The organism is Phyllobacterium sp., from assembly GCF_037994405.1.
Taxonomy (GTDB): domain Bacteria; phylum Pseudomonadota; class Alphaproteobacteria; order Rhizobiales; family Rhizobiaceae; genus Phyllobacterium.
The window spans coordinates 1-53659 of the sequence record NZ_JBBNAN010000020.1; the positions used below are offsets into that span (position 1 = coordinate 1).

At 57.1% G+C, this 53659-nt stretch carries 46 protein-coding genes, 2 tRNA genes and 3 pseudogenes; 26 read left to right on the top strand and 25 right to left on the bottom strand.

Features of this window, described 5'->3' with window-relative positions; all coding sequences use genetic code 11:
* Window positions 1-1064: pseudogene (locus AAAC48_RS01485) on the top strand (sulfatase-like hydrolase/transferase); the annotation flags it as partial.
* 95 nt (window positions 1065-1159) lie between these two features.
* Here the strand turns inward: AAAC48_RS01485 and AAAC48_RS01490 are convergent.
* The 3 genes from AAAC48_RS01490 to AAAC48_RS01500 all read right to left on the bottom strand — a co-directional run bounded on the left by AAAC48_RS01490 (window position 1160) and on the right by AAAC48_RS01500 (window position 3260).
* Window positions 1160-1813, bottom strand: coding sequence for an FMN-binding negative transcriptional regulator (locus tag AAAC48_RS01490; RefSeq protein WP_340652472.1), 654 nt, complete (start codon window positions 1811-1813; stop codon window positions 1160-1162).
* Window positions 1814-1926: 113 nt separating this feature from the next.
* A complete protein-coding gene (locus AAAC48_RS01495; RefSeq protein ID WP_340652473.1) occupies window positions 1927-2418 on the bottom strand; it encodes an anthrone oxygenase family protein in 492 nt (163 codons plus the stop codon).
* A complete protein-coding gene (locus tag AAAC48_RS01500; RefSeq protein ID WP_340652474.1) occupies window positions 2415-3260 on the bottom strand; it encodes an NAD(P)H-binding protein in 846 nt (281 codons plus the stop codon). Before AAAC48_RS01500 ends, AAAC48_RS01495 begins: the two co-directional genes overlap by 4 nt.
* Window positions 3261-3353: 93 nt before the next feature.
* Between AAAC48_RS01500 and AAAC48_RS01505 the strand changes: the two genes are divergently transcribed.
* The gene (locus AAAC48_RS01505; RefSeq protein ID WP_340652475.1) at window positions 3354-3992 is read left to right on the top strand and encodes a TetR/AcrR family transcriptional regulator; all 639 of its coding nucleotides are present in this window, start codon (window positions 3354-3356) and stop codon (window positions 3990-3992) included.
* Here AAAC48_RS01505 and AAAC48_RS01510 read toward each other — a convergent pair.
* On the bottom strand, window positions 3909-4502 hold the full coding sequence (locus AAAC48_RS01510) for a hypothetical protein (RefSeq protein ID WP_340652476.1): 594 nt from the start codon (window positions 4500-4502) through the stop codon (window positions 3909-3911). The two genes, AAAC48_RS01505 and AAAC48_RS01510, sit on opposite strands and share 84 nt — an antisense overlap.
* 85 nt (window positions 4503-4587) lie before the next feature.
* Window positions 4588-5223, bottom strand: a complete 636-nt coding sequence (locus AAAC48_RS01515) for a cysteine hydrolase (protein ID WP_340652477.1) — start codon at window positions 5221-5223, stop codon at window positions 4588-4590.
* 240 nt (window positions 5224-5463) lie between these two features.
* Here AAAC48_RS01515 and gatB point away from each other — a divergent pair, with 240 nt between their 5' ends.
* The 5 genes and pseudogenes from gatB to AAAC48_RS01540 all read left to right on the top strand — a co-directional run.
* A complete protein-coding gene (gatB, locus tag AAAC48_RS01520; RefSeq protein ID WP_340652478.1) occupies window positions 5464-6966 on the top strand; it encodes an Asp-tRNA(Asn)/Glu-tRNA(Gln) amidotransferase subunit GatB in 1503 nt (500 codons plus the stop codon).
* A complete protein-coding gene (locus AAAC48_RS01525) occupies window positions 6967-7473 on the top strand; it encodes a GNAT family N-acetyltransferase (protein ID WP_340652479.1) in 507 nt (168 codons plus the stop codon).
* Complete coding sequence (locus tag AAAC48_RS01530; RefSeq protein ID WP_340652480.1) at window positions 7470-7958, top strand: GNAT family N-acetyltransferase; 489 nt, start codon at window positions 7470-7472, stop codon at window positions 7956-7958. Before AAAC48_RS01525 ends, AAAC48_RS01530 begins: the two co-directional genes overlap by 4 nt.
* Before the next feature lie 82 nt (window positions 7959-8040).
* Window positions 8041-8439: an NADH:ubiquinone oxidoreductase subunit NDUFA12 gene (locus AAAC48_RS01535; protein ID WP_340652481.1), complete on the top strand. Its 399-nt coding sequence runs from the start codon at window positions 8041-8043 to the stop codon at window positions 8437-8439.
* Window positions 8440-8633: 194 nt separating this feature from the next.
* Window positions 8634-8969: pseudogene (locus tag AAAC48_RS01540) on the top strand (DUF2155 domain-containing protein); the annotation flags it as partial.
* 65 nt (window positions 8970-9034) lie between these two features.
* On the opposite strand, the gene AAAC48_RS01545 reads toward AAAC48_RS01540, so the two are convergent.
* From AAAC48_RS01545 to AAAC48_RS01580, 8 genes are all read right to left on the bottom strand, one after another.
* Window positions 9035-9550, bottom strand: coding sequence for a VOC family protein (locus AAAC48_RS01545; RefSeq protein WP_340652482.1), 516 nt, complete (start codon window positions 9548-9550; stop codon window positions 9035-9037).
* 50 nt (window positions 9551-9600) lie between these two features.
* Complete coding sequence (aat, locus tag AAAC48_RS01550) at window positions 9601-10170, bottom strand: leucyl/phenylalanyl-tRNA--protein transferase (protein WP_340652517.1); 570 nt, start codon at window positions 10168-10170, stop codon at window positions 9601-9603.
* 41 nt (window positions 10171-10211) lie between these two features.
* The gene (gene accC, locus AAAC48_RS01555; RefSeq protein WP_340652483.1) at window positions 10212-11570 is read right to left on the bottom strand and encodes an acetyl-CoA carboxylase biotin carboxylase subunit; all 1359 of its coding nucleotides are present in this window, start codon (window positions 11568-11570) and stop codon (window positions 10212-10214) included.
* A 30-nt stretch (window positions 11571-11600) separates the two neighbouring features.
* Entirely contained in the window at window positions 11601-12065 is a 465-nt protein-coding gene (gene accB, locus AAAC48_RS01560) for an acetyl-CoA carboxylase biotin carboxyl carrier protein (protein ID WP_340652484.1), read from the bottom strand.
* A gap of 38 nt (window positions 12066-12103) precedes the next feature.
* A complete protein-coding gene (aroQ, locus tag AAAC48_RS01565; protein WP_340652485.1) occupies window positions 12104-12547 on the bottom strand; it encodes a type II 3-dehydroquinate dehydratase in 444 nt (147 codons plus the stop codon).
* Between the two features lie 135 nt (window positions 12548-12682).
* Window positions 12683-13474, bottom strand: a complete 792-nt coding sequence (locus AAAC48_RS01570; protein WP_340652486.1) for a DsbA family protein — start codon at window positions 13472-13474, stop codon at window positions 12683-12685.
* 54 nt (window positions 13475-13528) lie between these two features.
* A complete protein-coding gene (locus tag AAAC48_RS01575; protein ID WP_340652487.1) occupies window positions 13529-14956 on the bottom strand; it encodes a M48 family metalloprotease in 1428 nt (475 codons plus the stop codon).
* 155 nt (window positions 14957-15111) lie between these two features.
* Window positions 15112-18051, bottom strand: coding sequence for an Rne/Rng family ribonuclease (locus tag AAAC48_RS01580; protein ID WP_340652488.1), 2940 nt, complete (start codon window positions 18049-18051; stop codon window positions 15112-15114).
* A 667-nt stretch (window positions 18052-18718) separates the two neighbouring features.
* Between AAAC48_RS01580 and AAAC48_RS01585 the strand changes: the two genes are divergently transcribed.
* The 3 genes from AAAC48_RS01585 to prfB all read left to right on the top strand — a co-directional run bounded on the left by AAAC48_RS01585 (window position 18719) and on the right by prfB (window position 23933).
* Complete coding sequence (locus tag AAAC48_RS01585) at window positions 18719-19969, top strand: N-acetylmuramoyl-L-alanine amidase (protein WP_340652489.1); 1251 nt, start codon at window positions 18719-18721, stop codon at window positions 19967-19969.
* Window positions 19970-20242: 273 nt separating this feature from the next.
* A complete protein-coding gene (locus AAAC48_RS01590) occupies window positions 20243-22702 on the top strand; it encodes a penicillin-binding protein 1A (RefSeq protein WP_340652490.1) in 2460 nt (819 codons plus the stop codon).
* Window positions 22703-22804: 102 nt separating this feature from the next.
* A protein-coding gene (prfB, locus tag AAAC48_RS01595; RefSeq protein WP_340652491.1) for a peptide chain release factor 2 occupies window positions 22805-23933 on the top strand; the annotation gives its coding sequence in 2 pieces (ribosomal slippage) (window positions 22805-22873 and window positions 22875-23933; 1128 coding nt in all).
* Between the two features lie 29 nt (window positions 23934-23962).
* On the opposite strand, the gene AAAC48_RS01600 is transcribed toward prfB, so the two are convergent.
* Both AAAC48_RS01600 and AAAC48_RS01605 read right to left on the bottom strand, forming a co-directional pair.
* The gene (locus AAAC48_RS01600) at window positions 23963-25243 is read right to left on the bottom strand and encodes a M23 family metallopeptidase (protein ID WP_340652492.1); all 1281 of its coding nucleotides are present in this window, start codon (window positions 25241-25243) and stop codon (window positions 23963-23965) included.
* Between the two features lie 116 nt (window positions 25244-25359).
* Complete coding sequence (locus AAAC48_RS01605) at window positions 25360-25827, bottom strand: peroxiredoxin (RefSeq protein WP_340652493.1); 468 nt, start codon at window positions 25825-25827, stop codon at window positions 25360-25362.
* Window positions 25828-26056: 229 nt separating this feature from the next.
* Here AAAC48_RS01605 and AAAC48_RS01610 point away from each other — a divergent pair, with 229 nt between their 5' ends.
* Window positions 26057-29365, top strand: coding sequence for a DUF3971 domain-containing protein (locus tag AAAC48_RS01610; RefSeq protein ID WP_340652494.1), 3309 nt, complete (start codon window positions 26057-26059; stop codon window positions 29363-29365).
* Between the two features lie 244 nt (window positions 29366-29609).
* Here AAAC48_RS01610 and tyrS read toward each other — a convergent pair whose 3' ends face one another.
* Window positions 29610-30863, bottom strand: coding sequence for a tyrosine--tRNA ligase (tyrS, locus tag AAAC48_RS01615; RefSeq protein ID WP_340652495.1), 1254 nt, complete (start codon window positions 30861-30863; stop codon window positions 29610-29612).
* A gap of 100 nt (window positions 30864-30963) precedes the next feature.
* On the opposite strand from tyrS, the gene AAAC48_RS01620 reads away from it, so the two are divergent.
* Window positions 30964-32094: an anhydro-N-acetylmuramic acid kinase gene (locus AAAC48_RS01620; protein ID WP_340652496.1), complete on the top strand. Its 1131-nt coding sequence runs from the start codon at window positions 30964-30966 to the stop codon at window positions 32092-32094.
* Here AAAC48_RS01620 and AAAC48_RS01625 read toward each other — a convergent pair.
* A complete protein-coding gene (locus AAAC48_RS01625; RefSeq protein ID WP_340652497.1) occupies window positions 32091-32765 on the bottom strand; it encodes an alpha/beta hydrolase in 675 nt (224 codons plus the stop codon). The two genes, AAAC48_RS01620 and AAAC48_RS01625, sit on opposite strands and share 4 nt — an antisense overlap.
* 210 nt (window positions 32766-32975) lie before the next feature.
* Between AAAC48_RS01625 and AAAC48_RS01630 the strand changes: the two genes are divergently transcribed.
* The 7 genes from AAAC48_RS01630 (at window position 32976) to AAAC48_RS01660 (ending at window position 39882) form a co-directional block, all read left to right on the top strand.
* Window positions 32976-34151 (top strand): cysteine desulfurase family protein, encoded by a 1176-nt coding sequence (locus AAAC48_RS01630; RefSeq protein ID WP_340652498.1) that lies wholly within the window; start codon window positions 32976-32978, stop codon window positions 34149-34151.
* A 168-nt stretch (window positions 34152-34319) separates the two neighbouring features.
* A complete protein-coding gene (gene sufB / locus AAAC48_RS01635) occupies window positions 34320-35846 on the top strand; it encodes a Fe-S cluster assembly protein SufB (RefSeq protein ID WP_340652499.1) in 1527 nt (508 codons plus the stop codon).
* Complete coding sequence (locus tag AAAC48_RS01640) at window positions 35846-36052, top strand: hypothetical protein (RefSeq protein ID WP_340652500.1); 207 nt, start codon at window positions 35846-35848, stop codon at window positions 36050-36052. Before sufB ends, AAAC48_RS01640 begins: the two co-directional genes overlap by 1 nt.
* A 91-nt stretch (window positions 36053-36143) precedes the next feature.
* Entirely contained in the window at window positions 36144-36899 is a 756-nt protein-coding gene (gene sufC, locus AAAC48_RS01645; protein ID WP_340652501.1) for a Fe-S cluster assembly ATPase SufC, read from the top strand.
* Between the two features lie 11 nt (window positions 36900-36910).
* Window positions 36911-38182 (top strand): Fe-S cluster assembly protein SufD, encoded by a 1272-nt coding sequence (gene sufD, locus AAAC48_RS01650; RefSeq protein ID WP_340652502.1) that lies wholly within the window; start codon window positions 36911-36913, stop codon window positions 38180-38182.
* A 36-nt stretch (window positions 38183-38218) separates the two neighbouring features.
* Complete coding sequence (locus AAAC48_RS01655; protein WP_340652503.1) at window positions 38219-39460, top strand: cysteine desulfurase; 1242 nt, start codon at window positions 38219-38221, stop codon at window positions 39458-39460.
* 5 nt (window positions 39461-39465) lie between these two features.
* Complete coding sequence (locus AAAC48_RS01660; protein ID WP_340652504.1) at window positions 39466-39882, top strand: SUF system Fe-S cluster assembly protein; 417 nt, start codon at window positions 39466-39468, stop codon at window positions 39880-39882.
* Between the two features lies 1 nt (window position 39883).
* Here AAAC48_RS01660 and AAAC48_RS01665 read toward each other — a convergent pair whose 3' ends face one another.
* Window positions 39884-40459, bottom strand: coding sequence for a hypothetical protein (locus AAAC48_RS01665; RefSeq protein ID WP_340652505.1), 576 nt, complete (start codon window positions 40457-40459; stop codon window positions 39884-39886).
* A gap of 126 nt (window positions 40460-40585) precedes the next feature.
* Here AAAC48_RS01665 and sufA point away from each other — a divergent pair, with 126 nt between their 5' ends.
* A complete protein-coding gene (gene sufA / locus AAAC48_RS01670) occupies window positions 40586-40960 on the top strand; it encodes a Fe-S cluster assembly scaffold SufA (RefSeq protein ID WP_340652506.1) in 375 nt (124 codons plus the stop codon).
* Window positions 40961-41035: 75 nt separating this feature from the next.
* Window positions 41036-41356, top strand: a complete 321-nt coding sequence (locus tag AAAC48_RS01675; protein WP_340652507.1) for a TfoX/Sxy family protein — start codon at window positions 41036-41038, stop codon at window positions 41354-41356.
* A 2-nt stretch (window positions 41357-41358) separates the two neighbouring features.
* On the opposite strand, the gene AAAC48_RS01680 is transcribed toward AAAC48_RS01675, so the two are convergent.
* The 3 genes from AAAC48_RS01680 to AAAC48_RS01690 form a co-directional block, all read right to left on the bottom strand.
* Complete coding sequence (locus tag AAAC48_RS01680) at window positions 41359-41766, bottom strand: NUDIX domain-containing protein (RefSeq protein ID WP_340652508.1); 408 nt, start codon at window positions 41764-41766, stop codon at window positions 41359-41361.
* A 9-nt stretch (window positions 41767-41775) separates the two neighbouring features.
* Window positions 41776-43281 (bottom strand): DEAD/DEAH box helicase, encoded by a 1506-nt coding sequence (locus AAAC48_RS01685; protein WP_340652509.1) that lies wholly within the window; start codon window positions 43279-43281, stop codon window positions 41776-41778.
* A gap of 186 nt (window positions 43282-43467) precedes the next feature.
* On the bottom strand, window positions 43468-44241 hold the full coding sequence (locus tag AAAC48_RS01690; protein ID WP_340652510.1) for an NAD kinase: 774 nt from the start codon (window positions 44239-44241) through the stop codon (window positions 43468-43470).
* Between the two features lie 154 nt (window positions 44242-44395).
* Here AAAC48_RS01690 and AAAC48_RS01695 point away from each other — a divergent pair.
* Window positions 44396-44471, top strand: a tRNA-Thr gene (locus AAAC48_RS01695).
* A gap of 756 nt (window positions 44472-45227) precedes the next feature.
* Here the strand turns inward: AAAC48_RS01695 and AAAC48_RS01700 are convergent.
* From AAAC48_RS01700 to AAAC48_RS01710, 3 genes are all read right to left on the bottom strand, one after another.
* Window positions 45228-45377 carry a hypothetical protein gene (locus tag AAAC48_RS01700; protein ID WP_340652511.1) on the bottom strand — a complete coding sequence of 50 codons (150 nt, stop codon included), beginning with the start codon at window positions 45375-45377 and terminating at the stop codon, window positions 45228-45230.
* A 451-nt stretch (window positions 45378-45828) separates the two neighbouring features.
* On the bottom strand, window positions 45829-47913 hold the full coding sequence (gene parE, locus AAAC48_RS01705) for a DNA topoisomerase IV subunit B (protein WP_340652512.1): 2085 nt from the start codon (window positions 47911-47913) through the stop codon (window positions 45829-45831).
* 130 nt (window positions 47914-48043) lie between these two features.
* Entirely contained in the window at window positions 48044-48424 is a 381-nt protein-coding gene (locus AAAC48_RS01710) for a helix-turn-helix transcriptional regulator (protein WP_340652513.1), read from the bottom strand.
* A 181-nt stretch (window positions 48425-48605) separates the two neighbouring features.
* Between AAAC48_RS01710 and AAAC48_RS01715 the strand changes: the two genes are divergently transcribed.
* Window positions 48606-49568 (top strand): DMT family transporter, encoded by a 963-nt coding sequence (locus AAAC48_RS01715; protein WP_340652514.1) that lies wholly within the window; start codon window positions 48606-48608, stop codon window positions 49566-49568.
* 31 nt (window positions 49569-49599) lie between these two features.
* Window positions 49600-51612, top strand: a complete 2013-nt coding sequence (locus AAAC48_RS01720) for an acetyl/propionyl/methylcrotonyl-CoA carboxylase subunit alpha (protein ID WP_340652515.1) — start codon at window positions 49600-49602, stop codon at window positions 51610-51612.
* Here the strand turns inward: AAAC48_RS01720 and lipB are convergent.
* Window positions 51605-52327 (bottom strand): lipoyl(octanoyl) transferase LipB, encoded by a 723-nt coding sequence (gene lipB, locus AAAC48_RS01725; protein WP_340652516.1) that lies wholly within the window; start codon window positions 52325-52327, stop codon window positions 51605-51607. The genes AAAC48_RS01720 and lipB overlap by 8 nt on opposite strands.
* A 263-nt stretch (window positions 52328-52590) precedes the next feature.
* On the opposite strand from lipB, the gene AAAC48_RS01730 reads away from it, so the two are divergent.
* Window positions 52591-52675 (top strand) — tRNA-Leu (locus tag AAAC48_RS01730).
* Between the two features lie 227 nt (window positions 52676-52902).
* Window positions 52903-53659, top strand: a pseudogene (locus AAAC48_RS01735) (N-methylproline demethylase); the annotation flags it as partial.

A 53659-nucleotide genomic window follows, 5' to 3' on the forward strand; every position in this document is an offset into this window, starting at 1 on the left:
AGCCAGAGAATGTTGACTACCCGAAGAACCCTGAGTTTCGGGCGAAGTTCGGCCCACGCGGCGTCATGAAATGTTTTGCAACCGATACGGAGATCCAACTGAGGACCCGCGCTTCGACCGGGTAGGCAAACAGAAGATCGAGGACACCGGGCCGCTGACCAAGAAGCGTATGGAGACTGTCGACGAGGAATTCCTCGCGGCAGCCAAGGATTTCATCGATCAACTCAACCCGCATGCATATTTTCACGCATCTCAAACCGGAGTCGGACGGCAAGACCGGGTTAGGCCTTGAGGCCGACGGCATGGTCGAGATGGACCGCATGGTTGGCGAGCGGCTCCAGCAGCTCGACGACCTCGGCATCGCGGACAACACCATCGTGCTATGGACCACCGACAATGGCGCGGAAGTCTTCTCGTGGCCGGATGGCGGCACCACGCCATTCCATGGCGAGAAGAACACCAGTTGGGAGGGTGGCTATCGCGTTCCCGGCATGATGCGCTGGCCGGGTGTCATCAAGCCGGGCACCGAGATCAACGAAATCGTGTCGCACGAGGATTGGGTCCCCACACTGGTGGCGGCAGCCGGAGAACCGGACGTCAAGAACAAGCTGCTGGCGGGCTACGAGGCTGCGGGCGAGACCTTCAAAGTCCATCTTGACGGGTACGACCAGCATGACCTCTTGGCCGGCGCGGGCCCGAGCAAACGCAAGGAGTTCTTCTGGACCGACGACGGCAACCTCGCGGCTTTCCGCTATGACCGCTGGAAAATTCTGTTCATGGAGCAGCGGGCCGAAGGTTTCGACGTGTGGCAGGAGCCATTTGTTACGTTGCGGCTTCCGAAGATATTCGACCTGCGCGCCGATCCCTTCGAGCGCGCCGGGCACGAAGCAAGCGAATACGACACGTGGCGGCTCGATCGGACCTATCTGCTCGTGCCCGCCCAGGCCTTCGTCGGCCAGCATCTGCAAAGTTACGTGGCATTTTCGCCGCGCCAGAAGCCCGGAAGCTTCTCGCTCGACCAGGTGCTGGCGAAATTACAGGAGGGCGGCGCTGGCAAGAACTGAGGCCTGGTGGCTAACGTCGTCGATGGAAACTGGGTGGTGATCACCAATGACCGCTGCGGCGCATACGGAGTATGCTTCACCGGGCTTTACGATCATCAGTTGGACGAATTTGTTCCACCGCCCCGCCTGACCATCTCCGCCATCGCCCTTGCTTCCGCCGTTGCCTGATCGGCCTCAAGCCCTTCCGCCACGCCGGTGCGGTCACTTTCGGGGCGGTTCTGGCTGACCTTCCACTTGCCTTCGATTGCGGCGATTTCGATCTCGATGCCAACAATGCCCTTCAGTTGGGCGTCGATGAAGCTTGGCGGGGCGTCATTGACGGCCCAGGGCTCGGCGCGAGGCGCTTCATTGTGGCCGGTGAGCTGCGAGACGTGATGCGCCAGCCAGTCGCGATCCTCGGTGATCCTTGCCGTGCCGCGCGCCTGCACGATGGCATAATTCCATGTGGGCACGACCTTGCCGGTCTCGCGCTTCGTCGCATACCAGGAGGGCGTCACATAGCTGTCGGCGCCCTGGAAGACGACGAGCGCGCGGCCGCCCCCGGCGAGGGCGCGCCATTGCGGATTGGCGCGGGCGAGATGGGCGCGGAGCGTGCCCCTGGGTGAAGCATTGGCGTCGAGCAGGAAGGGAACGGCATTGGCAACGGGACCATCTTCGCCGGTGCAGATCAGGAGGCCGAGCGGATGGGCCTTGATGAGCGCGTGCTGGACGTCGAGCCTGTCCTCGCGAAAATGCTGCGGCTGGTACATGCGGTTACTCCCTGTGGTTGCGGCGCGAGTGTGCCTGAGGGCCGGGTTTTTCTCAAGGACGGGATTGAAGGAATTCGTGAGGCGAAGCGCGGCAGCGCGCTTCGCTGGAGGCGTCAGGCGGCGCCTTGCCTTGCATAGGCGAGGATGAAGGCGATGAGCGCGGCGATATTGGCTATCGTGCGGACATGGTTCCACGGCAGCCATTCGGCGAGATAGCGGCTCCACAGGGCGGCGCCTTCGGGGCTCGCCGGTGCGGCGGCGGCCAGCGCATCATTAAGCGGGACGTTGAACACCATGGTGACGCCGATCGTGCCGACAAGGAAGATGAGGCTGCCGGCGAGGAGCCAGGCCGAACCCGGCTCAGCCCAGCGCAGGACACTGACGATGCCAAGGCCGAGGCAGAGCACCGCCGTGCCGAAGAAGGCGAGGCCGAATGTGGCATTGAGGATCGTCACATTGATCGAATTCATGGCGGCGATGCCCTGTTCAGGCGGCAGTTTTGCCAGTGCCGTCATGATGAAGCTGGAGAAGGCGAAGAACAGGCCGGCCATGAGGCCGCTGCCAAGCGCGGCGATGAGCGTGAGGAGCGGGCCGAGGGCGATCATTTCGCGTCCTCCCAGATGCCGGTCGCGGCGATTTCGCGGGCATAATCGGCGAAATCGCGGGGCTTGCGGCCGAGCGCTTTCTGGACGCCGTCGGTCACATATTCGTTGCGCCCGTCGAGCACCACTGTGAAGAGCTCGTTGACGAGCGCGGCGATATCGGCGGGAACCTGTTCCTGTTCGAGGCCTTGTATGAATTCCTCCGGGGTGATGGTGCGGTAATCTATGGCACGCCCGGTGGCCGTGGCAATCTCGCCCGCCGCCTCGGCGAAGGTTAGCATCCGCGGACCGGTGACCTCATAGAGCTGGCCGATATGGCGATCATCGGTGAGGGAGGCGGTGACGACATCGGCGATGTCATCGGCATGGATGAAGGGTTCGCGCACGCTGCTGACCGGCAGCGCCATCTCGCCGGCAAGGATCGGGCCGAGCAGCATGCTTTCGCTGAAGTTCTGCATGAACCAGCTGGCGCGGACGATGGTCCAGTCCGCGCCCGAGGCTTGCAGCATCTGTTCGGCGCGTTGGGCTTCCGGCTCGCCGCGGCCCGAAAGAAGGACGAGGCGCTTGACGCCCTTGCGTACGGCGAGGCGGGCAAGATCACCGACGGCTTCGGCAGCGCCGGGAACGGCGAGATCGGGATAATAGGTGATGTAGGCGGCCGAGATGCCTTCAAGCGCGGTGGTCCAGGTCTCGGGCTTCTCCCAGTCGAAGGCGGGGGTGGCATTGCGCGAGCCGATGCGGACGGGAACGCCCAGCGCGGTGAGCCGCTCAGCAACACGGCGGCCGGTCTTGCCTGTGCCGCCAATAACGAGCACCGGGAATTTCGAAGCGTGAAAGGTGGTCATTTTTATCTCCCTTTAAACATGAGCAAGTCTCATATTTGCAAATGTGATAAATCCTCATATTATAAGAGTCAAGGAGAAATGTGAGGGATGCTCATGAATGAGATAGTGCAGGCTGAAAACGAAGCGACGGCAGTGCGCCGAGAACCGACCCAGAAGCGCAGTCGCGAACGGGTGGAGCGGATCCTTGCCTGCGCCTCGGCTTTGATCGAGAAGAGCGGCAGCGACGCCATGCGCATGAGCGACGTGGCCGAGATGGCGGGTATTTCGATTGGCTCGCTATATCAATACTTTCCCGACAAGGGCGCGATCATCCGCACGCTGGCGGAACGCTACAATGTGACGGGGCAGGTGTGTATCGCCGAAGGTCTGCAGCACGCGAGGGACCGGGAGGGCTTGCGCAAGGCTTTCGGCGAACTGATCGACGTCTATTATGCGATGTTCTTGGCCGAACCGGTGATGCGCGACATCTGGTCCGGCACGCAGGCGGACAAGGCGCTGCGCGATATCGACCTCGCCGACAGCCGCATCAATGGCGCGGTGCTGGCGGCAGCGCGGGCGCGTGTCGATCCCACGGCGGACGGGGCGGAGCTGGAAACATCGAGCTTCCTGATCATGCAGCTCGGCGAAGCGACAATGCGCCTCGCGATCTCAGTGGAGCGCAGTGAGGGCGACGCGCTGGTGGAACAATACAAGCGCATGGTGCTGCGAGAGATGGTGGAGGCAGAGCGGTGACCATCGCCAACATTGACACCTGCGCGAAGATTTTCCTGAATGGCGAGGCGCTGATCGAGACGATCCGCTGGCCGAAGCAGGAAATCCCATCATCTCCTTGCACCAGTTCACCACCTGCTGGTCCATATAAGCCGCAGCATGGTTGCCGCCGCCAAGGTTCGACCCCTGGATTGCCGCCAGAAAATCCGCAAGAGCACCGGTGAAATTGCTTGACGCCATATACCAGGACCAAAAGCGGGGATGCACGTTGCCCATGGGGTACGACATCACGTTCGCCGTACCCTCGCGATAAACTTCTGCCCGCGGTGCAGATGCGTGCGGCAGAGGAGCGTCAAAGGATGCTTTCACGTCTGCGGGCATGTCCTGCCACACGGGCCGGTCGCGAATGTCGCGCAGATAGTGGATGGCGACGTCGACGATCTGGTGCGACAAGGCCTGCAGGTCGGCCCAATTATTGGGATCGAGCGTTTCTTTGGCAGCCAAATTTGGAACCTTGTGCAAAGTACTCATTTGAGCCTCCCCAGTTACGCCGTCACACTGTGGACGCTTTGGAGCGGGTTACAAAGCAATTTGCATCGGGCAGAGCGCCAATGCGTCAGCGCCAGACGGCAGACAGGTCCTCGACGGTGCAGAGCATCGAATCGCCCATATATTTCATGCTCGCCATCGCCCGGTCGGATGCCTCGGCCTCGCCGCCGCCACAGGCGTCGATCACGACGATCGGGATAAGGCCAAGGTCTGCGCCGTGGCGGACCGTCGGTTCGATGCCGATTTCGGTCGCGATGCCGCAAATGACGAAGCTCTTCAGGCCGCAATCGCGCATCGCGATCGCCAGTGGCGTGCCTTCGAAGGCCGAGAAAGTGATCTTGTCGAAGATGGCTTCGTCGTCGCGAACCTCGAGTTCCGGGGCGAGCGCGAAGCCCGGACTGTCACGCAAAAACCAGGGGTGAACGTCCTCGACGGATGATTTGCGTTGCCAGGCCATCATTTGCCTGAACTGGAATACGCCAGTCATCTTCGTTGGCAATGACATGTGCCGCATGAAAAAGACGCGCATGCCGGCGGATCGCGCCAGTTGCAGAGTTTGCAATACTCGCTCCAAGATGGCAGGCCCGTGCTCAAGCTGGCGCAATATCCCGATTTGCATGTCGTAGACGACAAGCGCTGTCGTCTCTGGCCTTGTTGCTTCGGCAAGGGTTTCAGGAATAGCAAGACCGTGGATATTCTGCATTGGCTTTCCTCCGTTTTGCGCTTCAAGCGATCCGGTTCGAGTCGCTGTTCCCAAGGTTACGTTAGCACGACCATCCCGGGAAAACAGACCGCGCTATGTGCTCGGATTATGTAGGGATCGAACCACTCATCGCCAGCATTTCCTCTAATCTCCCGCGTGCAGATTGAGAAACACTTGCCTCATCAGGCGGATTGCACTAGCCAATGTAAAGATATTTTCAGCCAGGAATGACAACCCAGCATGACTCTCGTTGATACCCGTACGCCCGAACCCAAGCGTTTCATATCCGGTGCCACAGGCGATTGGGAGATCGTCGTCGGCATGGAAGTCCATGCGCAGGTCACGTCCAATTCGAAACTGTTTTCCAGTGCGTCGACAACTTTCGGCGCTGAGCCGAACGAAAATGTGTCGCTGGTCGATGCGGCTATGCCCGGCATGCTGCCAGTGATCAACGAATGGTGCGTTCGCCAGGCGATCCGCACTGGGCTTGGTCTGAAGGCGCAGATCAACCTGAAGTCGGTTTTTGACCGCAAGAATTATTTCTATCCTGATCTGCCGCAGGGTTACCAGATTTCCCAGTTCAAGCAGCCGATCGTCGGCGAAGGCAAGATGATCATCTCGGTCGGCCCCGACAAGAAGGGGGAGTTCGAGGACATCGAGATCGGGATCGAGCGCCTGCATCTCGAGCAGGATGCCGGCAAATCGCTGCACGACCAGAACCCGACCATGTCCTATGTGGATTTGAACCGCTCCGGCGTGGCGCTGATGGAGATCGTTTCGAAGCCGGACATGCGTTCGTCCGACGAGGCGAAAGCCTATTTGACCAAGCTGCGGACGATCGTGCGCTATCTGGGCACCTGCGACGGCAATATGGACGAAGGTTCGATGCGCGCCGACGTCAACGTGTCCGTGCGCAAGCCGGGCGGCGAATTCGGAACGCGCTGCGAAATCAAGAACGTCAACTCGATCCGCTTTGTCGGTCAGGCCATTGAGTACGAGGCCCGGCGCCAGATTGCGATCCTTGAGGATGGCGGTTCGATCGACCAGGAAACGCGGCTGTTCGACCCGGTGAAGGGCGAAACACGTTCCATGCGCTCCAAGGAAGAAGCGCATGACTACCGATATTTCCCCGATCCTGATCTCCTGCCGTTGGAATTCGAGCAGGCGTATGTCGACAACCTGAAGGCTGATTTGCCGGAACTGCCAGACGACAAGAAGGTCCGACTTGTCACGGAGCAGGGCCTTTCGGTCTATGATGCATCGATCCTCGTGACGGAAAAGGCGATTGCCGACTATTACGAAGCGGTCGCCAAGGGACGCGACGGCAAGCTTTCCGCCAACTGGGTGATCAACGATCTGCTTGGTGCTTTGAACAAGGCCGGCAAGGGAATTGAGGAATCGCCCGTATCGCCGGAACAACTTGGCGCGGTGATCGACCTGATCAAGGAAGGCACAATTTCCGGCAAGATCGCCAAGGATCTGTTCGAGATCATCTGGAATGAGGGCGGAGATCCGCGCGAACTGGTCGAGAGCCGCGGCATGAAGCAGGTGACGGACACGGGTGCGATCGAGAAAGCCATCGACGATGTCATTGCTGCCAATCCGGACAAGGTCGAGCAGGCCAAAGCAAAGCCAAGCCTCGCTGGCTGGTTTGTCGGTCAGGTGATGAAATCGACAGGCGGCAAGGCCAATCCACAGGTCCTCAGCGATATGGTCAAGTCCAAGCTCGGGATCGTCGAATAGATGTGGATCCGCAGCGCAACGAAGGAAGATCTGGACGCTGTTCACGAGCTGCTCGTTTATACCTGGCACGCAACCTTTGACGATGTCTATGGTGTCGAGAAGGTCAATGCCGTTACCAGTCACGCACATTCGATCGATGCATTGAAGAAGCAATTGGCCAAGCCCTATTCCGAATTCATTCTCGTTGACGACGGAGCGGACATTCTCGGCATGGCCTATGCCTCGCAGAAGGATCATAAGCTTTCAGTCTTGAACCAGCTTTATGTCCATCCCGAGCATCAGAAGAAGGGCGTCGGTTCGCTGCTTCTGGCCGAGGTCGAAAGCGCATTTCCTGGCGTCTATGCGCTCCAACTCGAAGTAATAGAGCAGAATCAAAATGCTGTGCGGTTTTATGAAAGCAGGGGTTACGAACGCACGAAGGTGATCGATGGCTGTGGCGCCATGTTGCCAGGTGTTCCCGTGCTGGTTCTGGAGAAATCGCTGACCGGATATGAGCTGGCGCCGTGACCATTGATACTGATCCGACTTTTCGGCAGGCCACTCGCGATGATCTGCCGGAGCTGATAAGGCTCTTTGCCGACGATTCGATCGGCGGCCATGGTGACACGACGGATCCCGCAGCGTTGCCGCTTTATGAAAGCGCCTTTGCCGCAATCGAAGCGAGCCCCAACGACCTGTTATTCGTCGGGGTTGTCGGTGGAGAAGTGGTTGCCACTGCACAGGTGACTTTTATCACCTCGCTGACAGGCCGCGGCACGAGAAGAATGGCTATCGAGGCGGTGCAGACGCGTGCCGACATGCGCTGCAAGGGCATTGGTGCGCGGTTGATCAACCACTGCCTTGACATCGCACGTCAGCGGGGCATTGCGCTCGTGCAACTGACATCCAATGCCAAACGTCCCGATGCACACCGCTTCTACGAGCGGCTTGGTTTTGAGAAGAGCCACGCGGGTTTCAAATTGCGATTGGAACCTGTTCGCGCGTCAACTTGACCCTTGCTATCAGGCAATGATACGGCCATAAACCGTTGAGTTGCTAGCGCCATAGGCTGAACGACATCGTTCGAGGATTGCCATGAAGACCTTCATAATTCAGTTTTTCACCTGGTGGAACGGACAGACGCTCGGCACGCGCTTCTTCACCTGGCGCAAGGGCACCAAGGTCGGCGAAGACCAGTTCGGCAATGTTTATTACGAAGGCACGTTCGACTCAGAAGGTCGCAAGCGCCGCTGGGTGATTTACAACGGCTATGCTGAAGCTTCTGACATTCCGCCCGGCTGGCATGGCTGGATTCACCACAGGGTAGACACGCCTCCCTCCAAGGAAGATTACAAGCCTTACGTCTGGGAGAAGAAACATCAGCCAAATCTTACCGGTTCTCCAGCGGCGTATCGTCCTAAAGGTTCGATCGCCCACGGCGACAATCGTCCGACTGTGTCAGGCGATTATGATGCCTGGACGCCCGGTTCCTGATCGGATCTTCTTCTGCCACAATTGGTCATTATCGACAGGCTGGAATCGCAATCTCCTCGACACCCGCTGAAACCGGAAGTGAAATGATCCGTTCGACTCTGTCTTTTCTCTTCCGTCAGAAATCTCGTCTTGTTGCCGCCGGCCTGATTGCCGTTTTGATCCCGGCAGCCATGGGCACCCGGGCATTAGCCGACGAGAAGATCACCAATCCAATCGCCGTCTTTTCCGGACTCGACAAGATCACCGGCCGGATCACCACGTTCGACGTATATATCGGCGAGACGGTACAATTTGGTGCGCTGCAGCTGACACCGCGTGTCTGCTATACGCGTCCTGATACGGAAGCACCGAAGACCGATACATTCGTCGAAGTTGATGAAATCACGCTCGATCGCAAAATCCGCCGCATTTTTTCAGGCTGGATGTTTGCCGACAGCCCCGGCCTCAACGCCGTCGAGCATCCGGTCTACGATGTCTGGCTGAAGAGCTGCAAGCAGAAGTCTGACGTTCCGGCTCCGGACAAGAGTTAGCTAAGCTAGTTTGACGGCAGTGGCCCCGGCAGGCTTTTGTGACCAGGGCCTCAGCGAGATTCGGGCTAGGCAATTTTCGGGCAGTTGATCATCCATGGTATGCCGAAGCGGTCAACAAACATGGCAAACCGCTGCGCCCAAGATGTTTCGGTGATCGGCAGGATAATATTTTCGGCATCTTTTGACAGCGCTGCGAATAGTTTCTCGGCCTCTGCCGGTGTCTCCGTATTGATGGCGACGGAGGTGCCCTCCGCTTTCTTGAAATAGGGTGGCGGCGCGTCCGAGCCCATCAAGACATTGTCTCCGACTTTCAGGGATGTATGCATGATGTGCTTCGCCGATTCCAGCGGATAATTTCCATTTTCGGGCATTTCATCGAACCGGATCATGGCTTCGATCTTACCGCCCAGCACGCTTTCGTAGAACTTGAATGCTTCTTCGCATTGACCATCAAAGTTCAGATACGGGTTGATTCTCACGTCAGGTCTCCTTTTATCCTCTTGGGGTCTTCCCGGTTCAAGGACGAACGGGCAGGCGTTAAATCGACATTGCTTTGAAAAATAATTCGGGTCGCGTTGCACTGACTGGCGTCCGCGACCCGGGCCATCATATAAAATACTGCTGTTATTGGCTAAAATTCAGCTGGTTGCGCCAGGGCATTTTCCAGCATCTTCTGGTACTGGCGCCGAGGCACCTCGACGGCACCAAATGATTCCAAATGGTTGGTTGTGAATTGGGTGTCGAGCAGGGTGAATCCTTTTTCGATCAGATGGCCGACGAGGTGGACAAGGCAAACCTTCGAGGCATCCCGCTCGCGCGTGAACATGCTCTCGCCAAAGAATGCGGAGCCCAGGGCGATACCATAGAGGCCGCCGGCCAGCTTGCCGTCGCGCCAGGCTTCGACCGTGTGGCAATAGCCCAAATCGAACAGCTTGCCGTAGGCCTCCCGGATTGGAGTGTTGATCCAGGTACGGGCACGCTCGCCGCTGCCGCTGGCACAGCCATCAATGACTCCGAAGAAGTCCGTGTCATAGCGAATGTCGAAGCGGCGCTGGCGAACCACCTTGCGAAGACTGCGCGACACGTGGAAATTCTCGAAGGGGATGATGCCGCGCTTTTCAGGACGAACCCAGAATATTTCGGGATTGTCGGCCTCTTCGGCCATGGGAAAAACCCCGGTTGCGTAGGCGCGCAACAACAACTCGGGGTCTATTCTGAATACGTCTACCGGGTCGTTACCCGTCATGCCTCTTCTTCTACGCTATCGCCGGCCAGATACTTCTCGAGCCAGTGAATATCATAATCACCGTTGGCGATGTCAGGGTTGTTGATCAGATCCTGAAACAACGGCAATGTTGTCTTGATCCCGTCGACAACGAACTCATCCAGCGCACGGCGCAGTCGCATCATGCATTCTACACGATTACGGCCGTGAACGATCAACTTACCGATGAGACTGTCGTAGTAAGGTGGAATTTTGTAGCCGCTATAGACGCCGGAATCGACACGAATGCCGAGACCACCCGGTGTATGGAAATGGGTGATCTTGCCTGGCGATGGGGTGAATGTACGCGGATCTTCCGCATTGATGCGGCATTCGATGGCGTGGCCGGAGAATCGGATGTCCTGCTGGGTTACCGACAGACCGCCGCCCGACGCAACGCGGATCTGCTCGTGCACGAGATCGATACCTGTGATCGCTTCGGTCACGGGATGCTCGACCTGAAGGCGGGTATTCATTTCGATGAAATAGAACTCTCCATTTTCATAGAGGAATTCGATAGTGCCGGCGCCGCGATAGCCCATATCGGCCATGGCGTTGGCGCAGATCATTCCAATGCGCTCGCGTGCATCGGAGTTGAGGGCAGGCGAGTTGGCCTCTTCCCAAACCTTCTGGTGCCGCCGCTGCAACGAGCAATCGCGTTCGCCAAGGTGAACGGCTTTGCCATTGCCGTCGCCCATGATCTGAACTTCGATGTGGCGTGGTTGCTGCAGATATTTTTCGATATAGACGGCATCATCGCCGAAGGCGGCGCCCGCTTCGGAGCGCGCGGTCGACAAGGCGATCGAGAGCTCGTCTTCGTTAAGGGCGACCTTCATGCCGCGACCACCGCCACCGGCAGAGGCCTTGATAATGACCGGATAGCCAATTTCAGCACAGATGCGCGCGGCCTCCCTGTCGTCCGTTACGCCGCCATCCGAGCCTGGAACGACCGGAATGCCGAGGCGCTTGGCAGTGCGCTTGGCTTCGATCTTGTCGCCCATGACGCGAATATGGGCTGCGGTTGGTCCGATGAACGTGATGTTGTGGGCCTCGAGGATCTCAGCGAACTTGGCATTCTCAGACAGGAAGCCATATCCGGGATGGATCGCGTCGGCGCCGGTAATTTCGCAGGCAGCGACGATCTGGTGAATGTTCAGATAGCTTTCGCGCGAAGGAGGCGGTCCGATGCAGACGCTCTCGTCGGCGAGGCGCACGTGCATGGCATCCGCATCGGCAGTCGAGTGCACGGCTACCGTCTGAATGCCGAGCTCCTTGCACGCGCGTAGGACGCGCAAGGCAATTTCGCCGCGGTTGGCTATGAGGATTTTCTGAAACATCACGTTCTCGATCTGCTCGCGTTCAAGGCGCTACTCAATTACAACCAGCAGTTCGCCATATTCGACGGGCTGACTGTCTTCGACGAGGATAGCCGTAACGGTGCCTGCGCGCGGCGAGGGTATCTGGTTCATCGTCTTCATCGCTTCGATGATCAGGAGCGTCTGGCCTTCCTTGACCTGCGTGCCGACCTCGATAAAGGCACGGGCACCGGGAGCAGGCGAAAGGTAGACAGTTCCGACCATAGGGGACGGGATCGCGTTCTTCGAAGGATCGCCGGCTGGCGCAGCAATCGGCGCCGCAACTGCAGCAGGGGCTGCTGCTGGTGCCTGCGCATAGATCGGCTGCGGAGCTGCCGCCTGAATCGTGACCTGACGCGAAACGCGAATGCGAAGGTCGCCCTGTTCGATCTCGATATCGGTAAGGTCCGTCTCGTTCAGGATTTCCGCGAGGTCGCGGATCATGACCTTGTCGATCCCGGTGTTTCTGCTAGCCATGCTTTTTCAAGCCCCTTATTTCTGTTTGGCGGTGTCTGCTATTGCGACGCTGCCAGCTTGATGAGTGCGCGCAGGCCCATCACGTATCCATCGACCCCGAAGCCACATATCACCCCTTTGGCCAAAGAGGAAACGTAAGAGTGATGACGGAACGACTCGCGCGCGTGAATATTGGAAAGATGAACTTCCACCAGCGTGACCGAAGCCGCGCGAATGGCATCATGCAATGCGATCGATGTGTGTGTGTAGGCGGCGGGATTGATCAATACCAATGCCTTCTGCTCGCCTGCCTCCTGAATCCAGCTGACCAGATCACCCTCATGATTGGACTGGCGAAACACGATTTCGACCCCGAGGGATTCTCCCTCTGAACGGCACAAAGCCTCGATATCGCTCAATGTCGTGGCGCCATAGATTCCCGGCTCACGCTTTCCAAGCATGTTCAGGTTGGGGCCGTTGAGGATAAAGATCTGTTGTTTCATGATTTACCGGACGGTTCGAAATGCTGGTCCCATATAGACGGCTTATCTGCAAGCGAAAAGCCCGCAAAGTCACGTTATTGCTTGTCCACAAAGGGTTTTTGCAGGCAGACGTAAATATTCAGGTCTATTCCGGACCTATTTGTTGCGAATATGGCTGATCCTCTCGGCCAGGGCATCGGCCCCAAGCGCACCTGGAACGACTTCGTTGCCAACGACATAGGAGGGCGTGCCGGTAATGCTCAGGCTGTTGGCAAGTTCGTAATTGTCGTGGAAAACCTGAGAGATTTCGGGAGATTTCATTTTCTCGCGAACCTCAGTTTCATTTGCGCCAAGTTTGACAGCGATCGCCATGGCCGACGCTTCAGTTGCGCGCCCTTCACCGCCCAGGAGATCGCGGTGGAACTCAAGATATTTCTCCGGCATCAGCGCCTTGAACGCCTTGGCAACGATATGGGCCCGGGTTGAATCGGCCCCGAGGATCGGGAATTCCTTCATCACGAAACGCAGGTTTGGATCGCTCTGCAAGAGTGCGTCCATGTCGGGCAATGCCTTTTTGCAATAGCCGCAATTGTAGTCGAAAAACTCGACGATGGTCACGTCACCGTTCGGATTGCCAAAGACAGCGTCGCTTGGCGACTGAAAGATCTTGTCCTTGTTTTCGCTGATGACTTGCGTCGAAGCTTCCTTCTGGGCCGCCTCCTGCTTGGCATTGAGTGCAGTCTGAACTTCGATCATGACCTCGGGATTGTTGATGAGGTAGTTTCTGACAATCCCTTCAATTTCCGCGCGGTCGGTGGTCGACGCAGTGATTGTGGACATATCAGGCGCTGCCCTTACCATGTCGGTCCGGCCCGCTTGATAACCGAGAGCGAGGGCGGCGATGCCAACGAGACTGGCGGCTGCACCAACCAGGGCGACTTTTGTCATAGTGAACTGTCCTTTTTCGAATTCTGTTCTGCAAAGGATGCGGGTATCCGCATCTCATTTGCGCTTGGCACTGATAATGTCCTGAGCTTGTATCCATTCGGGCGTACCGCTTTTCAAGCCGCGCTGAGCGCGAGTTGCAAAGATTTGCGCTTCCTGGATTTTGCCAGAATAGTATTTTTCCTCGGCGCTGGCGAGGTCGGAGCGGACCATATCTCCCATTTGGCCATAGGCCTGGGCCAGATAGCCGTAACCAGCCGGTGACTCGCGGTCGCGGCCGATACTGGCCTTGATCTCGTCAATGGACATCTTGAGGTTTGCCGGCGTGCCCGTCAGCATCAGTGCCCGGCCATAACTCATGCGGATCAGGCCGGACTTGCGCGGATCGAGCGCGCTGGCCTTTTGAAAGGCATTCGCCGCATCCTGCGCCTTGTTTTGTTTCAGGAGAATTTCCCCTCGAATTTCCTGGAAATAGGGGTTCTTCGGCTGCTCTTTTATGAGTGCATCGATTTTTGACAATGCGGATTGCGACGAGCCATTGAGATAGGTCGCGATGGCGTCGCCGTAGCGCGCGCCGATATTTTTCGGGTCTTTACGGAATGTTTGCATCACACTCGCACCACTGCCCGTATAGGCTGCGATCTTGCCGCGCATCAGATCGTGACGCTGTTGGAGGGCAGGGCTGTCCGTTTTGTCAAAATACCGGCTTGCCCGCGCCAGGGTCTCGAGATTGGCGATACGTTCACGCGGCATCGGGTGGCTGATCCGATAAGGATCCATTCGCGTGCCTGTCAGCGACAATGCGTTGGAGAAACGCTCGAACGTCGTTAGCATGCCCTTGACAGACTGACCGGTGCTTGCGAGATAAGTAACGGCGGAACGGTCCGCCGCCATTTCTTCCGTACGCTGATAATTGAGGAGACTGCGCATGGCGACTTCGGGCGCTCCCATGGCAACGCCCATACCTGCTTGCGATAGTCCCTTTGCCCCAGCCGCAGCGCCTCCGACCACGGCGCCCATGCCAATCAAGCTCGCTACAACGGCCATCGTCTTTGCATTGGCGATCTGTTCGCGGAGCTGAAATTGATGTCCGCCAGCAAGATGACCGGTCTCGTGCGCAAGAACGCCGATGATTTCGTTGGGCGTTTCGGCTTGAAGCAATGCACCGGTGTTTATGAAAATCCGCCTTCCGTCGACGAAGGCATTGAAACTCGGGTTGTTGACCAGGACAATCTTGATCGCATGTTTGCCAAGACCCGCCGCGTTGATGATCGGCGTAGCATAGTCGGTAACCAGGGCTTCGATTTCGGCGTCGCGAACAATCGGAACCGATGAAGACTGGGCATTCGCGACGGCCGTCTGCGCGATGCCCAGCGTACCTGCGGTGAGCATGACGAGCGCTCCGCGCGCAATGGCAGTGATCGATTGACGTGAAATGAGCTGTCGGACTGTCATCATGGTCTCATTGGTATCGAAATCAGCCATCGAAAGAAAGAGAGCCCCGCGATACTCCCCACTTTGTGAAAGGCCAGCCTATTCTGGCAATTCTGCGGCACTCCGATGTACAAACAGATTTCCATAAAGAAGAACCGGCAATGATGCCGGTTCCTCAACATGTTCAATTGTGGTGTCTTTAAAGCTTAAAAGAAACCTTTCTTTTGCCACCATCCACGCTTGGGCGCCGGTTCGCCTTCTTTCTTGTCCTTGACGGTAGAGGATGTGACGACCACAGGCTTACTTTCCTCGACCTTCTTCTGTTCAGGTGCAGCAATTGGTTCCGGCGTGGGCTCCGGTTGTACTTGCACTGGCGTGGTGACAGTGGCTTCAACGGCCTCTTCGGAAACGACCTCGACTACTTCTACCTTTTTCGCCGTCTTGCGCGGCGCGCGCTTCGGCTTGGCAGGTGCTTCTGCAACAGCTTCCGCTGGCGCTTCAACGGCGGCGACATCGGTAGCTTCCGTTGCAGCCTTGGCGCGGGATTTGCGCTTGGCCGGCTTCTTTGCCGCCACTTCCGCGACAGGAGCGGCCTCGTCGGCAACGGGTATTTCGACTGCAACAGGAGGTGTCGATGCAGCCTCGGCTTCATCCGCGACCGTTTCAACGGTCTTCGGCTTGGCGAAATCAGGCAACGGGATCGATACGAACACCGGCTCGGCGTCAGGGACTAACTTGGCGACTACACGGCTATCGACGTCTTCACCCTCGCGCTTGTTCTTACGACCGCCCCGGCGGCCCCGGCGCCGCTTCTTCCGCCGTTCGTTTTCTTCCTCACGCGCCTTGGTAGCAGCAGCATCTTCACCTGCCACAGGTGGCTGGTCGGCGTCGTCTGCGTCATCATTATCGCTGCGTACCGTCTGGCCATGCTCGGCAGCCGCTGATTCCTGCCGATCGCGACCGCCACGCCGGCGCCGCTTGCGCCGGCGCTTGCGTGACGCGTCGTCATTGTCGGCGCTTCGAACGGTCTCACCCGTCTGCACTTCAGCAGTCTCGTCGTCCGTATCGTCGATGACAGGATCGGTTTCATCGAAATCATCGGCAATGCCGAGGGTAGGCGTCTCGGTCAGCGGTAAAATCGGACCAAGCGCTATGGAGCCCTTGTCGATGGCAAAGTGCTGGGCACCGACACTATCGTCAGCCTCGATGCTGATTGTCAGGCCAAAGCGTGCCTCAAGATCTGCCAGATTCTGGCGCTTGTGATTGAGAACATAAAGAGCGGTCGCCACCGTGGTGCGAACGATGATGTTGTTCTGCGAATGACGGAGCAGATACTCTTCGATCGACCGCATGACATGCAGAGCAATCGAGGAGGCGGAGCGGACATGTCCCGTGCCGCCGCACATCGCGCAAACCTGCGTCGTGCTTTCAAGGACACTGGCGCGGATGCGCTGGCGTGACATTTCAAGGAGACCGAAATGCGAGATCCGCCCGACCTGGATGCGGGCGCGATCATCCTTGAGACAATCCTTCATGCGCTTTTCGACCGCACGGTTGTTGCGGTTCTCTTCCATGTCGATGAAATCGATGACGATGAGACCGGCAAGATCGCGCAGACGCAGCTGTCGCGCAACTTCTTCCGCTGCTTCAAGGTTGGTCTGCAACGCAGTGTCTTCGATGGAATGCTCGCGGGTCGAGCGGCCGGAGTTCACGTCGATGGCCACCAGCGCTTCGGTCTGGTTGATGATGATATAGCCGCCGGATTTTAGCGTGACCTGCGGCTGCAGCATGCGATCCAGCTGCGCTTCAATGCCGTTGCGGGCGAAGATTGGTGTCGGCTCACGGTAAGGCTGCACGACTTTGGCATGGCTCGGCATGAGCATACGCATGAAATCCTTGGCCTCGCGATAGCCATTCTCACCGGCAACCAGAATCTCGGTGATGTCCTTGTTGTACAGATCGCGGATAGACCGCTTGATCAGGCTACCTTCCTCGTAGACCAGCGTCGGCGCAGACGAGGCGAGGGTGAGGTTGCGTACATTCTCCCACAGACGCATCAAATATTCATAGTCGCGCTTGACTTCCGGCTTGGTGCGGTTGGCACCGGCGGTGCGCAGGATGACGCCCATGCCTTTCGGCACCTCAAGGTCCTTGACGATATCCTTGAGACGTTTGCGATCCTGAATACTGGTGATCTTGCGCGAAATGCCACCGCCACGCGCAGTATTGGGCATCAATACGGAATAACGGCCGGCGAGCGACAGGTAGGTGGTGAGAGCTGCACCCTTGTTGCCGCGTTCTTCCTTGACCACCTGCACGAGCAGTATCTGCCGGCGCTTGATGACGTCCTGGATATTGTACTGACGGCGCTGGAAGCGCTGATGCGTTGGAACTTCTTCCATGGCATCTTCGGCGCCCACCGACTCGACTTCATCGAGTTCGTCATGCGCATCGTCCTTGTCTTCATTCGACCTATGCCTGGACTTCCTGACATGCCCTTCGCCCACATCAAACACGGGTCTTTCGACGGCGTCGCTATCGGAGGCATCATCCGCGTCGACGGTAACGGCTTCCGAGATCACATCTGCGTCGATCGAAGCGGCGAGGATCTGACCACTGCTCTCCTCGGATGAGCTGTCATTGGCCGATTCGTCCGAAGCTGCATATTCCGCGGCCTCGTGATTTTCACTGGACTGATCGGTGTTGGCGTTTTCCTCATCGGAAGCGTCGAGCTTTGCCGCATCGTCATTTTGACGCGGGCCGCGACGGCCGCGACGGCGATTGCGCGAACTGCGATCGTTGCGATCACGGCTGCGCTGTTCGCTCGCGTGTTCTTCATGATCTTCATCCTGACTGGCGGCTTCCGCCTCGGCCTCGATCAGCGCCTGACGATCAGCAACCGGGATCTGGTAGTAATCCGGATGAATTTCGCTGAATGCGAGAAAGCCGTGGCGATTGCCACCGTATTCCACGAATGCAGCCTGAAGAGATGGTTCTACACGTGTGACACGCGCCAGATAGATATTGCCTTTGATTTGTTTCTTGTGTTCCGATTCAAAGTCAAATTCTTCAATCCGGTTGCCGCGAACCACGACAACCCGTGTTTCCTCCTGGTGGGAGGCGTCGATTAGCATTTTGTCCGACATTATAATTCTTCTCCCCGGCCGAAATGCCGTCAACGCCGGACAGCCAGGACACCCTCACGGTTCCTGGAGCCGCGTCTTCGTATTTGCCGGATTTATTAAAGTTCGCAGAAACAGACAGACACGGCATCGCGCGGAGCTGCCCTCGGGCAGCCGCGGCTTGCAAGCCGGTTATAGTCACGTCTGTATTAAACATTCCTGTTCCTGACGAAACGACCTCACGAATGGCACGCTTGTCTGCTGTGCCGACTGTTAAATACCCTCGAAAGGGCTGGCTCGACGCGCCTTGTCTGCGCGATCTGCCGTTCACAAAAGCGCTGCCGGCAATCCCTGTCTGCTCGCGCTAAATTCTTTATCGGTTACCCACAACGAAGCCTCGCCATCGCCGCTCCATGTCCGCGTCCTCATTGTCAACCGGTCGTTTGCCGTGACATCGAAGAGCCTGATTCCGGAGAGCGGAAAGTAACCCACCTTTGCTTTTAGGAGTTGTGTCGCGTAATGACAAGGCCTTCTTCATAATCGTGTCATCGACGCGACCGGCACATAAGTCTGGATAAGACATTATTAACCATGGTTCCTTACCTAATAGTCACAGATAGTATGTCGTGAGCAGAGTGCCAATAGGTCCTCGGTCTGATACAAAGTGTCCATGCGGGAACTGCCTGCCCGGATGGCATCGATCGACAAAGAGGTTAACGTGATCTGTCGAATATTCATGGCTGCAATCTTCGGCCTACTTGCAGTTGTACAGGCTGAGAGGTCTGTTCACGCGGCAGAAGATCTTGCAGCTCTGACCTATCAGGCAGCTGGCGACGAATTGCGAACACGCATTGTCATCAATTTTGATCATGAGCCCGATGTGTCGACAATGCTGCTCGGAGATCCGCACCGCCTGGCGATCGATCTCCCAAAAACCGTTTTTGCCTTTGATAAGAAGTCAGTCGAACCGCGCGGCCTTATCACGGATGTACGCTATGGCATGATCGACGATGCGCGCTCGCGCCTGATCTTCACGCTGAAGGGGCCCTTCGAGGTTGAGCGGCTGGAGGTAATCAAGAACGACACCAGTCCCGGATACAGGCTTGTGGCCGATCTCGTCTCGTCATCGGACCGGAAGTTCGCCGATGCCTTGAAAAACCAGAACCAGACGACTGCTTCGACGGTTGCAGCGCCGAAGGGTGATCGAATCGCGAATGCAGCGCCTGATGAAGTCAGCAAGGCGCCAAAACCCTTTACCGTTGTCGTTGACGCTGGGCATGGCGGTATCGACAGTGGTGCGGAAAGCGCAAGCGGCAGCCTTGAAAAGAATGTCACACTGATGTTTGCGCAGCAGCTGCGCGATGAACTTGGCAAGCTGCCGGGTATCCGTGTCGAGATGACCCGCAACGACGATACATTCTTGCGGCTATCGGAGCGGGTGCGAATCGCCCGGCAATATGAGGCAGATCTCTTCATCTCGATTCATGCCGATACGATCAATCGGGGGAGTATTCGCGGCGCGACCGTCTATACTGTCTCCGACAAGGCCTCGGATGCGGATTCACGAGCCATGGCGGATCGCGAGAATCGTGCCGATGCGGTCGCTGGTATCAGTTTCGATAATGAAACTCCGGAGATCGCAGATATCCTCATGGATCTGACGCGCCGTGAGACGCACACATTCTCCTTGAGTTTCGCCAAGACCGTGGTGAAATCGCTCATAAAAGATGTCAATATGATCAATAATCCACACCGGTTTGCAGGTTTCCAGGTGCTGCGTGCACCGGATGTGCCGTCCGTGCTGGTTGAAATCGGCTATCTTTCCAACCAGGACGATGAGAAACTGATGCTCGATCCCGTATGGCGGAGCCATGTCGCGGAACGGCTTGCGACGGCCGTTGGTGAATTTGCCAGCATGAAGACGGCGGGTGCGTTAAACTGAATATTTATGCACGTTAAGGTTGTGCAAAAGAATCACACGCCTGTGCGTTGCCGAAACTCCACATTTGGTATTTAAATTGTGAAGGGAAACGGGTTTTCCTTGCCTTTGTCACATTTGTCGCCCAATTGCATCGGGCTTTCGGCATTGCGCAAAGCGATTGCCGGACCGGGAAAGCCACTCAAGGTTTGGTCTGTCCCGCATCGCAATCTGCATGGATCGAGAGCATGCATTGATTTTATACATGCCAACAGGTGAAATGGGTTCCGGATACAAATGATACGCTTGATCGGATATTTTTTCGGAATTGGCACCGTGATGGCGTTGCTGGCAGCGGGCGCGGCTGCGCTCTACGTCGTCAATATTTCCAAGGATCTGCCTGACTACGAGGTTCTGGCGAAGTATGAACCGCCGGTCATGACGCGTGTTCATTCGGCCGATGGCGAACTGATGGCAGAATTTGCGCGCGAACGCCGGCTCTATCTTCCTATTCAGGCTGTACCCGACCGGGTCAAGGCCGCATTTATTTCCGCAGAAGACAAGAATTTCTACCAGCATCCGGGCGTCGACATTGGTGGTCTTTTCCGCGCGGTCATAACCAATATCCAGAATTGGGGTTCACGCCGTCCGGTGGGTGCCTCGACTATTACCCAGCAGGTGGCGAAGAACTTCCTGTTGAGCAACGACCAGACCATTGGACGCAAGGTCAAGGAAGCGATTCTTTCCTTCCGTATCGAGCAGGCTTATTCCAAAGACCGCATTCTCGAACTCTACCTCAATGAAATCTTTTTCGGTCTGAACTCCTATGGCATTGCCGGAGCAGCGCTGACCTATTTTAACAAGTCAGTCAATGAATTGACGGTTGCCGAGGCTGCCTATCTTGCCGCGCTTCCCAAGGGGCCTTCCAACTACCACCCATTCCGTCAGCCGGAACGGGCGGTGGAACGCCGCAACTGGGTGATCGATCGCATGGCTGAAAACGGCTATGTGACTTTGGAGGAGGCGAAGGAAGCGAAGGCTGAGCCTCTGGGCGTAACGCCGCGTCGCACTGGCAACTATCTCTTCGCGTCGGAATATTTTGCCGAGGAAGTGCGCCGCCAGATCATTGCCCGCTACGGCGAGAATGCCCTTTATGAAGGCGGACTATCAGTTCGCACGACGCTTGACCCGAAATTACAGGTTATGGCTCGTGCAGCATTGCAGCATGGCCTTTTCAAATATGATGAAGCACGCGGCTACCGCGGTGCCTACAAGACAATTTCGACGAACGGCGACTGGGGCATTCCGCTCTCAGAAATCAAAGCGTTTTCCGACGTTCCGGATTGGCAACTGGCAGTTGTCCTTGAGGTCAACCCGCAACAGGCCATCATTGGTCTGCAACCGGAGAGGGACGCTTCTGACAAGACTGTCAGCGAGCGCAAGAAGGGCACGATTGATGCTGCCGATGTGAAGTGGGCGTTCCGCCTGCTCAGCGCTGAAAAGCGCACCAGTGCCAAGTCACTTGAAGGCGTGTTCAATGTCGGCGACGTAATCTTCGTCCAGAAGAAGGAAGGCAGCGATACGGCCTTTGATCTGCACCAGGTGCCGAAGATCGAAGGCGGTGCGGTTGCCATGGATCCGCATACGGGACGTGTGCTGGCAATGGTTGGCGGCTTCTCCTTTGCTGAATCGGAATTCAACCGTGCAACGCAGGCAATGCGCCAGCCGGGTTCGTCCTTCAAACCGTTCGTCTATTCTGCAGCGCTCGACAATGGCTATACGCCGGCCTCCGTTGTACTCGATGGCCCGATCTCCATCGACCAGGGCGGCAGTCTTGGTGTCTGGGCACCGAAGAACTACGGTGGGAAATTCGCCGGTCCATCAACACTGCGCTACGGTATCGAGCAGTCCCGCAACCTGATGACGGTGCGGCTTGCCCAGGACATGGGGATGAAGCTTGTTGCCGAATATGCAGAACGTTTCGGTATCTATGACAAGATGCTGCCGGTGCTCGCCATGGCGCTTGGGTCAGGCGAGACGACGGTTCTGCGCATGGTCACCGGCTATTCGATCATTGCAAATGGCGGCCGCAAGATAACCCCGTCGATGATTGACCGCATCCAGGACCGGTATGGCAAGACGATCTTCAAGCATGACGAGCGCAAGTGCGAGAATTGCTCGGCCACCGAATGGAAAGACCAGGGCGAACCTGAACTCATCGATGATCGTGATCAGGTGCTTGATCCGATGACGGCCTACCAGATCACTTCAATGATGGAAGGTGTCGTTCAGCGTGGTACGGCGACGATCCTGAAGAGCCTCAACCGTCCGATCGCCGGCAAGACTGGCACCACCAACGATGAGAAGGACGCCTGGTTCATCGGTTTCACGCCCGATCTCGTCTTTGGTTTGTACCTTGGTTACGATACGCCAGCGCCGATGGGCCACGGATTTACAGGTAGCGGCCTTGCTGCACCGGTGTTCAAGGATTTTGCCGAAGCAGCGCTTGCGGGCCAGCGTTCCGTTGATTTCCGTGTGCCTGAGGGCATGACGGTGCTTCCCATCGACCGCAAGACAGGTATGCGTGCCTCGCCCGGCGGACCGAATGTGATCATGGAAGCGTTCAAGCCGGGCACCGGCCCAGCCGACAGCTACTCCGTCATTGGCATGGATACGTTCTCGGAAGGAGCGCCTGTTAGCGTGCAATCCCCCAACGTCAATCGCGCAATTCAGGGTGGTGGCGGCGGCCTGTTTTAACCACTATTCGCGAAGGCCTGAAGGCTTTACATCGCGCGGACCAGTCAATATGGTCCGCCGAAATTTGAGAACCATAAAAAGACAAGAAGGAACGGACAGCCAATGCGGGCCGAAATTGAGACGCTGGTCGACGAGATCAAGCAGGCCATAAGCCTGCTGAGGAGGCATCTTTGACTGGGATACGTCAATCAAACGCCTGGGCTATCTGAACCAGCTCGCCGAAGATCCATCTCTCTGGAACGATGCGCAGGAAGCGCAAAAGCTGATGCGCGAGCGCCAGCAGCTGGAAGATGGAATCAATTCGCTCCGCACCCTGACCCAGTCTCTGGAAGACAACATCGAACTCATCGCCATGGGCGAGGAGGAGGATGACAAGTCAATCGTCGCTGAGGCGGAAGAGGCGATTCGCGCCATCAAGCAGGAAGTCGATCGCCGTCAGATCGATACGCTGCTTTCCGGCGAAGCGGATGCAAATGACACCTATCTAGAAGTGCATTCGGGTGCTGGCGGTACGGAAAGCCAGGATTGGGCGTCGATGCTCCTGCGCATGTATACGCGCTGGGCCGAGCGCAAGGGCATGAAGGTCGAACTGCTCGAAGTGCATTACGGCGAAGAAGCAGGCATTAAATCGGCGACAATTCTCGTCAAGGGACACAATGCCTATGGCCTTTTGAAGACGGAGTCCGGGGTGCATCGCCTGGTGCGTATTTCTCCATATGATTCAAACGCGCGCCGGCATACCTCGTTTTCGAGTATCTGGGTCTACCCGGTTGTTGACGACAATATCGACATTGCGGTGACGGAAGCGGATGTCCGTATCGATACCTATCGTGCCTCGGGTGCGGGTGGTCAGCACGTCAACACAACCGACTCGGCCGTGCGTATCACCCACATCGCAACTGGCATCGTCGTGCAGTGTCAGGCGGAGCGCTCACAGCACAAGAACCGCGCAACGGCCTGGTCGATGCTGCGTGCCCGTCTCTATGAGGCGGAGCTGGAAAAGCGCGAACAGGCGGCAGACGCAATTTCTGCATCCAAGACCGACATCGGCTGGGGACACCAGATCCGCTCCTATGTGTTGCAACCCTATCAGCTGGTGAAGGATTTGCGCACAGGCGTCGAGAGTACGAGCCCTCAAGATGTGCTCGACGGTGATGTCGACATGTTTATGGAGGCAGCGCTTGCCCACCGCGTGCATGGTTCGGACATGGAAGTGGAAGATATCGCCTGATTTCAGGTAATGTCTTCCATCGATGGTCCCTAAAGCTCCGCAGCGATTTGCCGGCCAATCGTCAGGAAGCCGACCGGATTGATTGCATTGCCGTTCTTGCGAACTTCGTAATGCAGGTGAGGGCCGGTGGAGCGCCCGGTACTGCCGACCCTGCCGAGGACATCACCTGCCTTGACCTGCTGACCGACGCTGACGAGGATCTGGCTCATATGGCCATAGCGTGTTGAAAGACCGTTGCCGTGGTCTACCTCTACCATGTTGCCATAGCCGCCATTGTAGTCAGCCGCCGTAACGGTGCCATTGGCCGTGGCCAGCACCAAGCTTCCGGAAATAGCGCGAAAATCCATTCCCGAATGGAAGGCCATCAGACCGAGAAGCGGGTCTTTCCGCACGCCGAAAGGGCTCGATACCGGCATGCCAGGCGCGGGATTAGCGATCGGGATAGCCTTGGCAAGAGCTTTGGCACTCTCAAGCTTTGACAAAGCTTCATCAAGATCAGCGAGTTTGGTGTCGAAGCCGGAGGTCGGGTTGGTACTCGCCAGGAGCAAGGGGCCGCCAGTACCAGCCTTGTCATCATCAATAACCGGTTTGACGCCGGTCGCGGCCAGCGCCTCCATGATCTTGTCGGCACTTTCATAGGCAGTGTTCGACAATGTTTGGATCTGCTTGGATTGCCGAGCCTCGATGTCGGCCAAGGAGTGGTCAACGGAATCCAGGAGTTCAGCCTTGTCGACACCGGTCTTTGCCTTGTCATTGTGCGGGGCGGGCTTGCGTGTTGATGTTGTCGGTCCCGTGATGATCGGATCGATGCCGTAGAAGCCATCCGCATCTTCCGATTTTACGACATCCTCTCCATCGCGATCCATGACCAGGTTGGTACTTGCCTCGGTCTGCGACGCGGTTCCGGCGTGTTCGGCACGCTGGAGAACCGGGGCAAGCCTGTCATGCCGCTCACTCAAGGCTTTTTGCCGCTGAATGAGTTCAGCGACTTTCCCATCCATCATTTTCTGGTCGAGCAATTGGCGGCTTGTGACTCGGTCAAGTTGCGTACGGAGCGCAGCAATGCGGTCCTCGTAGGCCTGCTGTAGGCGGGCCTGCCGGGCAACGCTACCGCTGATGAGGTCATCACGGAACACCAAATAGGAAGTCGCCAGCAGGTAACTGCCCACAAGACCAAGCGCGATCGTGCTGCCGAGAAGCGCGGCCCATGGTCGAACCGTGAAATGACGGATCGTTTCGCCCCGCGCAATGATGATCGTGTGGGGTTCGTTCGTGCTGCCGAAGATGCTGGAATTCTTGACCTTCTTCATTGCGGCTATGCCCGTCGATTTGCAGCTTCATTTCATGGAAACATTACACTCTGTTATGGTTAACAAACCCTGACAGGGGCAGTGCGTTTCGCCCGAATTCAGTTGAAATGTGCAAATCAAAGAGCCTTGGCAGCTTCCAGCACTTCGGCTGCGTGTCCCGGAACTTTGACCTTGTTCCAGATTTTCGCGATCTTACCGTCCGAATCGATAAGGAAGGTCGTTCGCTCCACGCCCATGTATTTGCGGCCGTACATGCTCTTTTCGACCCAAAGCCCATAGGATTCGATGATGGCCTTGTCTTCATCGGCGACGAGGTCAACTTTCAGATCATGCTTGGTCTTGAACTTGTCGTGCTTCTTGACGGGATCCGGCGACATGCCGATGACTTTTGCACCAAGCTTTTCAAATTGCGGCCTGAGTCCCGAAAATTCGATCGCTTCCTGTGTGCAGCCGCTCGTATCGTCCTTCGGGTAGAAATAGAGGATGACAGGATTTCCCCGCAGTCCCGACAGGGTGATTGTGCCGCCGCCATCGCGGGGCAGGGTGAAATCCGGAGCGTTGCTACCGATATTCAAAGCCGTCATAGGAATGCCTTTCTTTTCATTATTGAATGCGCGCCTCAGTTACGCAACTATAGAGAGGCACGGGAATCGTCTACGGTTTCCCAATTGATTCCTCAATTGGCTTGGGAATTTGACAGAGAAACCGGAAAGAGTCCGTTTTACAAAGCGCGACTTCACAAAATTGCACCAATACCCCTCCGCTTGCGAGCAAGGCCAGGTTCCCGTTGTGGTGCCGAGAAGGCGTTCCCGTGTGCATCTGGCCGCAGGCGCAACCTGTTCGTTCCTGATACTGATTGCCGTTCTTGCCGGCATTGCCTTCGTGGTTCTGCGCGTTGGTATTGGAGGCGAGGCGCTGACCCAGCGAGCGCAATTGGCACTCAAGACAGTCCTTGGACCGGAAGCTGACGCGACCATCCAGTCGGCGCAGATATCCCTCGACAAGCGCCGTCATGTCGCGCTTGAGGCGCGGAACGTCAATATTGCCGATAGCAAGCGGGGCATCGAGATCAACGACGTCCGTTCCGTACGCATCGGCCTTGCCACGCTGCCGCTCCTGCAAGGAGATGTGCGGGTGCAACGCCTCGAACTTGACGGCGCACATATAAAGGTGACGTCAAAAGTACCTTTCGATTTTATGGCATTGGTACCACTGGATGACCGCGGTCTGGTCAATCTCGATGGCGCAACCGATGTGATCTTCGCTGGACTTGAAAATGCGGTCTCGCTGCTCGATCAGCGCGAGACACGCGATATCACGATTGCCGATACGTCATTTGATTTCACGATTGCCGGCGCGCCGGAGCAGTTGCGAATTGTCAATCTGGACCTTTCTGAAACTGGCGGACCGGTAGCCATCAAGGGCACGCTCGAGTGGCGTGGCAAACAAGTCGAAGTTGCCGCACAAGCCAAACGTTCGGCGGTTGGTGCGAAGATCGACGCGTTTTCGTTGAAAATCAGCAAGATTCCGCTAAGCGGCAAGTTTGGCCAAGCGCCGGTTCCTGATGTGGATGGTATCAAGCCGGATGGCGCCTACCTTGCCTATGACAATCTGGCGCAGGTGAAACTGGACGGAACAGCAGCCACCGCAACCGAGCCGGCGCACATATCAGGTGCGATAAACGTCGGCGAAGGGCCGGTCACCATCGGCAACGTTGATGATATGGCGGTGGAATCGCAGATCAATTTCGAACATGTGTCGGGCACCGACAAGGTCGAGATCAAACCATCCAACATCCATTTCGGTGCTTTCAAAGGTGTTATCGAAGGGGCGGTCGGCCCGGAACCACGCCCCAGCGATGCCGTTGCGCCGGCTAACCCCGGTTACCGTTTTGAGTTGATCACGCAGCAGGCAAGCTCGGCTCCGAAAGATTCAACCGAACCGCCTGTTCCATTCAATGCGCGGGTGGCCGGACGGTACGACCCGACGCAGAAACAGCTCGATGTTTCCGAGATCGCCGTGCGCACCAATGGCGAAAGTGAACTCTATGGTCAGGCCGGTGCGACCTTTGGCAAAGGATCACCAGCCATGACGCTGGCGTTGCGGATTCCGCAGATGCCGGTCGCCCATGCCAAACAGCTGTGGCCGATCTGGGTTGCCACAGGTGCCCGGCGCTGGGTGCTCGAAAACTTGTTTGGCGGTACTGCAAGGGACAGTCGGATCGATGTGATGTTTCCTGCGGGCCGTTTTGATGGTCCCGGAAAACCGCCTCCGCTAAAGCCCGATGAGGTTCAGGTTGATTTTGCCGTTGAAAATTCGCGTTTTGACATCGTTGGTGACTTGCCACCTGTTCGCAATGCTGCCGGTAAGATCAGTGTGCGCGGCGCCTATACCACAATCAAGCTCGAAAGGGGCTCATCGTTCACCCCAAACAATCGTGAAGCGCGAATAGTCGACGGGAAGCTGATTATTCCGTGGGGACCGCAACGGCCAGTTCTGTCCGAACTCGACCTTAATATCGAGGGCGATGCTTCGGCGGTGGCCGAAATTATCGGCTTCAAGCCGATCAACGGTCTGAAAAACCTTCCATTTGCTCCGGAGGATATCAAGGGCAATGTGAAAACACATGTGCTGGTGACATTCCCGGTGACGCGCCATTCACCGGACGGCAGTTTGAAATGGTCGGCAGAAATGGCGCTGTCAAATGTTTCGATCGCCAAGAAGATTGATGGACAGACAATCTCCGATGCCGACGGGACTTTGTTCGTTACGGAAGACGAAGCTCGCATCGACGCCAATGCGCGGCTTAATGGCATCCCGGCGGAAGTGAAGCTGTTTGAGCCGCTAGGAAACAACACGGCGAACCGCGAACAGAGTGTGACGTTGCAACTCGACGACAAGACCCGCAACGCACTGTTTCCAGCACTCGACCCGCTGCTTTCCGGCCCGATTTCGATCGACATCGGTAAAGCCCCTGATGGCTCGCGGCTTGCCACAGCTGATTTGACGAAGGCGGAAATCAAATTGGCTCAATTGGGCTGGACCAAAGGGGCAGGCGTCAAGGCGAGCGCCAAATTCGGGCTGCAGCAAGACGGAGACAACGTCACAATCAAGGATCTGGACGTATCGGGGGACACATTCCGCCTGCGCGGCGACGTGAAGGTTGTGAATGGTGATCTGGCGTCCGCCGATTTCAGCAATGTGAAGCTTAATCGCGGTGACGATATTGCGGTAAAGGTGGCCCGAACCAAGTACGGCTATCGTGTCGATGTGAACGGCACATCCTTCGATGCACGCCCTTTGCTCAACCAGATAACGGACAAAAAACAGAAAGGTGCTGACAGCGATAGCAAACAGCGTGTGCTCGTCAACGCAGATATAGGCGAGGTGGCGGGTTTCTATTCAGAGAGCCTCCGCAATGTTTCGCTCTCCTATGAGGGGGTAGGCTCGAATGTTTCCGGTCTTGCCTTCAACGCGATAACAAAATCCGGGCAAAAGGCGATTGCCACGGATAGTTCCGAAAGCGGTGCGCGGTCGATCAGCCTCCAGTCAAAAGATGCCGGTGCTGTGCTGCGTTTCTTCGGCTTCTACGACAAGATGTCGGGCGGCAGCATCAGTGTCGCGCTGGATTCCAAAGGCGACGGCCCCTTGCGTGGCCAGGTCGATGCCCAGGATTTCACGCTCATCAATGAGCCGCGGCTTGCCAAACTCGTTTCCACTTCGCCCAACGGCACAAGTCTGAACGATGCCGTGCAGAAGAATATCGATGTTTCGACAGTGACGTTCGATCGCGGCTTCTCGCAGATCGAAAAGGGATCGAACTACATCAATCTCGCCAACGGCGTCATTCGCGGTTCGACCATCGGCACGACCTTCCAGGGAGTGCTCAGCGACCCGCAAGGCAATATGTCACTGACCGGCACGTTCATGCCGGCCTATGGCCTCAACAGCATGTTAAGCGACCTGCCCATACTTGGACTGTTCCTCGGCAATGGCCGGGATCGCGGGCTGATCGGCATCACCTACAAATTGCAGGGCCCGCTGAAACAACCACAGATCATCGTCAACCCGATCTCGGTTATCGCGCCCGGTATTTTCCGCTCGATCTTCGAGTTTAAATAAGAAAGAACGCCCTGGTTATCTCCCCCCTGGGGGGAGGAGAAAGGATTTTCTTGGATTTAACTCTTGCTAAATCCTTAGAAGAGAGGAGAGTTTGCCGTGGATTTGAATCCCCTCTCTTGCGATTTCTAGCACTTAGTTAGCAAGGGCTAAGATGTTGACATCGCTTTCTCTCCCGCAAGAGGAGAGATCACCGGCATCTGCTGTCGGCGTCTTACGAGAACGTTTCAAGTGGCCTCAGGTCGACTTAAGCGGGGCGAACCAATATGTGCTTCTTCTTGCCGAGCGATAGCTTGATCACGCCGTCTGCGGTGATCTCTGACGTTCCGATCTGCGCTCGTTCGTCAGAGATGCTGGCATCGTTCACACGCACCGCACCGCCCTGGATATGGCGGCGCGCTTCGCCGTTCGATCCGGCAAGGCCCGCCTTGACGAGAAGCGTCAATATGCCGATACCCGCTTCGAGTTCGCTGCTGGCGATCTCGACGGATGGCAGATTGGTCGCCAGGGCTCCTTCTTCGAAGGTTTTGCGCGCGGTTTCCGCTGCTTCTTCAGCCGCTTGACGCCCGTGAAGCAATGCGGTGATCTCCGTCGCAAGGACCTTCTTGGTCTCGTTGATTTCCGCGCCGCCCAGGGAGGCCAGCCGTGCGATCTCGTCGAGGGGCAATGTCGTGTAGAGCTTCAGGAAGCGCTCAACATCGGCATCTTCGGTGTTGCGCCAGTATTGCCAGAAATCATAAGGGCTCAGCAAATCGGCATTCAGCCAGATCGCTCCGTTCAATGACTTGCCCATCTTGGCGCCGGACGAGGTGGTCAGCAGCGGCGAGGTGAGGGCGTAGAGCTGCGGCCTCCCGAGGCGATGGCCAAGGTCGATACCATTGACGATATTGCCCCACTGGTCCGATCCGCCCATCTGCAGGCGCAGGCCATAGCGCTTGTTCAGCTCAACGAAATCATAGGCCTGCAGGATCATGTAGTTGAATTCGAGGAAGGACAGCGACTGTTCCCGGTCGAGCCGTTGCTTGACGCTATCGAAGGAAAGCATGCGGTTGACCGAGAAATGCTGACCGACATCGCGCAGGAATTCGAGGTAGTTCAGCGGCAACAGCCATTCGGCATTGTTGACCATCAGCGCCTCCTTCGGCCCATTGCCAAAGTTGAGGTAGTTGGAGAAAACCCGCTTGATGCCATCGATATTGCTCTGGATGGTTTCCGGCGTCATCAGTTTGCGTGCTTCGTCCTTGAAGGACGGATCACCGACCATACCGGTGCCACCGCCCATCAGCGCGACAGGGCGATGACCGGTCTGCTGCATCCAGTAGAGCATCATAATCTGCAACAGGCTGCCGGCATGCAAGCTCGACGCTGTCGGATCAAAGCCGATATAGGCTGACACGGTTTCCCTGGCGAAGAGCGCATCCAGACCCGCATCGTCGGAGGTCTGATGGATGAAGCCGCGCGTGGAAAGCGTGTGCAGAAATTCGGATTTGAAGGCAGACATCTTGGGTTTTCCTGATTGAATCAACTGGCACAAAGGGTGTGCCTTATAAGACGGTGCCGTTTAACATCATTCTCTATCGAATCACAAGAAAGGCAGTGTCTTGGCAGCGATACGGCGTGCAATCGGCCTGATGAGCGGAACGTCCATGGATGGAATCGACGTCGCCCTCATTGAAACCGATGGTGGAATCAAGGTGCGGCGCGGCCCTTCCGACTTCGTGCCCTATGAAACTGCGTTTCGGCGCCAGATCGAAGTCGGTCTGGAGCATGCGAAATCGATCCAGACCAAAGACCAGCGCCCCGGTGCGCTTTCAGCGGTTGAAAAGGAACTGACAAAACGCCACGGCGACGCCGTGCTCAGGTTCCTGTCTCATCACAAGATAAGTAAGGAAACTGTTGATATTATTGGCTTTCATGGCCAGACGGTCCTGCACAGACCTCTGAATGGCCTGACTGTGCAACTCGGCGACGGCAGGATGCTGGCTGAGATGACCGGTGTTCCGGTCGTCTATGACATGCGGGCCAATGACATGGTGCATGGCGGGCAGGGTGCACCTTTAGTGCCTGCCTACCATCAGGCGCTCGCTGCACGCGTTCCGGCCGAACTCAGCAAGGGAAAGCCTGTCGTCTTCGTCAATATTGGGGGCATTTCCAATATCACGATCATTTCGAAAAACGGCGATCCGATTGCGTTCGATACCGGACCGGGTAACACGCTGATCGACCAATGGGTCTCGGACAAGGCGGGAATCGCCTACGACGCTGGCGGTTCGATCGCGAGTGAAGGACAGGTCATCGCCAATGTGGTAAGCCGCTACTTGGCGAAGCCATTCTTTGATCTGAAACCGCCGAAATCGCTGGATCGCAATGATTTCACGCTGGCCGATCTCGGCGATCTCGAACTTGCCGATGGCGCGCGCACGCTGGTACGGGTTACGGCCGACGCGATCCTGAAAGCCAATGCTTATGCGCCGGAAAAACCGTCGCTCTGGATCATTTGTGGTGGCGGACGCAAGAATGCGACGATCATGGCCGATCTTGCGGAGGGCGCTACAAACACCAAGGCAAAAGTCGTTGTCGCGGAAGATCTGGGATTCGATGGCGATTCGATGGAGGCAGAAGCCTGGGCCTATCTCGCCGTGCGGGCACTGGATGGATTGCCATTGACCTGGCCGACCACCACCGGCTGCGACGCCCCCGTTTCCGGGGGCGTGCTGGTGAGGCCGACTTAGCGCAGGCGCTTCGGCTTGGCTTCCACCAGTTCGCCATTGAGGCGGCGGTCGAGATAGTCGGAGCATTCGGCAATGACTTCGTCAGTCATGCCGGAGAAGAAGTGGTTGGCACCGACCATCGTCTTTTGTGTGATGGTGATACCCTTTTGCGTCTTCAGCTTGTCCACCAGACCCTGTACGTCCTTGGGTGGCGCGACCTTGTCCTGATCGCCGTGGATTATGAGACCGGAAGAAGGACAAGGGGCGAGGAAGGAAAAATCATAGGTGTTTGGCTGTGGCGCAACGGAGATGAAGCCTTCGATCTCGGGGCGGCGCATCAGGAGTTGCATGCCGATCCAGGCGCCGAAGGAATAGCCAGCCACCCAGCAGGTCTTGGAATCCGGGTGAAGCGACTGCACCCAGTCGAGCGCGCCGGCTGCATCTGACAATTCGCCTGAACCATGATCGAACTCGCCCTGACTGCGGCCAATGCCACGGAAGTTGAACCGCAATGTCGTAAAGCCGCGCTGCTGGAACATGTAGAACAGATCGTAGACGATCTTGTTGTTCATGGTGCCGCCAAATTGTGGGTGCGGATGGAGAATGATGGCAATCGGCGCATTTTTTTCCATTGAAGGCTGATATCGGCCCTCAAGACGTCCCGCTGGTCCATTGAAAATAACTTCAGGCATGTATACTCCACTCTTCGCGCCATGGGGCTCTTCTCGACACGCCGGGCTTGACGGCAATCAACAGCGCCCATAAAACCAGTTTAGAACCGTTCAAAACTGGTATAGAATTTTATCTCGGAACGGCTTAATAGGCTGGTCCGAGGCCGAATTTCAAGAAAATTGCGCTTTTTGAAAGCGCAGAATTCAAATGAACAGGAATCTGGACAAGGCATGGCCCGTAATCGCGCCTATTTGGACTACAATGCAAGTGCGCCGCTGATCCCGGCAGCGCGCGACGCGGTAGTCCATGCGCTCAAGCAGACCGGCAATCCATCATCCGTTCATCAGGAAGGCCGTGCCACAAAGGCAATTCTTGAAGCAGCGCGCCGCGATGTGGCTGCGCTTGTCAATGCCAAGCCTGATCATGTGGTGTTTACGTCGGGTGCGACGGAGGCTGCTTCGACCCTGTTGACCCCGCATTATGTGATGGGGCGGGCGCCGATGCGACTGTCGCGGCTCTATGTCAGTGCGAGCGAACATCCTTGCATGCTTGCTGGCGGACAGTTTTCTGCTGAGAAGATCGAGAAAGTGCCGGTGGATGGCAATGGCTTGCTCGATCTTGAGCATTTGCGCGCGCTTCTTGCCGCTCATGACCGCAGCGGAGGCCTGCCACTGGTCGCTGTGCAGGCAGCGAACAATGAGACGGGTATTGTACAGCCGATCGCGGTAATTGGTGCGCTCGTGAAGGAGTTCGGCGGGCTTTTCGTGGTCGATTCGGTTCAGGCGGCGGGACGGATTCCCGTCGATATTACAACGTGTTACGCCGACTATCTTATCCTGTCTTCGCACAAGATCGGCGGACCGAAGGGCGTTGGTGCATTTGTCGCTTTTTCCGATCTTGTTATGCCAAAGGCGCTTATTCGTGGCGGCGGACAGGAAAAAGGCCATCGCGCCGGCACGGAAGCGCTGCCGGTGGTTGCCGGTTTCGGTGCGGCTGCGCGCGTGGCAAGCGAACGCCTGAAATCGGGCGGCTGGCCAATACGCAACCGCGAGACGATTGAACGTGGCATTCGGGCTATCGCGTCGGATGCCATTATCTATGGCGAGACCGTTGAGCGCCTGCCGAACACGACATTTTTCTCGCTGGCGAAAATGAAGGCAGAAACAGTGCAAATTGCTTTCGATCTTGCTGGAATTGCGCTATCGGCAGGTTCTGCCTGTTCTTCTGGGAAAGTTGGCCCGAGCCATGTGCTTGCGGCGATGGGATATGGCGATGGAATGGGAGGTCTGCGGGTCTCCACAGCACCGGAAACCAGTGAGGAAGACATCGCACTTTTGCTCGATGCGCTGAAAAATATCGTCGCTCGTCGCGATCGGTCGAAGCCGGCTGCGGCCGATGCGGCGTAGAGAATTTCGATTATCGGCAGGTTATAGCCGTTAATTTTAAAAAATCCGGTGAATACCGGTGTTAAATCGTGCAATTGCACATTACATAGAAGGCAAATATTCAAGACGACATACGCCTTGACGTTTGCAACTGCGGGGCCTTGACCCCCGCGAGGATGGAGAACGCCAATGCCTGCCGTGCAGGAAACTATTGATCGCGTCCGTACGCTGGAGTTGGACCAGTACAAATATGGCTTTGAAACGCTTATCGAAATGGATAAGGCGCCGAAGGGCCTGAATGAAGATATCATTCGCTTTATCTCTGCCAAGAAGAACGAGCCGGAATGGATGCTGGAATGGCGTCTGAAGGCTTATGAACGCTGGTTGACAATGGAAGAACCCACATGGGCGCGCGTGAGTTATCCGAAGATCGACTTTCAGGACATGGTCTACTTTGCTGGGCCGAAGAACCAGACAGGTCCGTCTTCGCTTGCTGATGTGGATCCGGAACTGCTGCGCACCTATGAGAAGCTTGGAATTCCGCTGAAAGAGCAGGAAATCCTCGCTGGCGTACGCAAGACCGGCGAACTGAGCCCCTCGGACGAGGAAGAAGTCAGCGACAATGTCTACAAGTCGGGCCGCGTCGCGGTCGATGCCGTGTTCGACAGTGTCTCGGTCGTCACGACGTTCAAGGCGGAACTGGCAAAAGCCGGTGTCATCTTCTGCTCGATTTCGGAAGCGATCCGCGAACATCCCGAACTGGTGCAGAAGTACCTTGCATCGGTTGTTCCGGTCTCGGACAATTTCTATGCGACGCTGAATTCGGCTGTCTTTACCGACGGTTCGTTTGTCTATGTGCCCAAGGGCGTACGCTGCCCGATGGAGCTGTCCACCTATTTCCGCATCAATGAGCGGGATACAGGCCAGTTTGAACGGACACTGATCATCGCCGAAGAAGGCGCCTATGTGTCCTATCTCGAAGGTTGCACTGCCCCGCAGCGTGACGAAAACCAGCTGCATGCAGCTGTCGTTGAACTGATTGCGCTCGATGATGCCGAGATCAAGTATTCGACCGTGCAGAACTGGTTCCCTGGCGACGCGGAAGGCAAGGGCGGCATATACAACTTCGTCACCAAGCGAGGCGATTGCCGCGGCGTCAATTCCAAGATCTCCTGGACGCAGGTCGAGACCGGTTCGGCCATCACGTGGAAATACCCGTCGGTTATCCTGCGCGGTGACAATTCACGCGGCGAGTTCTATTCGATCGCCGTTTCGAATGGCCATCAGCAGATCGATAGCGGCACCAAGATGCTGCACCTCGGCAAGAACACGTCGAGCCGCATCATCTCCAAGGGTATTTCGGCAGGTAAGTCGAACAACACCTATCGCGGTAAGGTTTCGGCGCATCGCAAGGCCGAGAACGCCCGCAACTTCACCCAGTGCGACTCGCTGCTGATTGGCAATGATTGCGGCGCGCATACTGTGCCCTACATCGAGGCGAAGAACGCCACCGCGCAGTTCGAGCATGAGGCGACCACGTCGAAGATATCGGAAGACGCGCTGTTCTATGTGATGCAGCGCGGTATCCCGGAAGAAGAGGCGATTGCGCTCATCGTCAATGGCTTCGTAAAGGAAGTCATTCAGGAATTGCCGATGGAATTTGCCGTTGAAGCACAAAAACTGATCGGCATCAGCCTTGAAGGGAGCGTCGGGTAGTGGCTCCAGTCACGAAGGAAGAACTCGACAGACTTCGCCGGCGCTATCAGGAGCTGGGCGAAGTTATTGAGGACCTTACGGATACGTTGGGCCATGCTTCCTCTGCGTCAGAAAGAGTCCTCGAACCAGAGCTGATAAGGGCCCGCAAGGAACTCTCTTCGGTGGTCGAGCGGCTCAAGAGCCTGAGCGGCGAGAGTTCATCATAATTTGGATGGCATCTGGTCATCCATCGACAGGATCACGGTTTATCATTGGGATCGCCAAGGCTGATCCCGCGGAATTGAAAAAGGTAGTATAATGCTGGAAATCAGAAACCTTCATGCGAAGATCGCAGATACGGACACGGAGATCATTCGTGGCCTGAACCTTTCGGTCAAGGCTGGCGAAGTTGCGGCGATCATGGGACCGAACGGTTCCGGCAAATCGACCCTGTCCTATATCCTCGCGGGCCGCGAAGACTACGTGGTCACCGAAGGCGACATTCTCTACAACGGCCAATCCATTCTCGAGCTCGACCCGTCCGAGCGCGCCGCCAAGGGCATTTTCCTGGCATTCCAGTATCCGATGGAAATACCGGGCGTTGCGACGATGGAATTCCTGAAAGTGGCAATGAACTCACAACGCAAGGCGCGCGGTGAAGAGCCGCTGAAGATTCCGGACTTTCTGGGCCGCGTGAAGACGGCAGCGAGCTCGCTGGACATGGATATTGCCATGCTCAAGCGTCCGCTTAATGTCGGTTTCTCCGGCGGTGAGAAGAAGCGTGCGGAAATCCTGCAGATGAAGCTGCTGGAGCCAAAACTTTGTGTTCTTGACGAGACTGATTCAGGCCTCGATATCGACGCGCTGAAGATCGTTGCCGACGGTGTCAATGCGTTGCGCTCGCCGGATCGCGCCGTGGTCGTCATCACCCACTATCAGCGCCTGCTCGACTATATTGTGCCGGATAGCGTGCATGTTCTCTACAAGGGCCAGGTGATCAAGTCTGGCGACAAGGATCTTGCGCTCCAGCTCGAAGAGAATGGCTATGCCGATATTATCGGTGAGGCAGCCTGAGGAGCGACGTCATGAATGTTCATACAGGACGCCAGCCCACTGCCGCTGAATCGGCGTTGGTCGACTCATTCGTCGACCGGATGGGCGAACTGCCCGGTGATGGCGAGATCGCCAGTGCGCGCGACAACGCTATCGAAGCCTTGAAGACGCTGGGCCTGCCGTCGCGCCACGTCGAGGCGTGGCACTATACCGACCTGCGCACATTGCTGCGTAATGTTGCCGCTTATGACGAAACGGCTGGAACCAATGCCTTGCCGCCGGTTATTGCCGGTTCTGCAGTGGCTACCGTTTCCAATGGTGTGGCTCTTACGGCACCACGCGTTGAAGGCGTTGAATTCACGAAATTCAGCGAAAAGCTGAGCAATGGTTCAGTGATCAGCCAGCTTGCCATTCGTGATGGCGACGATGCGATCGGCCAGATCAATGCAGCCTATGTCACGGATGGCTGGGCAGTAACGTTTGCCGACGGTCTCGAGCTGGAAGCACCGCTCGAACTACAGAACGCGCAGGTGCGCGGGCAGGGGCATGTGCGTTTTCCGGTCAAGTTCGGCAAGGGCGTCAAGGCAACGATCATCGAACGCCAGACCGGCGGCGAGGGCGAAGGATTTTCGACGAGTGTCAGCAATGTAACGATTGCTGATAATGCGGAAATCACCTGGATCATCCTGCGCGAGCACGGCGTTGAAGCCACGCAGCTGGCACAGTTCATCGCAACGCTAGGCGCCAATGCCAGATTGACGCTCTATGTTGTCAATGCTGGTGGCAAGCTCGTCCGGCAGGAAGTGCATGTGCTGGCGAAGGGCGAGGGTTCCGACTTCCAGTTGCGCGGCGTCAATCTGCTCGGCGGCGACAGCCACACGGACGTAACAATGACACTCGGCCACCTGGTCGAGAACACGACATCGCTGCAGATCATTCGCAATGTGGTGACAGACCGGGCACGCGGTGTGTTCCAGGGACAGATCAAGGTCAACAAGATCGCCCAGAAGACCGACGCGCGCATGGCTTGCAACACGCTTTTGCTTTCCGACGATGGCGAATTCGATGCCAAACCTGAGCTGGAAATCTTTGCCGATGATGTGGCCTGCGGTCACGGTGCGACGGTTACCGAGATCGACGGCAACCACCTGTTCTATCTGCGGGCGCGCGGCATTCCGGAGAACGAAGCACGCGGTCTCTTGATCAAAGCGTTCGTTGCCGAGATCGTCGAAGAACTGGAAAACGAGCCACTGGTCGAGGCGCTTGAAGCCATCCTCGAGAAATGGCTCGCCGCACACGTCTGATCGTTTGAATGCAGGCCAAATCATAAGCAGGGCAATATGGATACGAAGATCATTCAGAGCAGCTATGATGTAGAGGCTATCCGCCGCGATTTCCCCATCCTGTCGCGTGAAGTCTACGGCAAGCCGCTGGTCTATCTCGACAATGGCGCTTCGGCCCAGAAGCCGCAGGCCGTCATCGACATGATCACGCATACCTATTCGAATGAATATGCAAATGTGCATCGCGGCCTGCATTTCCTGTCGAACGCAACGACCGATGCCTATGAAAAGGCTCGTGAAAACGTTCGACGCTTCCTGAATGCCGCGTCGGTCGACGAGATCGTTTTCACGAAATCCGCGACCGAAGCGATCAACACGGTCGCCTATGGCTATGGCATGCCGAATATCGGCGAGGGTGACGAGATCGTACTTTCGATCATGGAGCACCATTCGAACATCGTGCCGTGGCATTTCATCCGCGAACGTCAGGGTGCCAAGCTCGTCTGGGTACCTGTGGACGATCAGGGCACATTCCATATTGACGAATTCGAGAGCCGGTTAACAGACCGTACCAAGCTCGTCGCCATCACCCATATGTCGAACGTCCTTGGCACGGTGACACCGATCAAGGAGATCGTCCGCATCGCCCACGCGCGCGGCATTCCGGTTCTGGTCGATGGCAGCCAGGGCGCGGTGCACCTGCCGGTGGATGTGCAGGATCTCGGCTGCGACTGGTATATTTTCACCGGCCACAAGATTTATGGTCCATCGGGCATTGGCGTGCTCTATGGGCGCAAGAACATGCTCGAAGCGATGCGACCCTTCCAGGGTGGTGGCGAGATGATCGAAGAGGTGACGGAGGATATCGTCACCTACAATCATCCGCCACACCGCTTCGAAGCCGGAACACCGCCGATCGCCCAGGCGATCGGCCTTGGCGCAGCGATCGAATATGTCGAAAAGATTGGCCGGGCCGCTATTCTCGCGCATGAGGAAGATCTGCGCGATTATGCGCATGATCGGCTGCGCCAGATCAACTCCTTGCGCATTTTTGGCGATGCCAAGGGCAAGGGCGCGATCATTTCGTTCGAACTCGAAGGCATTCACGCCCACGACGTGTCGATGGTGATCGACCGCGCCGGCGTTGCCGTTCGGGCAGGGACACATTGCGCTCAACCACTTTTGAGGCGATTTGGTGTCACTTCGACATGCCGCGCCTCATTTGCGATGTATAATACGAGAGACGAGATCGATGCTCTCGCCGATGCGCTGGAAAAGGCGCGGAAATTCTTTGGGTGATGACGATGACCGACAAAGTCGAGATACTGGAAAAAGTAGTAGCCCCCGTCGCTGATGCTCGCCCGGCACACACCGGCGTCGGCACTGCTTCCGTATCTGCCATTCCCGCCGAAGAACTGGCGCGTATGACAGATGACGTTATCGCTGCGTTGAAGACGGTCTATGACCCGGAAATTCCCGCTGATATCTATGAACTTGGTCTCGTTTACAAGATCGATATCGAGGATGACCGTTCAGTGAAGATCGAGATGACGCTGACGGCGCCGGGGTGCCCGGTTGCAGGCGAAATGCCAGGCTGGGTGCAGGATGCCGTTGGCGCGGTGGAAGGCGTCAGCTTTGTCGATGTCATCATGACATTCGACCCGCCCTGGACCCCGGACCGGATGTCGGAAGAGGCCCAGGTCGCCGTCGGCTGGTATTAGCCTAGGGCGCCTCGCAGCCATCCGGGACGCTTTCCTCGAATGGCTTTTCCGATTTCTGCAAAGTGCCGTCGATTATCGACAGTGGCACGTAGGGGACCCCCTGAATGGCAGGGTCGGCGAGCCTTAGCCGATAGCAGCCATGGTAGACAGTGACTGTTCCGTCCTTGGCCGCGGATTTGATGGCCACTGGCTTGCTCCAATAGGCCGAGCCAGCGGCGCCTTCGCCCTCGGCCTTGCCGAAGAGAACCTCTACAGAGGCGGTGTTCTCATAGCCGGCCTGGAACTGGGGGAAGGGCTGCGGCTGATTTTCCTGCGCGTAGTAGCTATAGGCGCGGGCATATTCTCCCCGGTTAATCGCGTTGTAATAGGATTTGATCAGTGTTTCCGGCGTGCTGCGATTGTCGAGATATTCCGGTGGTGTCTGGGTTGCAGCCGATTCGGCTGGCGCAGGCTTTTCGGTGGGAGCAGGTTCTGTTGCCTTTGGCTGTTCCGGCTGCTTTGATTCCTGGGCGAGAACAGGCGCCAGATTGAGCGCCAGCGAGGCGATGCTACAAAGAACAAGATGGCGATAATGCATGATTTCAGCCTTCTGCCTTGGTGTTTATCAATCAGGACCAGTTTGAACACTTGCAGTGATGGTTGTGTAACACTAACTATGATACTTGAGTGATCGTTCCGCGATCTCGAAGATGAGAGATGAGAAATGGGTCGTTTTTCTGTCATGACGTTGACTGACGCCGCCGCACGTCGCGTAAGCGAAATCGTGGCGACGCGCGAGAATGCGCTCGGCATTCGCGTCGGCATCAAGAAAGGCGGCTGCGCGGGCATGGAATACATGATCGATCTCGTGACCGAAGCGAAAGCTGGCGATGATGTCGTCGAAAAGGACGGCTCGAAGGTTTTTGTCGCGCCGGAAGCGGTTCTTTATCTCCTCGGTACCGAGATGGATTTTGAGGTGACGACGCTGCGTACGGGCTTCGTCTTCAACAATCCCAACCAGACCTCGGCCTGTGGCTGCGGCGAGTCGGTTGAACTCTCGCCAGCCAAACCCGAAGCATTGGCCTCCGCCGCTTCCTGATTTCCCGCATTTTCTAAACTTTGCGCACGACCATTTAGGAGGTGACGTGTCTCCTTGTGCCTGCAATAGTCGGGCATGGACAATGATGCGATTCAGGATCTGTTTTCAGGGCTTGGCCCGGTCACCATCAAACGCATGTTTGGCGGCAAGGCGATATATTTCCAAGGACTGATTGTCGCGCTCGAAGTGCAAAATGAGATTCTCCTGAAGGCCGACGAGGTCTCGGCGCCCGCTTTCGAAGCTGCCGGCTCGAGACAATGGCGCTATGAGCGCAAATCGAGAAAACCCGTTGATATGCCGTACTGGTCGATTCCCGATGATGCTTTCGACGATCCTGACATCATGACTGAATGGGCCAAACTGGCCCACGAGGCGTCATTGCGGCGGACAAAGTAATGTCACGCCAGCCCGCGTTGCCGGATGAGATCGATCGCGTGAAGTGTTGGCATGGTCACTTGTTCTGGTAGATCGTCGAGCGGGAACCAGTCGATGCCGCCGTGCTTGTCCGGTTCGAGCAGTTGCATCTCACCGGAATAGGTCTGTGCCAGAAATAGCACACCCAGCCAGTGCTGCTGCTCGTCGTGGAAGAGTTGCTCGCTGAGCCCGAGAAGGGCGATGGATCCAGCTTGCAGGCCGGTTTCCTCAAAGGCTTCGCGGCGGATGGCCTGTTCGGCCGTTTCGAGGAAATCCACCTTTCCACCAGGAATGCCCCAGGCACCGGCCTCAGGGCTTTTTTTCCGTTGTAACAAGAGGATATGGGCGTCTCTTAAGAACACGATACCGCATCCGACGCCCGGTGATTGCATAAGAATGCCTCAGATCTTGGTGTCGATCAGCATGAAAGCCGGAATATCGTCACCGAAACCAACGGGTGCCGAACCCATGTCGTCGCGGTCGCGGCGATGATCGTGGCGCTGCTCGGAATGCGGGACGCGTGCGCGACGCTGTTCATTTTCAGCCTTGATCGCAGCCTTATGCGGCTTTTCTGCCGTACGCAAGACCGGCTGTTCGTCTGCAGTCTGCGTTGCGGCTTCCTTGGCCTTTTCGGCCGCCGCGATGATGTCGATTTCCGACTGCGGGCGCTCGCGTTCGCGGCCCTCATTGCGTGGCCTGCGCTTCGGTTCCGCCTTGCTCCGGCCGCGGCCCCGGCGTGGTGCCTCATCTGGCTCGGTCGAGACGGGCAGGGTGGACAGGTCGCCGTCGTGCCAGCTGATATCCTCGCCAATCAGTTTTTCGATTGCCGACAGATGTTTGGTATCGGCCGGCGTTACCAGCGTGAAAGCCTTGCCCGAACGTCCGGCACGGCCGGTACGGCCGATACGGTGGACGTAATCCTCCGAGTGGATCGGTACGTCGAAATTGAACACATGGCTGACGTCGGGGATATCGAGGCCGCGTGCCGCCACATCGGAGGCAACGAGGAGCTTGAGCTTGCCGTCCTTGAAGTTCGCCAGCATCGTGGTGCGGGCGCGCTGATCCATGTCGCCGTGCAAGGCACCGGCATCGAACTCATGCTTCGCGAGCGAGCGGAAGAGCTCTGACACATCCTTCTTGCGGTTGCAGAAGATGATCGCGTTCTTCAGCCCTTCATCCTCGGCGCGGATCAGGTCGCGCAGCACGGCGCGTTTTTCCCAATCCTTCTTGCCGGATTTGACCAGCTTCTGTTCGACCGTCTTCGCCGTGGTTGCCGCCTTGGCAACTTCGATTCGGACGGGCGAGTGCAGGAACTGTTCGGTCAGCTTGGTGATTTCCGGCGGCATGGTCGCGGAGAAAAACAGCGTCTGGCGTGTGAACGGGATGAGCTTGCAGATGCGTTCGATATCCGGAATGAAGCCCATGTCAAGCATGCGGTCGGCCTCGTCGATGACGAGAATGTCGACAGCGCTCAACAGGAGCTTCCCGCGCTCGAAATGGTCGAGAAGGCGGCCAGGCGTTGCGATCAGCACGTCTGCGCCGCGCTCGAGCTTGCGCAGCTGATCGTCGAAGGACACGCCGCCGATCAGCAGAGCGACATTCAGGCGGTGGTTCTTGCCGTATTTGGTGAAATTCTCCTCGACCTGCGCTGCGAGTTCGCGCGTCGGTTCAAGGATGAGGGTGCGTGGCATGCGGGCGCGAGCGCGGCCTTGCTCAAGCAGCGTGAGCATGGGCAATACGAAAGAGGCGGTCTTGCCTGTTCCGGTCTGCGCGATGCCAAGGACATCCTTGCGTTGCAGCGCATGCGGGATGGCACCAGCCTGGATCGGTGTTGGAATTGTGTATCCTGCTGCTTCTACAGCATTGAGCACTTTCGTTGAAAGGCCCAGATCGGCAAAGGTGGTCAAAGGAGGTTTAACTTTCTATCTGCAGTCGGTACCGTGCTGTCCGTCATCAGCCAAAAGCATCAGGCGCTCGAATTGCACAGCGTTTTGCTGCAATGGCGTTACGGCGCGTGGCAGCAAAAGTCAACTCTCAGCTGAGGTCACATTTAAGAGTTTGTTACAATTGGGCGCCATTTTATTCTAATGTTGTCAATAAAGGAACTGTTCCTTGAGAATTCGTTCGTTCCACGAATGGTTCTTGTCAAACAGAATGGTTGCCCGCAAATGAGATGCTTCCTCGACAGTCACGGATAGAACAGATTTTACTTCCGTGTGGTCGGCGACGGCGTTGACCGGGCGCTTCTCCGGTTCGAGTATATCGAAGCGTACCGTCACCCTGTTGGGCAGGAGCGCACCGCGCCAGCGCCGGGGGCGAAAGGCGGAGACCGGGGTGAGGGCGAGCAACCGTGCATCAAGCGGGATGATCGGCCCCTGCGCGGAGAGGTTGTAGGCCGTGGATCCAGCGGGCGTTGCCACCATGACACCGTCGCAGATCAATTCTTCCAGCCGCACCTGATCATCGACCGTAATCCTGATCTTCGCCGCCTGATACGACTGGCGCAGTAGCGATACTTCATTGAGCGCAAACGCCGTGAACGTGCCGTCTTCAACCGACTCCGTCACCATCTTCAATGGCCGGATCGTCTCGGCATGCGCGGCTTCCACGCGCTCCTTCAACCCGATATCGCTGTACTCATTCATCAGGAAGCCGACAGATCCGCGGTTCATCCCGTAGATCATCTTGCCCTGGTTCATATAATTCTGCAGCGTCTGCAGCATAAAGCCGTCGCCACCCAGCGCAACGATTACATCGGCGTCCCTGGCCCCGGTCTGGCCGTAAATCCTGGCCAGATCATGCATTGCCTCGTCGGAGTCCGGCGTGCCGGAGGAAAGAAAAGCAAACGTTTCGATTTTCCGGTTCATAGCTGCCTGCATGCGCAAATGACTGAGGATGTATCGCCTAGCACGCCGCGACCGATCTGGCAAAACGCCCGGTGATCAAAAAAAATGTGAAATTATCGCGCGGCGCTGTTTTTTCGTTTTACTGATCGGAGGTTTGTGCTAATCGGACGCCGCTGCCCTTGTAGCTCAGTTGGTAGAGCATCTGATTTGTAATCAGAGGGTCGGGAGTTCGAGTCTCTCCGGGGGCACCATTTTTTCAGTTCTTTTCAGCAGCTTAGCCCAGGTCATGCGATCTGGCCATTAGGCAGGTCGCATTTTTGCGCCCAATCCTGTCGCGAAACCATCCACGTGTAAGGTCATTACACTCCATCGCCTATGATTGAATCGAACCAATTATCCGGCAATTAGCTAATGGCCAGATGCTGGCCCGACCTTAGGGACGAAACCTGGTGTGGGGATACATCGTCTTCATTTAGCACCAACGTCACGAGTTATGCAGAGCTTTGATCAGCGAGTAGCCGCCAAAAAGAGGAGGAGTTGAAACGTTAGGTGGGGAAACCGCGGCGTCTCTTACTCCTCCTTAGATCTGGCCGCCGGGTATTTGGGGGGCTGTATGGCGGTCAGACCAATACAATACAGCTTCCGGAGTGATGGGGCGGTGACGCTTGTGTGCGAGCACTTGAAAGCGCCGGTGGGCGACGCATTGAGTGCCGCCGGAGTTGCTTACGCTGCGTACGGAATATGAGCCAGATAAGGGGAACCTAGCTTGGTTGATTGCGGTTATTTCCGCACGTTGCCAATGCTGACAAGATAAAGCAGCCCATAGGTCATCGCGAAGGATGCCAGGCAGGGTAGCAGGTAATCAATCATTGTGCTCATCATGCCCTAACTATAATTGGCGACGGAATGTTCCGATTTGGTTATAGCATAAATGCAAAAGGTTTGATTTCTATTTACGCCATCCAGGATTCGCATACATATGCCGCGGGTAATCGTCTTTGGAACCTCTAGTCTGGGTCTGCCCAACCCAGCGGTTCGTCCCGCCATTCGGGCAGTGCCTCTGCGATTGCCCGCCAAAGAACGTCGCTTCTCGCCGGCTGCGGACCATAGTCATCGATAAAGTAGCCAAACACATACTCTGCTTTGCCCTTCTTCATGCCCCCGAAATATACGGTTGGCGGGGGCCAGCTCCAGCACGGGCATGCGTGTTCTTGATCACCTTGTGTATCAACTCGGTTACGACTGGCGGATCCATGCCTGGGTCAAGCCGGATGACTTCAACGATCTAAATACCGCGTCCGCGCGTTGAGGAGAAATTCTCGACTCTTCTGCTCGCCACCGGCCTCCCCTCCGGGTCTCCCTCACCCCATAACATTGCCGCAATCCTACACCATTTTGAGGTGCAATTAAAGTAGAAGGTAAGAAATAGTGCTTATGCTTGAATAAATAAGTACTATTCGGCTGGTGATGCCCAATTGTATAGTAACGCAACATGCTGGTCTGTTGTGCAGGGTTACTTGAAGAGCTGCCACATTGCGTGGCAAATTGCATTCAATGTTGATTTTATCGAAGCACCGGGTGGCTTTGCCACGCCCGCTTTCGCGTGTCCTAAATATCCAGCTCTTCCACGAACGCCGCGCGATCCTGAATGAACCGGAAGCGGGCGTCGGGCCGGGTGCCCATAAGGTCATCCACGGCCAACTTGGTCTCGTTTGCCCATTCCTCATCGATCTGCACGCGCAGCAGAGTCCGCTTCTTGCGGTCCATCGTCGTTTCCTTGAGTTGGTCGGCGCGCATCTCGCCGAGACCCTTGAACCGGCCGATTTCGATCTTGCCCTTGCCAGTGAACATCGTCTTGAGAAGCTCATCCTTGTGTGCGTCGTCGCGGGCATAGGCGACCTTGCCGCCTTGGGCGATGCGATAGAGCGGCGGCACGCCTAGAAATAGATGCCCGTTGCGAATGAGATCCGGCATCTCCTGGTAGAAGAAGGTGATCAATAGAGAGGCTATATGCGCGCCATCCACGTCCGCGTCAGTCATGATAATGACGCGGTCATAGCGCAGATCCTCGTCGCGGTATTTCGAGCGGGTGCCGCAGCCAAGCGCCTGAATCAGATCGCCGATCTGCTGGTTGGCGGTCATCTTCTCGCGTCCAGCGCTGACCACATTCAAAATCTTGCCACGCAGCGGCAGCACGGCCTGTGTCGCGCGGTCACGCGCCTGCTTGGCGGAGCCACCAGCGCTGTCACCTTCGACGATGAAGAGTTCTGCACCCAATGCGCCCGACTGGCTGCAATCGGCCAGCTTTCCGGGCAGGCGCAATTTCTTCACCGCGGATTTGCGGTTGACCTCTTTTTCCTGGCGGCGCTTAACGCGTTCCTCGGCGCGGTCAACCACCCAATCGAGCAGTTTTGACGCTTCCTGGGGAGAGGCGGCGAGCCAATGGTCGAATGGATCGCGAATGGCATTTTCAACGATGCGCTGCGCTTCGACGGTAGCAAGCTTGTCCTTGGTCTGGCCGACAAATTCCGGTTCGCGAATGAAGACGGAAAGCATGGCCGCTGACGAGATCATCACGTCATCGGTGGTGATGATCGAGGCGCGCTTGTTACCAGTGAGCTCCGCATACGCCTTTAAGCCGCGGGTGAGGGCGATGCGCAGGCCGGCTTCGTGCGTGCCGCCTTCACCGGTCGGGATGGTATTGCAGTAGGAGTGGACGAAGCCATCGCCGCCATGCCAGGCAACGGCCCATTCCAGCGAGCCGTGGCCACCGGATTTTTCGGTCTTCCCGGCGAACATTTCGCGTGTGACCTGGAACTCCTTGCCGAGTGAGGCCGCGAGATAATCCTTGAGACCGCCGGGGAAATGGAACACGGCCTTGTCGGGCGTCGGGTCCTTAGGGTCGAGAAGGGACGGAGCGCAGCTCCAGCGAATCTCAACGCCGCCGAACAAATAGGCCTTGGACCGTGCCATCTTGTAGAGACGTGCCGGGTCGAACTTCGCCGCGTGCCCGAAGATCTCCGCGTCAGGATGGAATGTCACCCGCGTGCCGCGGCGGTTTTGTACCTCGCCGACCTCCTCCAGTGGTCCGAGCGCCTTGCCACGCGAGAAACGCTGGCGATAAAGCCGCCGGTTACGCGCGACTTCGACTTCAAGATGGTCGGAGAGGGCGTTTACGACGGAAATACCGACGCCGTGCAGACCACCGGACGTCTCATAGACCTTGGAGTCAAACTTGCCGCCAGCGTGAAGCGTCGTCATGATCACTTCGAGGGCAGATTTGTCCTTGAACTTCGGATGCGGATCGACCGGAATGCCGCGGCCATTATCCGTTACAGACAGATAGCCGTTTTCGTCGAGTTCGATATCGATAAAATTGGCGTGTCCGGCAACGGCCTCGTCCATGGAGTTGTCGATGACTTCGGCGAAGAGATGATGCAGGGCGCGTTCATCGGTACCGCCAATATACATGCCCGGCCGACGGCGAACGGGCTCCAGTCCTTCAAGAACCTCGATATCGGCTGCGCTGTAACTATCGCTTGTCGCGGAACGGGGGGGCGCCTTTACCGCAGGTGATGGAACAGTCCTCACAGGCGTAGCCGGCACGGACTCTGGCCGCGTCTGCTCTACAGCCGCCTGACGTTCGCGGGCAGTTTTCACTATCCTCGAAAAGAGGTCGTTGTTATCATCCATGGTCTTGTTCGGCCAATATCAATTAAATTCGAATCACGTCCGATCTTTGCACGCTTCACTCTGAAACGCGATGGGAGTTCGTGATATGTTCCGGTCTCCATCGCAGAACTATGCGATGAATCCCCATGTTTCAAGCGGCTTTAAGGTGCGCGATCACGTTTTCCAATTGCTCGATACGCTCACCAAGCTGTTCATGTTGTTCCTTAAGGGTCTGAATCTCCGCTCCCAGAGCCAAGGCATTTTCGCCAGTGCTGCTCTCGACAGGGGACTGCCCCACGCCATGCATGAGCCAGGTTGGCGTAACGCCGAGAAATCCTGCAAGCATGACCAGCCTGTTGGCGCGGGGTTCTGATCGATCCGACTCCCAGGCCGCAATGGTCTGCGGCTTGACACCAATCCGCCCGGCGACCTCGCTGACACTCATTGATTTGGCATCGCGGGCGCGCGACAGCCGTCCGCCCAGCGTATCCATGTCGGGGGCTTCGGTCATGATATTGGCGTGAAGGGCCATTCTATTCTCCAATTTCTTCCTATTTTGGGGATTTTTGCGAACCCTTTGCATCATCCGTGGGCCAAAAAGTCAAATTTGCTCATAAAGCCGTACTTTTGCGCGCGCATCGAGATTGCATTTATTGGCAGAGCCGATATGCCAGCAAGTCCTGCCAGCCGCTTCATCCAGAAAGGTCATCGCCATGGAAAACACAACCTCACAACAGTTGAGGGGCGTTTCGACAATGGCCGCTGCCATGTTCTTTCTGCCGATGATGGACGCGATCGCCAAGTGGCTTTCGACAGCGGACAGCCTGCCTCCGGCCACCGTGACACTCTCTCGGTTTGTGGTTCAGACGATCCTGACTCTGCTCATCGTGCTTGCGCTGACCGGCGTCAAATCGCTGAAACCAGCCAAGCTCTGGGGTAATCTGTTTCGCGGCTTCTTGATGGGGATTGGCAGCCTGTGTTTCTTTGCGGCGGTCAAATATATGCCACTCGCCGACGCCATGGCGGTCTTCTTCGTCGAGCCGCTGATGCTGACGCTGCTTTCCGCACTGGTCCTGAAGGAGCAGGTGGGGTGGCGCAGGCGCAGCGCCGTCGCGGTGGGTTTCGTCGGCACATTGATCGTCATTCAGCCGAGCTGGGAACTGTTCGGCTGGGTCTCGCTCCTGCCGCTCGGCACGGCAACGCTCTTCGCCATCTATCTGATATTGAACCGCCGCTATGGAGATGCCGACACGCCGCTGGTCATGCAGCTTTATGCAGGTGTAGGCGGCACGATCACCGTGGTGGTTGCGCTTTTTCTTGGCCAGTTATTCGGCGTGAGCGACATGACGCTTGGCGTGCCTTCGGGTGGCCCGTCATGGCTCCTGCTGTTTGCCATCGGCGCTATTGCCACTGGCGGGCATCTCCTGGTCGTTCAGGCTTCGCGGCTGGCACCGGCGTCTTTGCTCGCGCCGTTCCAGTACCTCGAAATCGTCATGGCGGTGATCATCGGGCTTGTCGTCTTCAACGAATTCCCCACAGCATCGAAATGGCTGGGGATTGCGATCATCATTGGTTCCGGTGCCTATGTAGTCTGGCGCGAGGGCAAGAAACGCCGTGCACCAGAACCAGCGTTCAACCAACAAGAAGCAGTTGAGCAATATAGCGATTGGCAATAGAAACAAGGACGTATCGGCGGGAGGTCCATAAGTGTTCAAGAAAATCCTGATTGCCAACCGTGGCGAAATTGCCTGCCGCGTTATCAAGACCGCGCGCAAGATGGGGATTGCCACGGTCGCGGTCTATTCGGACGTGGATCGCGACGCGGTTCACGTGGAGATGGCCGACGAGGCTGTGCACATCGGTCCTGCTGCTGCTTCCGAAAGCTATCTCCTTGCAGACAAGATCATTGCGGCGTGCAAGCAAACTGGCGCGGAAGCCGTTCACCCCGGTTACGGATTTCTGTCCGAACGCGCCTCCTTCTGCGAAACGCTGGAAAAGCAGGGCATAATTTTCATCGGCCCGAAGCCCAAGGCCATCATCGCCATGGGCGACAAGATCGAATCGAAGAAATTCGCCAACGAAGCCCGTGTGAATACCGTTCCGGGTTTTCTCGACATCATCACCGATGCCGCCCATGCAGAGAAGATAGCCGGCGAGATCGGCTATCCAGTGATGATCAAGGCTTCCGCCGGCGGCGGCGGAAAGGGGATGCGTATTGCCTGGAGCAAGTCGGAAGTGCGCGACGGTTTCGAGCGCGCTACCTCGGAAGCGCGCAATTCCTTTGGCGATGACCGGGTTTTCATCGAGAAGTTCGTCGTAGATCCGCGCCACATCGAAATCCAGGTTCTTGCCGACGCCCTTGGCAACTGCATCTATCTAGGCGAGCGTGAGTGTTCGGTGCAGCGTCGCAACCAGAAGGTTGTCGAAGAAGCGCCGTCGCCGTTCCTCGACGAGAAGACGCGCAGGGCCATGGGCGAGCAGGCCGTCGCTCTTGCCAACGCGGTCGACTATCAGAGCGCCGGGACTGTGGAGTTCATCGTCGACAAGGATCGCAACTTCTATTTCCTCGAAATGAATACGCGCCTTCAGGTCGAGCATCCGGTGACGGAGCTGATTACCGGCATCGATCTGGTTGAGCAGATGATCCGTATTGCCGCCGGTGAGAAGCTGGCAATCAAGCAGACGGATGTAAGGCTCAATGGCTGGGCGGTCGAGAGCCGCCTCTACGCCGAGGATCCATATCGCAACTTCCTGCCGTCAATAGGGCGGCTGACGCGTTATCGCCCGCCAGCCGAGGGGCCTGTCGGCAAGGCCATCATTCGCAACGATACCGGCGTGACGGAAGGCTCGGAAATCTCGATGTTCTACGATCCGATGGTCGCCAAGCTCTGTACCTGGGCGCCGACACGGCTCGAAGCCATCGACGCCATGGCGGATGCGCTGGATACGTTCGTCGTCGATGGCATCGAACACAATATTCCGTTCCTTGCCGCGCTCATGCAGCATCCGCGCTGGCGGGAAGGGCGGCTATCGACAGCTTTCATCGCCGAAGAGTTCCCGGAAGGGTTCAAGGCCATCTCACCAACGCCGGCTGACCGCGATATTCTTGCGGCCATCGCGCTCGCCGTGGAACTGGTGCGCAAGGAACGGCTCGATCGCCTTAGCGACCGACTGCGCCCGCATTCGGGCAAAATCCGGGCTGAGTGGGAAGTGCGGATCGGCGACGACTATGTGCCGGTCACCATTCGCAAGAGCGCGGCCAAGCCGGCGGTGAAGATCGAGCTTTCGCTGCACGGCGGCGATGTGATCACGATCCGCAGCGACTGGCAGCCTGGCGATGCGGTTTGGGACGGCTATGTGGATGAGCGAGCAATTAAGGCGCAGCTGCGCCCGGTGCTCAACGGAATGCGCATCGACTGGAAGGGCATGTCGGTTATCGGACACGCCATGCAAAAGCACGTGGCTGCGCTTGAAAAGTTGATGCCGGCGAAACTACCGCCGGATACGTCGAAGATGCTGCTGTGCCCGATGCCCGGCCTGATCGTCTCCATCAACGTGACAGAAGGCCAGGAAGTGAAGGCTGGCGAGATCCTGGCGATCGTCGAGGCGATGAAGATGGAGAACGTGCTGCGCGCCGACCGCGATTTAACCGTCTCAGTGATCAACGCAAAGCAAGGCGACAGCCTCGCCGTTGACGCAGTGATCATGGAGTTTAATTAGCTCTCTTAACCGCTCCGAACACGTCTTGGAAGGATTGCAGCATAGCCCGGTCGAGATCGTGCATGTCGACTGGCAGGCCGAGATCGACAAGACTGGTGACACCATGGCCGCGCACGCCGCAGGGCACGATGCCGTCGAAATGTGTGAGTTCCGGTTCGACATTGATCGAGATGCCGTGGAAGCTGACCCATTTGCGCAGGCGAATACCTATCGCAGCGATCTTGTCTTCTGCCGGTGAACCGTCGGGCAGGGCAGGCCGCTCCGGCCGCATCACCCAGACGCCGACGCGGTCCTCGCGTCGCTCGCCTTTCACATTAAAGGAAGCGAGGGTGGCAATGATCCACTGTTCCAGCGCGGTCACGAAGGCGCGGATATCCTCGCGCCGCCGTTTCAGGTCCAGCATCACATAGGCAACGCGCTGTCCCGGACCATGATAGGTATATTCGCCGCCGCGACCCGTCGCATAGACGGGAAACTGGTCGGCAACGAGCAGATCGGTCGCCTTGGCGCTGGTGCCGGCCGTATAAAGCGGCGGATGTTCGACAAGCCATACGAGCTCGGATGCCGTGCCTTCGCGAATCGCTGCGACACGTTGCTCCATGAAGGCGAGGGCTGAGTCATAATCGGTGAGGCCATCGGCAATCAGCCATTCCACCGGGGACGATTCGTCGTGAGGCAAGAATGCAGGAACGAGATCGTTGCGGTTGGTTCTCATGATATAAATTCAAATCCGGTTGTCATTGCCTGTCTGGCTCCCCCGCGAAACGATGCTCAATGTGCGATTGGCAGCGATTTAAGGGGTTCCCGATGGGTGCGCCGGATATGGACCTTTTGCGGCCAAATTTCCAGTCTGGCGTCGCTTGCAGCAGTTTCTGACAGCTTTGTGAAAAACAATCACGATATATGACGATAGGGCTTGTTTCACTGAAACCTATTTGCTACATGCCGCGAGCCGACACGTTCGGCTTCTACCACAGTGCGGTCGTGGCGGAATTGGTAGACGCGCAGCGTTGAGGTCGCTGTGTCGCAAGACGTGGAAGTTCGAGTCTTCTCGACCGCACCATTCTCTCCCTAATATTGCTATTGCATGTCGCGCATCCCGGTCATGGGGCGGGTTGCGATATATCAGATGGCGACTCCGTGTCAGAATAGGTCGCGGGGAAGAAACTCAATGTGGGTTCCCCGGGTAAGAATCACCCGAAACAAAGGGAATCTGGTTCATTGCCATCACATGACGATCCGCTTCTGCAGCCCTATCAGCTCAAACATCTGCGGCTCAAGAACCGCATCATGTCGACCAGTCATGGGCCGGCCTTTTCCGAAGATGGCATGCCGAAGGAGCGCTACCGGCTCTACCATCCCGAAAAGGCCAAGGGCGGCATAGCGTTAACCATGACCGCGGGCTCCGCGGTTGTTTCGCGTGAGTCGCCGCCGGCATTCGGCAATCTCCATGCCTACAAGGACGAGATCGTGCCGTGGCTGCGCGAACTCGCGGATGATTGCCAAGAGCATGGCGCTCTAATGATCCAGCTGACGCATCTTGGCCGCCGCACCAGCTGGAACAAGGCTGACTGGCTGCCAGTGGTATCTGCGTCGCCAGCGCGCGAACCTGCCCGCCGCGCCTTTCCGAAGGAGGCGGAAGAGTAGGATCTTGAGCGGATCATTGCCGACTACGATTCGGCTGCCCAACGGATGCAGGCGGCGGGGCTTGATGGCATCGAGTTCGAAGCCTATGGCCATCTGATGGACGGTTTCTGGTCGCCCGCGACCAACCACCGTGAGCACGAATATGGGGGGTCGCTCGACAATCGCCTGCGCTTCACCTGGGCAGTGATCGATGCGGTGCGAAAGTCGGTCGGTCCGGATTTCATCGTCGGCATCCACATGGTGGCGGACGAGGATTGGGAGCAGGGGCTGTCGAAGGAAGAGGGCGTCGAGATAGCCCGGCAAATCGCCGCCACCGGCAAGTTCGACTTCCTCAATATCATTCGCTGCCATATTGATACCGAAACAGCGCTGAATGAGGTGATCCCTATCAGGGCATGCG

What these genes read in the sequence shown, in the direction of transcription:
- AAAC48_RS01585 (WP_340652489.1), top strand. Translation starts at nt 18,719, where the DNA reads ATGGCATCGATCGACAAAGAGGTTAACGTGATCTGTCGAATATTCATG.
- AAAC48_RS01625 (WP_340652497.1), bottom strand. Translation starts at nt 32,765, where the DNA reads ATGCCTGAAGTTATTTTCAATGGACCAGCGGGACGTCTTGAGGGCCGA.
- AAAC48_RS01605 (WP_340652493.1), bottom strand. Translation starts at nt 25,827, where the DNA reads ATGACGGCTTTGAATATCGGTAGCAACGCTCCGGATTTCACCCTGCCC.
- accC (WP_340652483.1), bottom strand. Translation starts at nt 11,570, where the DNA reads ATGTTTCAGAAAATCCTCATAGCCAACCGCGGCGAAATTGCCTTGCGC.
- AAAC48_RS01570 (WP_340652486.1), bottom strand. Translation starts at nt 13,474, where the DNA reads ATGACAAAAGTCGCCCTGGTTGGTGCAGCCGCCAGTCTCGTTGGCATC.
- sufA (WP_340652506.1), top strand. Translation starts at nt 40,586, where the DNA reads ATGGGTCGTTTTTCTGTCATGACGTTGACTGACGCCGCCGCACGTCGC.
- AAAC48_RS01630 (WP_340652498.1), top strand. Translation starts at nt 32,976, where the DNA reads ATGGCCCGTAATCGCGCCTATTTGGACTACAATGCAAGTGCGCCGCTG.
- AAAC48_RS01655 (WP_340652503.1), top strand. Translation starts at nt 38,219, where the DNA reads ATGGATACGAAGATCATTCAGAGCAGCTATGATGTAGAGGCTATCCGC.
- AAAC48_RS01510 (WP_340652476.1), bottom strand. Translation starts at nt 4,502, where the DNA reads ATGAGTACTTTGCACAAGGTTCCAAATTTGGCTGCCAAAGAAACGCTC.
- AAAC48_RS01500 (WP_340652474.1), bottom strand. Translation starts at nt 3,260, where the DNA reads ATGACCACCTTTCACGCTTCGAAATTCCCGGTGCTCGTTATTGGCGGC.
- AAAC48_RS01495 (WP_340652473.1), bottom strand. Translation starts at nt 2,418, where the DNA reads ATGATCGCCCTCGGCCCGCTCCTCACGCTCATCGCCGCGCTTGGCAGC.
- AAAC48_RS01675 (WP_340652507.1), top strand. Translation starts at nt 41,036, where the DNA reads ATGGACAATGATGCGATTCAGGATCTGTTTTCAGGGCTTGGCCCGGTC.
- sufB (WP_340652499.1), top strand. Translation starts at nt 34,320, where the DNA reads ATGCCTGCCGTGCAGGAAACTATTGATCGCGTCCGTACGCTGGAGTTG.
- AAAC48_RS01690 (WP_340652510.1), bottom strand. Translation starts at nt 44,241, where the DNA reads ATGAACCGGAAAATCGAAACGTTTGCTTTTCTTTCCTCCGGCACGCCG.
- AAAC48_RS01660 (WP_340652504.1), top strand. Translation starts at nt 39,466, where the DNA reads ATGACCGACAAAGTCGAGATACTGGAAAAAGTAGTAGCCCCCGTCGCT.
- AAAC48_RS01680 (WP_340652508.1), bottom strand. Translation starts at nt 41,766, where the DNA reads ATGCAATCACCGGGCGTCGGATGCGGTATCGTGTTCTTAAGAGACGCC.
- AAAC48_RS01515 (WP_340652477.1), bottom strand. Translation starts at nt 5,223, where the DNA reads ATGCAGAATATCCACGGTCTTGCTATTCCTGAAACCCTTGCCGAAGCA.
- AAAC48_RS01710 (WP_340652513.1), bottom strand. Translation starts at nt 48,424, where the DNA reads ATGGCCCTTCACGCCAATATCATGACCGAAGCCCCCGACATGGATACG.
- AAAC48_RS01505 (WP_340652475.1), top strand. Translation starts at nt 3,354, where the DNA reads ATGAATGAGATAGTGCAGGCTGAAAACGAAGCGACGGCAGTGCGCCGA.
- AAAC48_RS01600 (WP_340652492.1), bottom strand. Translation starts at nt 25,243, where the DNA reads ATGAAGAAGGTCAAGAATTCCAGCATCTTCGGCAGCACGAACGAACCC.
- sufD (WP_340652502.1), top strand. Translation starts at nt 36,911, where the DNA reads ATGAATGTTCATACAGGACGCCAGCCCACTGCCGCTGAATCGGCGTTG.
- AAAC48_RS01590 (WP_340652490.1), top strand. Translation starts at nt 20,243, where the DNA reads ATGATACGCTTGATCGGATATTTTTTCGGAATTGGCACCGTGATGGCG.
- parE (WP_340652512.1), bottom strand. Translation starts at nt 47,913, where the DNA reads ATGGATGATAACAACGACCTCTTTTCGAGGATAGTGAAAACTGCCCGC.
- gatB (WP_340652478.1), top strand. Translation starts at nt 5,464, where the DNA reads ATGACTCTCGTTGATACCCGTACGCCCGAACCCAAGCGTTTCATATCC.
- lipB (WP_340652516.1), bottom strand. Translation starts at nt 52,327, where the DNA reads ATGAGAACCAACCGCAACGATCTCGTTCCTGCATTCTTGCCTCACGAC.
- sufC (WP_340652501.1), top strand. Translation starts at nt 36,144, where the DNA reads ATGCTGGAAATCAGAAACCTTCATGCGAAGATCGCAGATACGGACACG.
- AAAC48_RS01575 (WP_340652487.1), bottom strand. Translation starts at nt 14,956, where the DNA reads ATGGCTGATTTCGATACCAATGAGACCATGATGACAGTCCGACAGCTC.
- accB (WP_340652484.1), bottom strand. Translation starts at nt 12,065, where the DNA reads ATGGCTAGCAGAAACACCGGGATCGACAAGGTCATGATCCGCGACCTC.
- AAAC48_RS01715 (WP_340652514.1), top strand. Translation starts at nt 48,606, where the DNA reads ATGGAAAACACAACCTCACAACAGTTGAGGGGCGTTTCGACAATGGCC.
- AAAC48_RS01580 (WP_340652488.1), bottom strand. Translation starts at nt 18,051, where the DNA reads ATGTCGGACAAAATGCTAATCGACGCCTCCCACCAGGAGGAAACACGG.
- AAAC48_RS01525 (WP_340652479.1), top strand. Translation starts at nt 6,967, where the DNA reads ATGTGGATCCGCAGCGCAACGAAGGAAGATCTGGACGCTGTTCACGAG.
- AAAC48_RS01665 (WP_340652505.1), bottom strand. Translation starts at nt 40,459, where the DNA reads ATGCATTATCGCCATCTTGTTCTTTGTAGCATCGCCTCGCTGGCGCTC.
- AAAC48_RS01700 (WP_340652511.1), bottom strand. Translation starts at nt 45,377, where the DNA reads ATGAAGAAGGGCAAAGCAGAGTATGTGTTTGGCTACTTTATCGATGAC.
- AAAC48_RS01490 (WP_340652472.1), bottom strand. Translation starts at nt 1,813, where the DNA reads ATGTACCAGCCGCAGCATTTTCGCGAGGACAGGCTCGACGTCCAGCAC.
- aroQ (WP_340652485.1), bottom strand. Translation starts at nt 12,547, where the DNA reads ATGAAACAACAGATCTTTATCCTCAACGGCCCCAACCTGAACATGCTT.
- AAAC48_RS01535 (WP_340652481.1), top strand. Translation starts at nt 8,041, where the DNA reads ATGAAGACCTTCATAATTCAGTTTTTCACCTGGTGGAACGGACAGACG.
- tyrS (WP_340652495.1), bottom strand. Translation starts at nt 30,863, where the DNA reads ATGTCTGCCTTCAAATCCGAATTTCTGCACACGCTTTCCACGCGCGGC.